Here is a 46,413-nt window from a genome sequence, read left to right as displayed (position 1 = left end):
CGGAGGGTAGAATCGGTCATGGCGTATCCACTCATGTTGATTGAGATCTTGGTCGTGATCAATCAACAGGATACGCCACCCTTCCTACCTCCTCCCATACACCAGAAATCACCATAGCTCGACGCCCATGCAGCAGGTAGCAAGGTGAACCGGGTTCACATTACCCCTCATTCATTCCTATGACAGGACAGCGGCCAGACATCAGCTTGGCCTGCCAGACGGCGTGAGACTCGATCCATCCGTTACGAGACACAGAGAAGCGGCCACCATTGTACCAGCCCTTCCGTCAAAGGCGTCTGCACCATTGCAGGATTAGGTAGCGGGAGAGGTTGCCCATGATGGCTAGCTCATGAAGGTGATACAGAAATGAAAATGTACAAAGGTCCTCGGTGTCAGCATCAACCTATCTGGATATTTGGTTATGAAAAAATGGCTTATTAGACTAATTATTTATTAGGAGAATGCTTGTAAGCGTATGTATCAACTGTTACGGTTGCGTTGGGGCTGAACACAGCCTCTCCGCTCTTTAAGAAACAGCTATTACTGCAGCAAAGAAATCGACGCTAGAGCTGGCCTCTAGCGACTTCTTACTATAGCGGTGAGAAGTCATGACCGCCCTCCCGGGGTCTCTCGGTCACGCGGGCACCGTAGGCGCATCCTCGTAGCAAAGTAATGCGACTATTGTCTGGCAAGAAGCTAAGTATCAACTCACATCCAACATTCAATTCTTTGCGCGTGTGGAAAACCTCGGTCTGGCCGGTCAACCATGTCGGTTGGCTGTAACCTGAGGAGTATTACGATGAAAATCGAAAATACCACTGTTATCCGCATCAGTAATAGCTGCAAAGAGTTTGGTTCTTCACCTAGAGATAGGCAGAACCAAGAAGGAGTTGGAGTGAGAGGAAATATCCATAACTGGATTCGTAATGGATATTACATCTTCGGCTTGTTACATTTAGCTGCAGTACATCATGAGCATCTCATGAAATTGGCTGCAGACACCTTTAGCCGAATGATTTGATACTTAGCTTCCCTTTACTAATTTGGGAAATCAACAATGGCAGATAAGCCATATTACCCACATGCACCAATTTCAAATATTGATACCCTAGCAAAAATGTTGGGAGTTCGCTCATCCTTACTTATCTTGATAGCCAACAAAGCCAACTCGTCCTACGTTTCATTTGAGGTTGAAACAAAAAACAAGCAACGAATGGTAAATGAGCCAAAAACAATTCTAAAATATATTCAAAAGAAGATTAACTCGCAAATATTTAATTCTGTCGAGTTCCCTGCATACTTAATGGGGGGAATCAGAGACCCTAAGACCCCAAGAGACTACATCAGCAATGCGGCGATTCATGCCAAAGCAAAAACATTGATTAGTCTTGATGTGAAAGATTTTTTTCCGACCACACAAGAAGTGCATATAAAGAGCGTTTTCAAAAATCTTTTCAACTTTCCCGAAGATGTTAGTAACACACTAACAAAGCTTGTCTCCCTTAATGGAAGACTCCCACAAGGTGGGTGTACTTCTTCATATGTTGCCAATCTTATTTTTCATAATTCTGAATACAAAGTTGTATCACAGCTAAGACAGAAAGGTATAAGATATACGAGACTGCTTGATGACATCACGTTATCAGCCAACAGACCGCTTAGTAAGAATGAGTGCGAGAAGTATATACGACTTGTTGCGGGAATGATCACGAAGCATGACTTAACAATTAACAGCGGAAAAACAAAAGTAGAGTATAGTAAAAACATTGCATCGCCATACGAAGTCACAGGCGCGTGGGTAAGACATGGCAAACCAAAACTAAGGAAAAAAGAAAGAAACGAAATCAGACATATAGTTCATATTGTTGAAAAAAAATATGCTGAAAACCCATATGATAAAGAATATCATGACCTATGGAATAAAGCCTCAGGTCTTGTAGCAAAATTAAAAAGATTTGAGCACATTAACGAATCGAAAGGCCTTAGAAAAAAGCTTAAAGCCACCCTTCCGCTTTATGATGACCAAAAGGCAGAGACGCTTAGGGTTCAAGCAAATAAGTTATTGAGAAGGCAGGCACGCAACACACTCAATTATAACTCAGGGACAAAAAAATCAATAGACAAACTAGTTTACGATCTAGGTATATTGTCTAGGACACGGCCCGAAATATCCAAGCCTCTTAAAAAGAAAATCAAAGATAGCTTTACAGGAATAGACTTTGATGGCATCTAACTCGACTATTCGTGAAACTGGAACAGTAAATCATTACAACAACATAAAAGGCTTTGGATTTATAAGAAGAGAAAAAGGAAGAGATGTTTTTTTCTTCTATGAAGACTTTGTCGGCGGGAACGCTGACATTGTAATTGGTGATACTGTGAGTTTTGAAATAGAAAACAAACCCAAGGGGCCTCGGGCTTGCAACATTCAAGTCATACATACATCCACATAAATATGCATGTGTCAAAGAAGCTAATGATCAAGGCATAGCAGCTGGCAGCACATGATAAACAGTAGTGCTTATAATTCACTGAGGACTGGTTGTACCAGCCCTTCCGTTCAAAGCGTTAGCGCCATTGCACTGATGAGGTTGTCCATGGTCAGTCCCTTACCACCTCCCCAAGCATCGTGGTATGACGCATCACCTACCCTTTTTCTATGATCACTTATACTGTATTACATAGACAGCTTTGGATTTGAACAGAAGGATTAAGGACAGGGAACAACGATGGAGAAGAAAAAAAAGCAATATCGATCTAAATGGAGCATTGGAAACCTTGAAGTACCTGTACTTGCAAAAGTACTGATTTTGTGTTCACTAATAGCAAGTTTTTTTATAATGGCGATTTACGTTATTAATGTTGGCACCAAGGTATCAAGCTCTTCGGAGAATTGGGGGGATTTTGGTGCGTTGTTATCAGGCACATTCGGCATGCTAGCCTCTTTCTCGGCAGTCGCAACCCTATTAATAGTAATTCAACAGCTAAAATCTCAAGACGAAATCACTAAAAAACAAATTGAGTCTATCGAGTTTGATAGATACGATCGTCATCGTAGAATTTTCTTTGAGCGGCTGGAAGGTATAGAAGTAAATCTAAACAACGAAATCACTATTACGCAGAAAGAGGAGTTATACCAAAAAATCTACCCTGACAACTCCCCACTTTCCTGCAACGTTAAAATTGAGTTATCCGAGAATTATGACAAAATAAAAAGCAGTCAACTAATAAGAGTAAAAAAAATATACGATGAAATACGAGACACGGCAATCAACAAAGGCAAGATAGATGAAAAGGTTTTGCTCATGATGATTGAGCTAAACTCAAGCATGAACATAAAGGATAACAGAAATAGTCAAATTGGTGATGTGTATTTCCTTGGGGAAAAAACGCCAATTAATGTATACGATATTCAAGATGGTTATGACAAAATAAATGCCGTTGGGAATAGCATTTTAGCGTACAGCGGAAACGAAAAATTAACTTTAGAGCATCTGCTTTTATACACAGCTGACATAACCGACAGCTTACTGACTTATGCCAACAAAATAAAAAAAGGGTATGGGGCGACAGGAATAAAGCTGCATAAAGGAAGCAACTTATTTGAGCTTTACGAAGATTTATATGTTTTTATAGTCACAAATGCAAAAAATCCTACCAATACGGGGGAAAGCAAAAGGTCTATAGAAGAGTTGATTAGGCAATTACGAAGAATTATCATGGACAAGGAAGTGAGAGAAGAATATTATACCCCCGCTAAGATAAAGTCGATTCGCGAGCAACTTTGTGGCGATGATATTAGAAACTGTTTTGAGGAGAAAGAGCTAGTATCATTAACCACATTCTGTCAAAAACTCGCCATGACAGAATCCACCACATTATTGTAACCATAGAACAAAACGTTAAAGCGATGCATGATGCATCGCTTTGGCTTTATCAGCCATTAGGCTCTGCTTGAATAAATAACTGGTCCTTCCACTCTAACTGAAATGCCTATGGCTTCACATGCTCTCGAAATAGTCGGGCTCGTATAGCGCCATGCTTGTGCCCTCGCCCATGCTCGCCTTTCTGTATCGGTAGGATAGCTTTTTTTCGCAAAAAAATGTTCAGTGAGGTATACCTCAACAGGTACACCCTGCACCCCTACATTGGTGTATTCATCTGTCCCCCTTTACGACTCTATCGAACACATGTATTATGAATACATTCAAATGAACACGGCAGGTTCCGGAGGTGTGCCTATGAAAGAATCGATCTTTATTCGCGCTTATCTCCGAGCTTCAACGGATGATCAAAATGCGAGTCGAGCACGCAGCACCCTCAGCGGCTTTATCGAAGACAAAGGGCTTAAGGTTGCTGCGTGGTACACAGAGAATGCCAGCGGCACCAAGGTTGAACGAACTGAACTGGCTCGCTTGATAAATGATGCGCAGTATGGAGACGTGCTACTAGTGGAGCAGGTAGACCGGCTCACTCGTTTGTCTAAGCCGGACTGGGATCGACTCAAAGGAGCGATTCAGGGTGCCGGACTGCGGGTAGTTTCGCTTGATTTACCTACGAGCCATGCTGCCTTACGCATATCTAGCAGTGATGATTTCACCGGACGTATGCTGGATGCAGTCAACTCTATGCTCATGGATATGCTTGCTGCTGTAGCTCATAAGGACTGGGAGGATCGTCGTCGTCGTCAGCGTGAAGGCATTGAGCTAGCAAAGCGTGATGGCCGCTATAAAGGACGTCCAGTCAACGAAGAAGTGCATGCCCGAATACTGGAACTGCGTCGCTACGGGCTGAGCATCCGCAAGACAGCGGATATTGTAGGTTGCGGGATAAGTACGGTTCAGCGTGCGGAAAAGCGCGTAAAATTAGACTGCTAATCTGCCTCACTCGTCAAGGAACACCTTTTCCCGGTGATAGGCCAAATAGACCTTCTGCTGGTCACTGAAACTGCCAATGGGCTGTGAGACAGAGAGTCCGAAGGTCTCGATGGCCTCGTGGCTGAGAGCATCTGACAGCAACATCTCTCCATTGGCGGTAAACGAGATGTAACCTCTATCGAAAAGATGGTCGATGTGCGGCGTCAACAACAGACCGTTGTGGCCATCTAGTCGCTCAGTATTGCTGGAGTCACGCCATGGCTTTATGTGGCTGGCCCTAAGATGTCGTTTATCAGCAAGCCCAGTTACCCGGCATCGGGGCTCAATGCCTTCCAGCGCCCTACGAAACTGGCCCTGCCCTCGGCGTGCGAGAACAAGCTGTTCCTTTTCGGTTGCTGAGAGGTCGGTGCGGCTGCGAATGCGTTTCTCGATTTCGTCATCGGTGGCGGTATGCCCATGGGTCGCGGAAAGCTGGTCAAGCTGATCATGTGTGCTGGGCTGGAGTGATAGGTCAAGCAGCAGCTCTGCGAGCTCCGGCGAGATAAGCGCGAGATAGGCGCCTTGATTGCCACCACCTGAGGCATTTATGGGAGAGTACTTCTCAGCAGCAATGGCCTAATCAACTCAATGTGGTCCTTCGGCCGAACCGCTTGATCTGTTGGCTGGAACTCAACAGGGACAAACCAACCCTCCTCTTTCCAATCCTGACCAGCAGCACCGAACTCACTGGGCTTCTGTGCTGTTGCCGCAGTGCCGGTAGCGACACCGACGTTCCGGATTTGAGCGAAGGCGTAGGAAATGATGATGTCTCCCGGCTGCACCTCGGCCATGTTGTCATAGAACTGGCTGCGGGCGCCGTCAGCACGAGTTTTAGGCGACCAAATGTACCCGCCATTAACCTCTTGCCGATAGGTTTTCTTATGGTTGACCCACCAGAACGCCATGCATGCCTCATTTGTCCGCGCAGTAGCTAACTATCTTGCCGGCAGGCCAATCCACCACCGCGGATGCAACCAGCTCAGCATGACCTCATCAACTGATACAGTCAGCGCCTAGCTGCTTGTCAATAGATTCTTCGAAGTGCCCTGTAGCCAGCAGCCGTCGATCGCGCATGTCTGGAAGACTGACTCAACATGCCTCATCTCGTCAATTAGCACCAGTACTGTGTACAAAAATACGTTTCTTCAGTAAGGGGAGGTGCGCTTACTCAAGAATGAGCCAGTACCCACCTACGATTCGATGAATCACCGTTGAAATTGCGCTTAACGGAGTTGGCTATCGAGCCAGCTCAGGAATTGGACGCTAACCTCAGGCAGTACAGAACTAAGGCGGTGATCACTATCCAGAACGTGCAGGTTAGCGCGATGTGTGCCAGCGAAGGTGACAACATGGCTCACAGGCACGACCTCATCTCGCCACCCATGAATGATGGTCGTGGGTATGTGCTGGAGATCGAAACCCTCTTGCATGGCATAACCGGGTAACCCTACTGCCGGAGCCATCAGAAACAACCCGGCCACTGGAACCGTTTGACTCGCCACCAACGAGACGTACGCTCCCATGGACGAACCCACCAGCAAATGCGGCTCCTTGGACAGAGAAAGTACCTCGATCAGCTTCTCGGCTCGGGCCTCGGGGTCAGCTATGCCTTGGTAATCGAGGCTTTGTACATGAAGTCCTTTGCTCATAGCGATCTGGGCCAGCGTGATGATCTTGTGGCCGTATGGCCCAGATTCCTTACCATGCGAGAAAATGAGCTTCATGCGTCCCCCATATGTATGACCTGTCCCCATGATACAGGTGCCTTACCGCCGTCAGTGATTGCCCAGAGCACGGGTACGCTTGGCGCTAACTCCGGTGTACGCCCCAAGCCATCGGTGAAAAACACCAGACATTCGGGCATGATATCCTCTGCACGTTCAAAAACCGGACGGAAATCGGTACCACCGCCACCACGTAAGATCAGACCTTGGCGATCTCCGATGTCCCCGATCTCCTGCAAATCATGTGCGTGATGGATGACACGTTCCCGCTGTATCGCCGCATCACATTCGATCAGAATCATTTCGACGCGCTCGGCACTGGATATCATCGCCTGTAGTTCGGTGAGGAACACCGGCAACTGACGGCGCGTGCTGCCACTGGTGTCGATGGCCACCATGATCGACAGGGATTTCCCTTGTTGTCCCGGCAGATAGAGCCCTTGGCCAAGATGTCGGCGATTAACGCGATTCCATGTCAGCGATCCTCGGCTATGGCGTAGGAAAAAGTCATGGAGACAGGTGCGCCAATGCACACGCGGTGTGACGATATCGCTGACCACCAGCTTCATCCCGGCTGGGATCGATCCCGGTGGTGATTGCTGGGTCACCTGCATGACGGCTTCATGCCATTGCTGGGTGATCTGGCGCGCGGTGACGGTGTCGACTGACAAAGGCGCATAGTCGGGATCAACGATCATGGTAGAGCCGCCATCTTGGCTCGTTGCCTGAAACAACACCTCTTCGCCATGGCGATCAAAAGGGGTATCCATCTCGGGATGAGGATGGTCCAGTAACCATTGGTAGATCGCCTCGGCGCTACGTCCCGCCTGTGCCGGATAAAATACCGCATCCATGGGAAGGGATAGTCCATCCAACATCAAGCGGTTATTAGCTTCGGCATCCACCGCCAGATTCCAACGCTGTCGATCTCGCCCATACTGCCGCATGAAATGGCCTAGCAGGACATGATATAGCTCATGGCTCATCACAAACCTACGTAATGCGGAAGAGCACTGGGCTGCAAAGCTTGCATTGACGAAGACATGCACCCCATCGGTACAGGCCGTGGGGACACGATCATCCACCACCATGATAAGCGTCAGTCGCATCACCAGCTTGGCGGTGAAAGGGAAGGAGATCAGCCAATCGCGGATTTCCTGTCGCCATAGAGCCAACTGCTTTGCCTTAAGGGCCTGTTCTTCCCCAGATGGCTCACGGATCACTGGACCCGGTAGAGCGCCTTGTGACAACAGTTCGCCTTGTGCTGGGGGCTTCGGGGAGGATTCCATTACCCCTGCCCTCCTTCTGCTCCGCTCGCCCCATACACCCCCTTCTGTGATGCAACACGTGCACTGGCGATAGTGAAGCGCCCTTCGGGAAGCCCGGTATTGGGCACTGGCGTGATCTGATCCATGGCCACACCATGAAGCTCCAACCAGCGTTCGAAACCGGGATGACCAAAGACCTGCTCCGCTCGGCTATCGGCATCGGTGCCGTTGTCGACACGTAGCGCATCCATCAGCATTAAGGTGGCGAGGTCGCTAGTGAGCTGTGCCCCGATCGCGAAGAACACGGAGATACGCTGATCTTGCTGGGTGGTGCTGCCCTGCCAGAGGTAGTGCACTACAGCTGCCACGAAGGCCAATTGTTGATCGATTCGATTCGGGATCGAGACCGGAACATCACCTCGCAACATTGCTGGAATATCGATGTGTTGGTTGGCCAGCTCACGAAAGGCCATGAACTCGGTACAAGCAGACTCCCCCACAAGACCCGAAATCATCAATTGCTCGGTGATGGCGTCTAGCTCGACACCCGCCATCAGCAAGGTCGCCACACGTTCCCATGAACGCGGAGAGGGCCAGCCTCGCTGGGCATTGCTGTCGTTGACCAGCAGGTACTCCGGCTTGAAGCGAAGGAACGCCACAACATCAGGATGTAGCCCCTTGGCAACGGCATAGCCGCTCCATGCCTCGATGTCGGCCTCGATCTCAACATGTAGCAGCCGATTGGCCAGTGCAGACGACATGGGAACGGATACCGCGCGATCTTCGAAGCGATTTCCCGCCCCCATCACCAACCAGCCATCAGGGAGCTCATAGAGATCACCCAGACGGCGGTCCAGAAGGAGCTCGTAAGCCGCCACTTGCAATGAACGATCTGCTGCGGAGAGCTCATCGAACAGGAGAATGCCTTTGCTTTTTTGATCACGGGGCCATGAACTCGCCACCAGCCATTTCACGCTCTCGCCGTCCGGTACCGGTATCCCACGCATGTCCACCGGCTCCATCTGAGAAAGGCGCACATCGAGAAATTCGATTTCAAGTGATTGGCAGAGCTCGCGTATGAGTTGGCTCTTGCCGATTCCGGGCTGCCCCCAAAGCATGATCGGGGCAACCTGAAAGGGGGAGCAGAGCGAAGACCACAGCAGATTTAGCTGGGTCTCAACAATTAGGCGAGCTTGGCAAGGGGTTGCAGTGAACGTCATTGGATTCTTCCTGAGTGATGTCTAATTTTGAAGACTGCCTACGACACCACTTGACGCAACACTGCAATTTTCTATTAAGTTAGGCTTTACACAGCAAGCCTGTTTAAATTGAAACTCATTCAGCAAGAACCTCTTCCAAGCACATTTCCTTTAGCAGCCCATGCAGCTCGTCCATAATTTTTGTTTCATCCGGAACACTTACAAATATATAAGCAGGTAAGGAATTGAGTTTATCAATATCTCTAGCAATGCTTTCCTGCAGCTTTTTTACTCCCTCCGCTCTCGATCTAAATTCTTTCTTGTGTTGATCTAGCAGCATGTAATATTGGTGAAGATAACCTTTTTTTATCTGTCGTGCCTGAAAATAATTATTAAACCGCCGACCAAGTTCATAAGTATACCTTATGCATGAGACAATATTTTCATACGCTTCTTTCGTATAATAATCGAAGTTATCATAAGGGTCCTGCGACACCACCTTATTCATCCTGACAAAAGGCCTTATCTGCCTCTCCATCTTGTTCTTCTTAAATTCAGTAATATTTTCAATTTTTTCAAAAAAACCAAAAAACCAAGCCACTTCGCTTACTATCTTTCTGTAACTCCTTTCAATTTTAAGTTCTAAGCTTTCTCTTGCCTTATAGCTCTTTCTTTTTTCTTGTAAATATTCCGATTTTGACTGTATATAAAAAATTCTTGCAATTTCAGAAATCCTGTCAGATTCTTCTAGGGACTGATTATCATCTATATTACTGCTAACACGGTTTGTTTTTAATTTAGCTGCCTGCAATAGCAAACTATAGACGCTCTCATAGTCTTCATTGTTGATGTGATTGTTAATTTCATTAAATATGGTTTTATCATTTTGATTCACAAAATTTCTCACGATTTAGTTTCTAAAAAATAAGCTTAACTCATAAAGCAAGTTATTCTGACCTTGTTCATGATTTTTAAATTCAAATGTAATTCAATTCACAGTTCCTTTGCAATTGTTTTTAGCTATAAGCAATGCTGCCGCTGTAGCTTGGTAGCGCTCAACTTCATTCACAGCAACGTCTCGATCATACCACTGCCCCGTGCAATTGGCTGTCCAGTATAGACAGGCACGGATTTCGGGGCGTTGCAAACCTAATTTTTTGAGCAGGATGAGTAGATCGTTAACTGGCAAATGAGCTCTACAAGCTCTAAGGTAAGCACGATCTACTATTTCATTTCGCCCATAGCGCACGGTAAGAGCACATGCATAACGAGACCAAGCGGGCATACTCATAGATGGCAGCTCTGCTATGGCTAGTAAGACATCACGCCATAGATCGACTTCACAGCAATGGGTAGTATCGTGATGAAGCATCATGGCTTGGATCACCGTCTGCATGGCTAGACCATCAGGATTTTTAACGCAAGCACGAACCATTACACGGCGATAACGGAGAGCATCGCTGTTCGCTGAGGCACACTTCACCCATAGTAAGTAGTCAGCCATCCACCCTTCTCGACAAAGGTCGTCTGGCAAGTGCCACGACCATTTCCCTGAGGCAGTACTCAACTTATGCGCATCAGCATGGCGTGGCTTTCCATGTGGAGAAAGGTGTTTGGCCGAGAGGCCTAGACGCAATTGCCACACCTGCTCCAGTGGCGCTTCCAGTTCTGATAGTTGCTGCAGTAGTTGAAGTGCTTTCACACATGGGCTTGGTGATGACATTGATGGGATCAACGTGACCAGCTCCTGCATGATGACATTAGGATCACGAGGGAACATTTTTACCAGCGAGCTCACCAGTGACTCATCAACCATGATGGTGGCGATTCCTAGTAGGGTCGCCGGTACTGGCCCCTCGCAATGAACCGTGGTCAGAGGAGCAAGCGTCACTTTGTTGAGAGATCGGCAATGTATCAAACTCAGCTGAGAAGGTTGTGAGAGAAACAGAGCTGCAAGCTCTGAATGACTGAGCACTACGCGTTCGCATGCCACCTCTAGGCGCAACTCATCTACGCGTTGGGCAGAGCTTGCGATGTGTACATCAGTAAGGTTACCGGACAGCGACGTCAGATAGCGACAGTCACGTACACGGCAGCTAGATGCCGAGGCATGGATATCTACCGCAGTCAGCTCTGGAATCCCCTGTAATTCGATTTGAGCGTGTTTCTCACACAGTGATACCACGGACAGGGCTTGTAACCTTCTACCGCCTGAGACGTATAAATGGCGTAGCTTGGGGGTATCAATGACCACATGAGCCATTTCGGGAGCCAGTAATATCCAGCACTCTGCCGATGTCGCAGCTGGATTGTCAGGAATGGAATCAAGGCGATGAGTGGCCCATAACCCATTCCAAGGGCAATCCGTGCTATTTACTGACAACTGACCCGATGTCCAACATGCATCAATTTGGTCAACCAGTCCGTCTACCTGTAGGCTTGGGATTTGATCACCGGCATCGAGATGAATGACGGCACCACTACCATCAGCACGAACGCGAATTTCCCGAAGTGAAGGGCAATGACGAATCGTGATGTGACTCCCCGGTTGGCAATGGGAGAGATCGAGATGGACGAGAGAAGAGCAGTCAATGACATCGAGGTATTTCAGGACATCTGTGGTAATGCAAATCGACGTACCGGGATATCCCTTCAACTCCCCGCCACCAAGGCCGTCTACGTCGATGTGTACGGATGTGAGTGATTGAGTGCGATCTATCTCGATTTCTACGCCTTGCATTTTCCTATCCCCTCTTGCCAAAGGGATAGTTTACGCGGTGGACACGACACCACCTGTCGTATTAATCATGGTGGTTAAGGCGCATGGGTATAGGGCTTGATTGATGTATTCTCGACATCAGGACGTGGGCTCGGAATTCCGAGGTCATAGCTGCTATCTAATGACCAGCGATATGGGCGGGTGGTTTCTTGGCATATGAGCGGAAAATAAACCGACAGCCGTTCTCCTAAATCGCGCTGTAGTGATCGGGATGTCACTGAGATACCATGCGCTTCTAATCGGGCTAGTAGATCAGTTGTGGATATAGAGCTTGGATAATGGGGGATGAGTTGTAGGATTGTCACATAGCGATAGAAAACACCACCAATATCGGACATAGTCATCTCCCATCAACCACAAGCCCTATATTGGGATGCGGTATATTAATTATACCGCATTGATTCGATAGTTTACAATTGCATTCGCTTACTTTCGCTTCGCTCAAGCAATCGATAAAATCACCTACGGATCAAGTCTCCGACTTTCTCCTTAAGGTGATTTCCTTCACTTCACTCCTGAGTTGTTGGCGTATTCATACATGACAGCCATTTCGTTCCGGGGTACTTCTTTGAATATATAACCGGTCAGATTATCCATGTCATAAATTGGCTGGAACCAATCTGCCCTGTCATATCGAGTTGTAAATGCTCTATCCCCATATGGAGTCGCACCCCATAAATTACCGACCAGTTTCTTAAGTGCTATTACGTCCAAGTGAGACACATTGGATTCTCTCTCTATTGGGTTCTCCATAATGAGATGTATGTGCCAATTGGCTTCAACTTTCTCAATATCGCATGATTGGTATAGATAACGAGCGAGACCCATCTCTAACACAGGGAGGACCCGTAATTTATATCTGCTTTTTCTCGGAAAAAAGCACCGGTTCATCTTTCTGATGAATCCAGCAAGTGATTCCTCTGCCTTTTGTCTGGATAGGTCAGCACGAAAGATTAATGTAATGAAAAAACTAGGATTAAATGATGCAGTGAATTGGGATACGTCTTCTTTGTGCTGCTTAATTAACATCTGTGATTGGTAGTTCATATTTTATTCCTTTGTTTGTTATTTTAAAACGGGTGCACTTTAACTAAGGATTTCACTGACAAGCGTCAGCTTTTCCCCATTAGCGGCATAATCACTTAAACTAGATTCCGCAGGCTTTTACACTCTTACGGACAAAGTTAAATATGCCGGCCCCGCTATTACTTGATAGTTATTGCGATCAATTCGATATAATGTGCACATTGCCTTAGCCACGGATGTTATTTTCTGCTACCATGCAGAGTGGCGCGGCTAGTTGATGAGCATGATCATGAGCGATGAAGGTAAGAACCGCTACAATGCAGTGCAGGGCGTAGAGCATCGGCTTCGCTCCCAAGGAAAGTGGCGAAAAAAGGGAGACCGCATTACCCAAGAGAAAGCTTGCCGTGAGATCGGTATCACGACTCGCCAATATCGCAAGTGGAAGGCGATTATTTCTTTAATGGAGAGTTGCTCATTGGAAACAATATATAGCGCTCTCGAAGACAAGCGCTATGCACCTAACAAGATAACACCCGCACAGGAAATGCGGATACGTGAGTACGCAAGAGCATATCCTGAGAAGAGTTTTCGAGAAATCGCTATTGACCTTGAGGGTGAGGTTGGAAAGAGGCTCCATCACAGCACAGTAAGTCGAGTAATGAAAAATGATTCGTAAAAATGATCTTTATCGTTTAGTTAAGTTATCACAGCCTTTTAAGCTGTCAACTTTATTTTGTCATGGCCTTGAGCTCACGTCAGCATGGGGTCTCTACCCTGCTCATCAGCTTGGATGGGACTAGTGGGTATTGGTATTATTTCCTATTTCTATGACGCTGTACGATAAAAATTAAGCCGTCTGAGCTATCCCCCTGTCGATGGTAGTTATCGGGACTCAGTGGCTCCCTGAATTTTGAATTTATTTTTTAGCCAGTGATTTCTTCTCAGCAAATTTTAAAAGAATTGTGTTTATTTTGAAGTTATTTGAAATGGCGTTTCAGCTCTTGTCTAGTTTTGCTACTGCGTTACTATCGATAGTACACAACAACTGGAGACTTCTAACATGCCACAACAGGAACACCTAGATAGCAGCACTACTGAGAATTTACTGAATGTCGAGCAGGTATGCAAACGCCTTTCAGCGTCACGCTCAGCACTTTATCGCTTGATCACTGCAAAGAAAATACCGCCTGCTAAGCATATCAAGCATATCGGCGCACGCTGGAAAGAGTCAGACATTAACAAATTCATCAAAGAAAATTTTGAATAAAAAAGCCCCCAAGACTGGGGGCTTTTTACGTTCTATGCTTTTAACTCGCTTTTTTGACCTTTTCTTACCCACTCCCCATCAGCCTATCAATTTCATCTGACCAAAAATGCATCATTTTCCTTCGCTCGTCTATGTAGTCAGAGTGGTTGTAGCTTGCCCTTACCCGATTTCCGTCTACATGTGATAATTGACGCTCAATTAAATCGCTCCGGTATCCCTTTGTATTCAGCATAGTTGACGCTGTCGACCTGAAACCATGCGGCGAAAATTTAAATTTCAAGTTCATGCGCATGATAACTGAGTAGCCGCTATTCACATGTGCGTGTTCATTCGGGTATTTCTGGTGCGGGAAAATATAATCTTCCGGCTTACCTTGAGGTAGGGATTTGAGCAATTTGATAACCTGCCTGCTGAGTGGCACCACATGAATGCGTCGATTCTTCATACGCTCAGCCGGAATAGTCCAAACTTTAGCGTCAAAATCGAATTCATCCCACCGGGCTTTTATAAGCTCATGGCTTCTGACAAAGGTATGTGCCAACAGGAGCAGCGCGGTTTTCATTTGCTGCGTAGATTGGCTGTTCTTGATACCAAGGAGTACGGTTTTAAATTCGTTTATGTTTAGCGATGCCGAATGTTTCGTTTTTGGGAGTGATAGCACTCCCTTAAGAGCGGCGGTAGGGTCGCTATCTATGACCCCTTTTATAATTGCATTTCGACAGACGCATCCGATAATTATTTTGGCATCTTTTGCAATCGTTGGAGCACGCTTTTCTACATTTTTAACGATGTCCAAGACATCACGGCTAGTCACATCTTCAATGGCTATTTCACCGATTGACGGGTAAATGTCACGCTCAAGGATTCGTTTAACCTTCTTGGTGTGGGTACCTGACCAGTTGGGCTCATTAGCTTCAACGTATTCCTCTGCCACGGCCTTGAAGCTCTGAGGATCGGTAGCCACCGATTTTTGACGCTTCCGCTTTAGCTTGCGCTGGGCGACGTCTGCCCTCGCCTCTGCCAGTGACAGGCTAGGGAAAGTGCCAAGGGTCACGAAAGTATCGCCCTGTGAGCGATCCCGGTAGAGGAAGGTTTTCGAGCCCGACACTCGCACGTTGAGATAGAGGCCGTTCCCATCGGCTACTCGGTAGTCCTTTTCCTTCGCCTGTAGGTTCTTGATCTGTGTCGCTGTCAACTTACCCATGCCCTGCCCCCTCGCCGGTTGGCTGTACCCCAAAAATTTTCAGGATTGTACCCCATTTTTTGTGGGCTTGGCAGGTATGGCTAGGTACTGAAAGAGACTCTGATCAATGATAGATATTTGATTTTTCTTTATTTTATTCGTTTTTATCCGTGTCAGATTGTCCTTGGAATTTTTTCTCCCTGTAAAAACAGCAATCTGAAGCATACCTTAGACGACAACGGCCCCGCCAGTTGGCGGGGCCGTTTGCCTATGGAACTAGAGATTTCGTACCGACATCATGCGCGCTCGGCGATGATCTCCTTCCACTTGGCGGGGCCGGTCTGGTGTACCGAGGTACCCTGGCTGTCGACCGCCACGGTGACCGGCATGTCTTCGACCTCGAACTCGTAGATCGCTTCCATGCCCAGGTCGGCGAAGCCCACCACGCGGGACTTCTTGATCGCCTGTGCCACCAGGTAGGCGGAGCCGCCTACCGCCATCAGATAGACCGCCTTGTTGTCGCGAATCGCCTCGATGGCGGCCGGACCGCGCTCGGCCTTGCCTACCATGCCCAGCAGACCGGTCTCTTCCAGCATGGTACGGGTGAACTTGTCCATGCGCGTGGCGGTAGTAGGACCGGCCGGCCCGACCACCTCGTCGCGAACCGGATCCACCGGGCCAACGTAGTAGATGAAGCGGCCCTTGAGATCCACCGGCAGCGACTCGCCCTTGGCGATCATGTCGACCATGCGCTTGTGCGCGGCATCGCGGCCGGTGAGCAGCTTGCCGTTGAGCAGCAGGGTGTCGCCCGGCTGCCAGGTCAGCACTTCTTCCGGCGTGACCGTATCCAGGTTCACGCGCTTGACGTTGTCGCCGGCCTCACGGGTGATCTCCGGCCAGTCTTCCAGCTTGGGCACCGGCAGTGCCGCCGGGCCGGAGCCGTCCAGGGTGAAGTGCGCATGACGGGTGGCGGCACAGTTGGGAATGATCGCCACCGGCTTGTTGGCGGCGTGCGTCGGGTAGTCCTTGACCTTGATGTCGAGCACCGTGGTCAGACCGCCCAGGCCCTGGGCGCCGATACCGCTCTTGTTGACCTTGTCGAACAGCTCTAGACGCAGCTCCTCGGCACGGTTGGACGCGCCGCGAGCCTGCAGTTCCTGGATGTCGATGGGATCGAGCAGCGCCTCCTTGGCGATCTCCATGGCCTTCTCGGCGGTACCGCCGATACCGATGCCGAGCATGCCGGGCGGACACCAGCCGGCACCCATCTTGGGCAGCTGCTCGAGCACCCAGTCGACCACGTTATCGGAGGGATTGAGCATGGCGAACTTGGACTTCGCCTCGCTGCCACCGCCCTTCGCCGCCACGTGCACCTCGACCTTGTCGCCGGACACGATCTTGTGATGGATGATCGCCGGGGTGTTGTCGCCGGTGTTCTTGCGGGCGCCGTCCGGGTCGGCCAGCACCGAGGCGCGCAGCACGTTGTCGGGCAGCTGGTAGGCGCGGCGTACGCCTTCGTTGATCATGTCGTCGAGGCTCATCTCGGCGTCCCAGCGCACGTTCATGCCCACATGCACGAACACGGTGACGATGCCGGTGTCCTGACAGATCGGACGATGGCCCATGGCGCACATGCGCGAGTTGATCAGAATCTGGGCGATGGCGTCCTTGGCCGCCGGGTTCTCCTCCCGCTCGTACGCCGCCGCCATGGCGTCGATGAAATCCTTGGGATGGTAATAGGAGATGTACTGCAGGGCGTCGGCGACGCTCTGGATCAGATCGTCCTGGCGGATCACGGTCATGTGCAAGGAACTCCTCGGCAGTGTCGGCATGCCCGCTTCTGGATTCGCAAGCGCGAAGCGGCGGGTTCGAACGGGGGCGAATTATACCGTATCGCGGCCTGCTCGACAGGTTCATGCCGCCAAGGTCGAACCTTCCTAGTGTTTGAACAGCAAGATAACGGTATAAAATCTTGAATGGATTTGTCGCCCTGGACCACCGCCTCTACGCTAGCTGTTAGTCAGTCATGGACTCATGGAACGAAGCGTCACGATCAAGGAGCCGATCATGCAACCCACCGTGTCCGATTTCCTCGTCTCCCGCCTGCGCGAATGGGGTGTGGAGCGGCTGTACGGCTACTCAGGCGACGGCATCAATGGCGTGATGTCCGCCCTGCGCCGCGCCGATGGCAATCCCCGCCTCGTCCAGCCCCGCCACGAGGAAGTGGCGGCCTTCATGGCCTGCGCACATGCCAAGTTCAGCGACGAGGTCGGGGTCTGCGTGGCCACCTCCGGCCCCGGAGCGGTACACCTGCTCAACGGCCTCTACGATGCGCGCAAGGATCATATGCCCACCGTGGCCATCGTCGGCCAGCAGGCGCGCAAGAGCCTCGGTACCGACTATCAGCAGGAGCTGGACCTGATGGCGCTGTTCAAGGACGTCGCCAGCGAATACGTGCAGATGGTCACCGAGCCGGCCCAGGCCCGCCACGTCATCGATCAGGCGATGCGCATCGCCATCGCCCGCCGCACCGTGACCTGTGTGATCCTGCCCAACGACGTGCAGGACCTGCCCATGGAGGACCCGCCCAGGGAGCATGGCGCGGTATTCTCCGGCGTCGGCTACCAGTTTCCCCAGCAGTTGCCCGAAAGTGCCGACCTGGACGCTGCCGCTGAGATTCTGAAGTCCGGCAAGAAGGTCGCCATTTTGGCCGGCGCCGGGGTCAAACATGCCGTGGACGAGTTGATCCGCGTGGCCGACCTGACCGGCGCAGGCATCGCCAAGGCGATACTGGCCAAGACCATGGTGCCTGACGACCTGCCCGGTGTGACCGGCTCCATCGGCCTGCTCGGCACCGAGGCCAGCGACCGCATGATGAGGGAGTGCGACACCCTGCTGATGGTGGGCACGCGCTTCCCCTACGTGGAGTTCTTGCCCGAGCCGGGGCAGGCCCGTGCCATCCAGATCGACGTGGTGCCGGAAGCCCTGGGCGTGCGCTACCCCACCGAGGTCAATCTGCATGGCGATGCCGGCGCCACCCTGGCAGCGCTGGCCGAACGCCTCAAGCGCAAACGCAACAGCAAGTGGCGCAAGCAGGTGCAGGGCTGGATCGACGACTGGTGGGAGAAGACCGAGGCGCGTGCCGCCACCGAGGCCACACCGATCAACCCGCAGCTCGTGTTCCAGCGCCTCTCGCCGCGCCTGCCGGACGACGTCATGCTCACCTGCGACGTGGGCAGCGCGACCAACTGGTATGCGCGCAACCTGAAGATCCGCCGCGGCATGCTGGGCTCCGTTTCCGGCGGGCTGGCCTCGATGGGCAACGGTGTGCCCTATCTGATCGCCGCCAAGTTCTGCCACCCCAGCCGCCCCGCCATCGCGCTGGTCGGCGACGGCGCCATGCAGATGCTGGGCAACAACGCGCTTATCACGCTTGCCAAGTACTGGCAGGAGTGGCAAGACCCCCGCTGCATCGTGCTGGTGCTCAACAACCACGACCTGAGCCAGGTGACCTGGGAGCAGCGCGTGATGGAGGGCGACCCCAAGTTCGACACCTCTCAGGATCTGCCCGAGTTCCGCTACGACCAGTATGCCGAGCTGCTCGGCTTCAAGGGCTTGGTCATGCGCGAGCCCGACGACATCGATCGAGTGTGGGACGAGGCCCTCGCCGCCGACCGCCCGGTGGTGATCAACGCCTATACCGACAGCGACATCGCCCCCCTGCCCCCGCACATCGAGTTCGAGCAGGCCAAGAGCTACCTCGCCTCGATGCTCAAGGGCGACTCCAGCGGCCTGCACAGCGCCAAGCTCTCCGCCAAGCAGATGGGCCGCTCGTTGTTCAGACGAAAGAAGTGACGCCCAGTTGCCTGAGGCTCCCCACCGGCCCGGTCATGCCTGCCTGACAAGGCGGCATGGCCGGGCGGTTTCACTCGCCGTCTGCGACGACGCCGAACAGGAAGATAACGGTATAAATGCTAGCGATGTAAACCGTTCAATCAGGCTGACAACTCGGGCAGCGATAAAGCCGACGCGAGGCGACCATCAGCCGCTCGACCGGTGTGCCGCAGGCGTGGCAGGGCCGCCCGTCGCGCTCGAACACGGCAAAGCGACTGAGCCGCCGGCTTTCCCCCTGCCGCCTGGCAGCGGCCGCCCACTCGGCGCGGTTGGTCACGCCGGCCTGTTCATAGGCCTGCCGGGTCACGGCGAGAATGGTGTGCGCCAGCCCTTCCAGTCGTTCACCGTCCAGGTCGACGACTCGGGCCGTGGGCGGTAGCCCGGCGAAGAACAGAATTTCGGAGCGCAGGTAGTTGCCGATGCCGGCGAAAGGCGCCTGATCGAGCAGCAGCCCGCCCAGCCGGCGGCGCACGAAGCGCGGCTCGCTCAAACGCGCCATGGCCTGCTCCGGCGTGACCCCGTGGGTCAGCAGGTCGGGACCAAGGCGGGAGAGAAACGGATGCTCGGCGAGCCTCTCGGCCGGCCACAGCGAGACATCGGAGGCGCTGTAGAGGCTGGCCGAGCGCCCTTCTGCCGTCAGCCGCACGCGCAGCGAGCGCTGGGTATCGGGTTCGCGCTCGGCGTCGTGGAGCTTCCATACGCCGTAGAGCTGGTTGTGACTGTAGAGCACGCGACCGTCGTCGAAGCGGGTCAACAATGCCTTGCCCCAGCTGTCCACCGCCGTGACCTCTCGCCCCACCAGCGATTCGGCCTCGGCGGCCAGTTCGGGGAAGGCAAACCACACGGACTCCAGCCGCCTGCCGGCAAGCTGCTCATGCAGGCGGTCGGCGGCACGGCGAATCTCAGGGCCTTCGGGCATCGTTACTCCGATTCAGAATAAAGCGGGAACGCAGCGAGAAGCGCCGGGGACAGCGCCCCCTCAAGCCCTGTCGACGGAAAGCCTCGAGCGGGCGGACTACCCCAGCGCCAGCTGCCGCTCCTTGAGCTCATGCAGCCGGTCGCGCAGCCTGGCCGCCTCCTCGAACTCCAGGTTCTGGGCCGCTTCGAACATGGCGTCCTCGACCCGCGAGACCTCCTTGGCCAGATCGGTCGGCGAGAGTTCGCCGAGATCGTAGACCGCCGCGCCCTCGGCCACCTTGCGCTCGCTGCGCCGTCCCTTGCCCTTGCGCCCCGGCGCCTGAGCCGCCTCCATGATGTCGGCCACCGAGCGGGTCACGGTAGTCGGCGTGATGCCGTGCTTCTCGTTGTGGGCGATCTGCTTGGCGCGGCGCCGCTCGGTCTCGTCGATGGCACGACGCATGGAGTCGGTCATGCGGTCGGCATAGAGGATCGCCTTGCCGTTGGCGTTGCGTGCCGCGCGGCCGATGGTCTGGATCAGCGAACGCTCGTTGCGCAGGAAGCCCTCCTTGTCGGCATCGAGGATCGCCACCAACGATACCTCGGGAATGTCGAGCCCCTCACGCAGCAGGTTGATACCCACCAGTACGTCGAAGTTGCCCAGACGCAGGTCGCGGATGATCTCGACCCGCTCCACGGTGTCGATGTCGGAGTGCAGGTAGCGCACCCGCACGCCATGCTCGTCGAGATATTCGGTGAGATCCTCGGCCATGCGCTTGGTCAGGGTAGTGACCAGCACCCGCTCGCCCACTTCGGTACGCAGGCGGATCTCGGAGAGCAGATCATCGACCTGGGTCGAGGCCGGGCGCACCTCGATCTCCGGGTCGACCAGGCCGGTGGGACGCACCACCTGCTCCACCACCTGGCCGGCGTGCTCGGCCTCGTAGGGCCCCGGCGTGGCCGAAACGAAGATCGTCTGCGGAGAGATGCTCTCCCACTCCTCGAAGGTCATGGGGCGGTTGTCCAGCGCCGAGGGCAGGCGGAAGCCGTACTCCACCAGCGTCTCCTTGCGCGAGCGGTCGCCCTTGTACATGCCGCCCACCTGGGGAACGCTGACGTGGGATTCGTCGATGAACAGCAGCGCGTCGTCGGGCAGGTAGTCGAAGAAGGTGGGCGGCGGCTCGCCGGGATTGCGCCCTGAAAGGTAGCGCGAGTAGTTCTCGATGCCGTTGCAGTAGCCCAGCTCGTTCATCATCTCCAGGTCGTAAAGGGTGCGCTGCTCGAGGCGCTGCGCCTCCACCAGGCGGTCGTTCTTGCGCAGCCACTCGAGGCGCTCGACCAGCTCGAGTTTGATCGCCTCGGCGGCGGAGAGGATCGTTTCCCGCGGCGTCACGTAGTGGCTCTTGGGATAGATCGTCATGCGCGGCACCTCGCCGCGGGTTTCGCCGGTAAGCGGATCGAACAAGCGAATCGAGTCGATCTCGTCGCCGAACAGCTCCACCCGCACCGCCTCTTCGTCGGAATCGGCCGGATAGATGTCGATCACGTCGCCGCGCACTCGGTAGGTAGCGCGCTTGAAGTCCATGTCGTTGCGGGTGTACTGCAGCTCCGCCAGGCGTCGCAGGAAGCGGCGCTGATCGATCAGCTCGCCGCGGGTGAAGTGCAGACGCATCTTCAGGTACTGGTCGGGATCGCCCAGGCCGTAGATCGCCGAGACCGAGACCACGATCAGCGCATCGCGCCGCTCGAGCAGGGCCTTGGTCGCCGAGAGCCGCATCTGCTCGATGTGATCGTTGATCGAAGCGTCCTTCTCGATGAAGGTGTCCGACGAGGGGACGTACGCCTCCGGCTGGTAGTAGTCGTAATAGGAGACGAAGTACTCGATGGCGTTGTCGGGGAAGAACGACTTGAACTCGCCGTAGAGCTGTGCCGCCAACGTCTTGTTGGGCGCCATGACGATGGTCGGGCGCTGCAGCCGCTCCACCACGTTGGCCATGGTGAAGGTCTTGCCCGAGCCGGTCACGCCGAGCAGGGTCTGATGGGCCAGGCCCGCCTCCAGCCCCTTCACCAGGCCTTCGATGGCGGCTGGCTGATCGCCGGCAGGCTTGAACTTCGAATTGAGGCGAAACGGCTTGCTCATCGCGGCTCCAGGCATGCAGCAGGCGCCCTGGGGCGCCTGCTGTCTCAATGGTTCGTCTTGGTCCGTGCATCAGGTCTATGCTTCAAGACCATGCTTCAGCACTGCAGCTCCGTGAGTATAGGAGCGTGGCGGCCATCATGCCGCGTCGACGGCACTGCGCGTGGTGACTTCCACGGTGGAACTGGTCATGAGGCGGTGGATGGGGCACTTGTGGCTGATCTCCTCCAGCCGCAGGCGCTGCGCCTCGTCCTCGATGCCGTGGAAGGTCATCACCACTTCGAGTCGATAAATGCCCTTGCGTTCATCGCTGACGTCGCGATTGACCCTGACGCTGACGCCCTCCAGCGGCCACTGCTTGCGCTGGGCGTACATCTGCGCCGTGATCGCCTTGCAGGCACCCAGCGAGAGGTCGAAATAGTCGTGGGGGTCGGGGGCGCTCTCCTCACCGCCGAAAGCCTTGGGTACGTCGACGTAAAGGTCCTCGAAGCCCGCTATCCGCACCCGCTGGCGCAAGATACGATTCCGCTCGCTGACGATCTCGATGGTCTCTTTCATTGTACGCTCCGCTCTTGCAGCTGGATGGGTGCGGCTGGATGGGTGTTACTTGACCTGGATGGGCAGCTTGAGCGCCTCGACGGCACGGATCAGCGCCTCGCGACTGACGCGACCTTCCACCTCGGCACCGTGGCGCCCCACCTCGGCACTCTCCACCCCATCCACCATCATCAGGGCAGTAGTAATGCGATTCACCTGTTCGGCGTTTTCCACACCGGTGAAATCGAGCGATTGATGCGGCATGCATGACTCCCTAGCGTGGAATAAGGTAATAAGCAGTCTAACATGAGCGTTGCGGTGCGACACCGCTTGCAATCCGCCCTCGCCGCCCGCATACCGAACGATATACCCCCGACATGACGACCTGGAGCCACAGGCATAATGAGTGATTGGACAACCGCCCTGGAGGGGCGCCGTACGAGCGATTCACGGGTCGAGTTCGAGATCGGCGAGCCCGTCCAGCAGGCCGCGGCGAACGTCAAGGTGACGCCACTCGTCCACCTCGCCGTACTCGACGTGGTCGGCAAGGCTGCCGACAAGCTGCTGCAGGGCCAGACCAGCGCTCAGGTCGAGCTGGCCAAGGGCGACTTCGCACCCTTGACCTGTTTCTGCAACGCCAAGGGCCGCATGCTGGCTAACGCCCAGCTGCTGCGCATCAGCCCCGAACGCTACCGTCTGATCCTGCACCGTGACCTGGTGGAGCCGCTGCGCGATCACCTGAAGAAGTTCGCCCCGTTCTACAAGAGCGAACTCGCGATACGCGACGACCTGGCCCTGCTGGGATTGATCGGTGCCGACGCACCGGCCGTCGCGGTCGGGTATCTCGACACAGCAGCCCCCAGCCTGTGGCATCAGGCCGGCGATGAGGAGCGCCAGCTACTGGCTCATCCCGGGCCGCAGCCACGCGTGTTGATCTGCCTACCCCGGGAGCAGGCTATCGCAACGGCCAGCGCCCTGAACGATCAAGCGACCCTGGTAGGCAACGCCGAGTGGTGCCTGCAGGACATTCGGGCCGGGCTCGCCTGGCTCACCGCCGCCCACCAGGACGCCCTGTTGCCGCAGATGATCAACTGGGAGGCGCTGGGTGGCATCAGTTTCAAGAAGGGCTGCTACACCGGCCAGGAGGTGGTGGCTCGCGCGCACTTCCGCGGCCAGGTGAAGAAGCGTCTGGCCCACTGTCGGCTCGAGGGCGAGCAGTTGCCGGAACTGGGCAGCGCCATCGTCGACGAGAATGGCAAGAACACCGGCGAAGTGATCGCCGCGGAGTGCGACAACGAGGGTGGCGTCGAGCTGCTCGCCGTGCTGACCACCCGTGAGGAGATCGGCCCGCTCAGCATCGAGAATCGTAGCGTGACCCCGCTTCCTCTGCCCTACCCGATCGAACGGCTCGATCCGGAGAGTCTGGCCTAGGCCGCACCCTCGCCCAGGTCCAAGCCGAAGACTCTCCCCGCGGTCGCCGTACTTTGTGCGGCGACCGCCTCGGGCGTCTCGCCGCGTAGCTTTGCCACCATCTCGCATACCTGAACGATCCGCGCCGGCTCGTTGCGCTGCCCCTGGTAGCCGCACAGCGGCATGTCGGGGCTATCGGTCTCCAGCACGAAGCCATCCTCGGGCAGGCTCTTCACTGCGCGCCACAGGCGCTGAGCGCGCTCGTAGGTGACCGCACCGCCCAGCCCCACCACGAAGCCGAGATCGAGAAACTTCCAGGCCTGGTCCGGCGAGCCGGCGAAGGCGTGAATCAAGCCGCCCGCCGGCAGGTCGAGCTGGCGCAGGCGCTTGGAGACCTTGTCGTTGGCATGCACGCAGTGAATCACCACCGGCAGCCGGCGCGCCTTGGCCAGCCGCAGTTGGGCATCGAACAGCTGCCACTGGTCGTCGAGGGTCTCCTCGAAGCGCGCATCGATGCCGCACTCGCCCAGCGCCCGCACTTCGGGGTGTTCGTCCAGTAGGCCAGCCAGTGCTTCGACGTCGCCTTCGCCGTGTTCGTGCATGAAGTAGGGATGCAGCCCCAGACTGACGTGCACGTCGTCACGCGCGCCCAGCGCCAGCACGGCGGGCCAGTGCTCGCGGGTGGTGCCCGGCACCAGGAAATGACCGATACCGGCCGCCCTGGCGCGTTCGAACATCGCCTCGCGGTCGTCGTCGAAGGCCTCGAAGTCGAGATGGCAGTGGGCGTCGATCAGCACGTCGCTCTCCTTGGCAGCTCCTTCGTCGTCCCTGACGAAGGGATGATGGCTAGGCTTGGTCTGAAAAGTCGGCGAGCGAAGGCCAGACAAGGCAAAAAACAGCGAAAAGACGGAGTTTACATAGTGTAAATGAGTACTTTGAGCTGTTTTTTAACGCCGTATGGCCAAGCGCAGGCAGTTTTCAGGCAAAGCCTAGTGTTCGCGGGTGGCGGCGAAGCGTATCTCCGGCCAGCGCTCCTGGGTCATCTGCAGATTGACCCTTGTGGGGGCAATGTAGGTCAGGTAACCGCCGCCATCCAGCGCCAGGTTGGCGCTCGCCTTGCGCTTGAACTCCTCGAGCTTCTTGGCATCGTCGCAGTAGATCCAGCGTGCGGTCTGCACGTTGACCGGCTCATAGACGCAGTCGACCTTGTACTCCTCCTTGAGCCGGTGGGCGACCACGTCGAACTGCAGGGTACCCACGGCGCCGAGGATCAGGTCGTTATTGTCCAGCGGCTGGAACAGCTGGGTGGCGCCCTCTTCGGAGAGCTGCTGCAAGCCTTTCTGCAGCGCCTTGAGCTTCAGCGGATCCTTGAGCTGCACGCGCTTGAACAGCTCCGGGGCGAAGTGGGGAATGCCGGTGAAGCGCATGTCCTCGCCCATGGTGAAGGTATCGCCGATCTGTATGGTGCCGTGGTTGTGCAGGCCAATGATGTCGCCGGGCCAGGCCTCTTCCACGTGGGCGCGGTCGGAGGCCATGAAGGTCAGGGCGTCGGCGATCTTGACGTCCTTGCCGATGCGCACGTGGCGCATCTTCATGTTCTTCTCGTACTTGCCCGAACAGACCCGCAGGAAGGCGATACGGTCGCGGTGCTTCGGGTCCATGTTGGCCTGGATCTTGAACACGAAACCGGTGAAGCGGCCGTCGTTGGCCTCGACGGTGCGGGTATCGGTCTCGCGGGGCTGCGGCGGTGGGGCATACTCGACGAAGCCGTCGAGCATCTCGCGCACGCCGAAGTTGCCCATGGCGGTACCGAAGTAGACCGGGGTCAGCTCGCCGCGGCGGTAGGCCTCGAGATCGAACTCATGGGAAGCGCCACGGACCAGCTCCACCTCCATGCGCAGCTCCTCGGCCGCTTCCGCGCCGAGCACCGTGTCGACCTCGGGGTTGTCGAGTCCCTCGATGCGCTTGTCATCGGGGATACGGCTGCCCTGGCCCTGGGTATAGAGATGGATCACGTCGTTATAGAGGTGGTAGACCCCCTTGAAGTGACGGCCCATGCCGATCGGCCAGGTCATCGGCGCGCACTGGATGTTCAGCACCGTCTCCACCTCGTCCATCACCTCGATGGGATCGCGGATGTCGCGGTCCATCTTGTTGACGAAGGTGAGAATCGGCGTGGTGCGCAGGCGACAGACCTCCATCAGCTTGATGGTACGGTCCTCGACACCCTTGGCGCCGTCGATGACCATCAGCGCCGAGTCCACCGCCGTCAGCGTGCGGTAGGTATCCTCGGAGAAGTCCTCGTGCCCCGGGGTGTCGAGCAGGTTGACCATGCGCCCGCCGTAGGGGAACTGCATCACCGAGGTGGTCACGGAGATGCCCCGCTCCTGCTCCATCTTCATCCAATCGGAAGTGGCGTGGCGGTCGTTGCGCTTGCTCTTCACCGAGCCGGCCAGCTGAATCGCGTTTCCGAACAGCAGCATCTTCTCGGTGATGGTGGTCTTGCCCGCGTCGGGGTGCGAGATGATCGCAAAGGTTCTACGCAGCCCGACTTCGCGGGCCAGATCGGCGTCTGACATCAGTCTCGAATTCGTCTAGTGGCACCGCCTGCGGCAGTGCGTGAATGAGCAGTGGGCCGCATTCTACGGCTTTGCCCCGCGCAGTTGTAGGGCAGCGACACCGAAAGCGCATGCCAAGGCCGTCCACCTGCCCGCCGGCAGGCACAACAAGGTATCATGTGGGCGGATTCTTCGCTGGAGCCCTCATGCCAACCGCCCCGCCCCTGCCGCTCTCGACCCCCAGCCGCAACCTGGTGCGTCTGACCCTGGTACGCGGCATCACCTGGACCGGCTTTCTGATCGCCACCATCGTCGGCGTCGAGCTGCTGCATTTCGAGATCGAAGTGGCGGCGGTAATTGGGGTGATCGTCTGCATGGGGCTGGTCAACCTCTTCACCTGGTGGCGCCTGGGCCGCCAGTGGGCGGTCAGCCACACCGAGTACGTGCTGCATCTGCTGGCCGACACCATCGGCCTCACCCTGCTGTTCTATCTCACCGGCGGCTCCAGCAACCCCTTCATCAACTACTACCTGGTGCCGGTGACCATCGCCGCCGCCACCCTGCCCTGGCGCTACGCCTGGATCATCGCCAGCGCCGCCATGGGGTCGTACACCTTGCTGATGTGGGTCTATCACCCGGTCCCTCAGTTCGCCCACTACTACGACGCCGTGGGGGTCAATCTTCACATCCTCGGCATGTGGATCAACTTCGGTCTCTCGGCGGGCCTGGTGACCTTCTTCATCTACAAGATGGCCCACGCCCTGCGCAGCCGTGAGCGGGCCCTCTCCCAGACCCGCGAAGCGGCGCTGCGCAACGAGCAGATCGTGGCGGTGGCCACCCAGGCGGCCGGCACCGCCCACGAGCTGGGCACACCGCTGTCGACGATGGCGGTACTGCTCAGCGAGATGCGCGAAGACGCCAAGGACGACCCCGCACTGATCGAGGACATCGAGCTGCTGCGCCGCCAGGTGGACGTGTGCAAGTCGCGCCTGCGCCACCTGGTGGAAAGCACCGACCGCAGGCGCATGGCCGAACCCGAGGTGTGCGATGCCCGGGAGTGGCTGCAAGGCGTCGTGCAGCGCTGGCTGGTGCTGCGTCCCGACGTCAGCCATCGCCTGGAGATCGCCGAGCAGCGCGGTACGCCCTGGCTCAAGGTCGACACCACGCTGGATCAGGCCATCACCAACCTGCTCAACAACGCTGCCGATGCCAACCCCGACGACGTAAGCATTCGCCTGGACTGGAACGACGAAGAGGCCATCATCGACATTCGCGACCACGGCCCCGGCGTCAGCCTGGACATCGCTGACCAACTAGGCGAAACCTTCGTCTCGACCAAGAGCAAGGGGCTCGGCATCGGCCTGTTCCTGACCCACGCCACCATCAACCGCTTCGGCGGCGGTGTTAGCCTGTATAATCATCCTGACGGGGGGACGCTGACCGAAGTGATCCTGCCGCACAGCGAGCCCTGAGCGACGAGGACGCCATGCAAGACGCCGAAACACGCCTGCTGATCGTCGATGACGACGAAATGTTCTGTCACGTGCTGTCACGCGCCCTGGGCAGGCGCGGATACGAGGTGCTGGTGGCCCACGACGCGGAGCAGGCGCTGAGCCTGGCCCGCCGCCACCGCCCCGAGCTGGCCACCCTGGACCTCAAGCTGGAGCACAGCTCGGGCCTGAAGCTGCTGCCCGAACTGCTCAACGTGGTGCCCAGTTGCCGCATCGTGGTGCTGACGGGCTACTCGAGCATCGCCACCGCGGTGGAGGCGATCAAGCTCGGCGCCGTCAACTACCTGTGCAAGCCGGCCGATGCCGACGAGATCCTCGCGGCCCTCGACCAGCAGCAGGGCGATCCGGATGCCGAAGTGGCGGAATCGCCGCCCTCGATCAACCGCATCGCCTGGGAGCACATCCAGAAGGTGCTGCAGGAACACGACGGCAACATCTCCGCCACCGCCCGCGCCCTGGGCATGCACCGCCGCACCCTGCAACGCAAACTGCAGAAGCGCCCGGTGCGGCGGTAGTCGTTGTTCAGCAAGGCCCTGCACTGGCTTAGCGCCACCCAGGCGAGCGGCGCCGGGGACAGGTCGTAGCGGAGGTTATTTGCCAGGGGTGAGGAGCACTGCTCCGAACGGGCTGGCCATGGATGGCCAGCACCGGTCCTGCAAGCGGAGCAGGATGCGAGAGCGCAGCAGGGCAAATATAGCGCCCAGGGATGGGTTCACAGCGCCTCCGCGAGACCTGTCGCCGGAAAAGCCGCGGGCATATGTCATTGAGCCGTCCAACCAAGATCAATATTCCAGCTCGAGCCGGTCACCGCGCCTGCCGCATCCGAGGCCAGGTAGGCCACCAGCGCCGACACTTCCTCGGGATCGATCAGGCGCTTCACCGCGGCATTCTTGAGCATGATCTGCTGCACCACGTCCTGCTCGTCCATGTTGTGCAGCCGGGCCTGATCGGCGATCTGATTCTCCACCAGCGGCGTCTTCACGTAGGCCGGACAGATGGCGTTGGCCGTGATGCCCTGGGGGCCGCCCTCCAGCGCCGCCGTCTTGGTCAGCCCGATCATGCCGTGCTTGGCACTGATATAGGCCGACTTGCCCGGCGAGGCGACCTGGGCATGCACCGAGGCGATGTTGACGATACGCCCCCAGCCGTTCTCGCGCATGGAAGGCCATACGGCCTGGGTCAGCAGGAAAGGCGCCGTCAGCATCAGATCGATGATCTGGCGCCACTTGGCCTCGGGAAAGTCCTCTATCGGCGAGACGTGCTGAATGCCGGCATTGTTGACCAGGATATCGACCTTGCCGAAACGCTTGATCGCCTCCGCCACGGCCGCCTTGCACGCCTCACCGTCGCTGAGATCGGCCTGGAAGAACGCCGCACCCACGGCATCGGCCTTGGCCTTGGCCTGATCGTTGAAGTCGACGGCCAGCACCTGATGGCCGAGCTCGCGAAATTGATGCACCACGGCCTCGCCGATGCCGCTGGCGGTTCCCGTCACCAGGGCAACGCGTGGCACGGTAGCGGTTGTATTACTCATGGGTAAATCCTTCTACACGAGGATGGAAGACCTGATCCCCAGCATAAGCCGGGGGTCACGGCCACGACCAGCCCGCCGGAAGTCTTATCCATCAGCAGCGGGGGTCATGACCTTTTCCATCAGCCGCTGGGCCAGACGGCTACCCTCCTCGCGGGACTCCAGGTCGCTCAGATCGTCGAGCAGCTCGCAGCGCCACAGCCAGAGATCAGCGTCCAGCACTTCGGCAACGAAGGGATAGCGGCCCGAGGGTAGATCGAACGCTCTCCGCTCACCTTCCGCAGGTGCCCGTGCGCTGGCAAAGGCAGGAAACAGCACCAGCGACAGCGAGACGGGGCTGACGAGGGCGCCCACCAGGTAGTCGCGCCCGACAGACGCCTCGCCTTGGTCGGGGCTGGCCTGAAAGCACAGTGCATCGACATCCAGCAGCGGGTTGGCGGCCGATGTCGCTTCGAGTGCGGCACCCTGTCGCCGCCGCCAGGCCTCGGCCATCTCGTTCAGGCGCCGGTATTGCTCGGGCGTCGGGGCCAGCATGGCATGCTCCTTTCCATGTAGGTGAATACGGGGCAGGTGGGCACGGACACCCCGTTCGGCAGAACGCCTCATGGCTGCTATTCTGGCAGGTCCATGAGCGACGAGGAATGCCCATGCTCCCCCAGCAGCGTCTCGAACTTGCCGTCGACATCGCCCGGGAAGCCGGCGAGAAAATCGTGGCGGCCAGGAATGGCCAAGCCTTCAATCAGCAGCTCAAGAACGGACAGGAGCTGGTCACCGACGTGGACGTGGCCGTGGACACATTGATCGGCGAGCGCCTGGAGGCCAGCCTGCCCGGCGAACAGCGACTGAGCGAAGAGCTGGCGCCCGACCGCGAGGTGATGAGCACGGCCGAGTCACTGTGGGTCATCGACCCCATCGACGGCACCGTCAACTTCGCTCACGGCCTGCGCCACGTCGCCGTTTCCATTGCCTGGGTCAGTGAAGGCAAGACGCGTCTCGGCGTGGTGCATGCACCGTTTCTCGGTGAAACCTACACCGCCCTCTACGGCCAAGGAGCCTGGTGCAACGGCAAGCCGATCCATTCCAGCCGCACGGGCAACCTGCAGCGCTGCCTGGTCGCTACCGGCTTTCCCTACCGGCGCGACAGCCGCCCGCCGCTGATGCGACGCCTGATGGCCGTGCTGGAGCACTGTCAGGACGTACGCCGCAACGGCTCCGCCGCCCTCGATCTGTGCGACGTCGCCTGCGGCCGGCTGGATGCCTACTACGAGAGCGTTTCGCCCTGGGACTTCGCCGCCGGCGTGCTGATCGCCCGCGAAGCCGGGGCCCGTACCGGCCATCTCTACCCCTGCCCCAAGGGCATTCCGGAAGATCTCTACGGCGAGAACATACTGGTCAGCGCACCCGAGATTCACGCCGAGCTGGGGGATCTGCTGCGCGCCGCCGACGCCAACGAACTTCGCTATGACTGAGCATGCCGTTTACCGCGGCAATACACAGCCGCGGCAATAGCACAGCATAATCGTGGCACTAGCAGCGTCCTATTGGCCCCGGTGGCCCTCATCCGTCACAATGGCGCCAGACAAAACATCTTCAGGAGACATCTTCTATGTTCGTGGTCATCTTCGGTCGTCCCGGCTGCCCCTTCTGCGTGCGCGCCCAGGACCTCGCCCAGCGCCTGGAAAGCGCCAACGTGATCGAAGGACACCGCTATGTGGACATCTGGGCCGAAGGTATCAGCAAGGCCGACCTGGAGAAGACCATCGGCAAGCCGGTGTCGACCGTGCCCCAGATCTTCATCGACCAGGACCATGTCGGCGGCTTCACCGAGTTCGACCAGTACGTGCGTGACAATGCCCTGATGGCATGAGCCTACCGAACGCTGGCGCCGGTAACGATGCCGGCCCGGCGCTAGCGTTCAATTCCCGTTTAACGTTCCCCCCGCGTTGAAAGCCGTTCCTGGCCAGCCCCTATACTGAAGTCCAATACGAGGCGCATCCGGACAAAGGAACCGCACGATGCAACGGGAAGAATTCCTGCAGCAACTCTGGCTCGATTACATCCACCATCATCCTGATGTGGGAATGCTTCGCCTGTGGCCGACGGATGCACCGGTCGAATACCTGACCCTGCTCACGCTCAGCCAGCCTCCCTTCAGCACGCAGGACATGCTGCCGACGCTGGGCCACCTCGGCTACCGCCCCGTGCATCGCTATGCCATGGCCGACCGCGGTCTGCTGGTGTGTCTGCTGGCACCGCCGGAAGATGGCACCTGGCTGGTGCTTGCGGAGCTCCAGCTCGGCACGCTGTCGCGGGAGCCGCGGGAAAAGCTGACCGAGCTGGTGAGTCGCACCCATCCCCAGGACACCCGGGGCAAGAACCTGCTGTGCCGCGGGCGTCCCTGGGCCATGCCCAGCTGGAGTGATTACCTCACGCTCCATGACGCCCATCCACTGGCAGCCTGGATTGCCGTCATGGGGCCCAGCGTGCATCACGCCGGTTTCGACTGCGAACGACTGGGCAACCGCTTCGAGCTGCTCGACGATGCCCTCGCGGCTGCCGGACTCGAAGGCAGCGAAGAGCGCCAGCACGGCATCTTCCCCGTATCGCCACTGCTCGAGTACCGCTTCTACCCGACCTGTTCGCAGCGCCTGGCCTTCGCCGAAGGGGACGAACACCGTATCTGCCTGGGCGGCCTCGCCCTGATGCAGAAGCGCCTGAGCAGCGACCACGAGCGTGCCGTGGAACTCCTGCTGCCCCACCACACACGTTGCGAGATCACCTGAGGGCCGCCCGCGTTATCCACAGAAATTGTGGATAACGCTGTGCAAGACAGTGTGACAAGCAGCTACATTCCGATAGCGGCGCGCTTCGCTCAGGCTGGTCATAAATTCATCACCCCCCAGTAATGGAAAGGCCCGAGCTCTGAATGAGGGCTCGGGCCTTGGTGCCTCAGCCGGACCGACCGGCATCGCCGATCGGCTCGTGTACGTTGCTGGGCCGCTGGCGCGTCAGTCGAAGGTCATTTCCGGCACGTGGTCAGGCACGATCAGCTTGCCAACGGTCTTCTCGACGATCTCTTCCACGCTCACTCCCGGGGCGCGCTCCTTGAGGACGAAGGCGCCGTTCTCGATCTCCAGGTAAGCGAGGTCGGTGAGCACACGGTTGATGCAACCGGCGCCGGTCAGCGGCAGCGTGCACTTCTCGAGCAGCTTGGATTCGCCGTGCTTGGAGGCATGGGTCATGGTACAGATGATGTTCTCGGCACCTGCCACCAGATCCATGGCGCCGCCCATGCCCTTGATCAGCTTGCCGGGCACCATCCACGAGGCGATGTTGCCCTCCTGATCCACCTCGAAGGCGCCGAGCACGGTCAGGTCGACATGGCCGCCACGGATCATGGCGAAAGATTCTGCGGAGTTGAAGATGGCCGCACCAGGGCGGGCCGTCACGGTCTGCTTACCGGCATTGATCATGTCCGGATCGACCTCGTCCTCGGTGGGGAAGCGCCCCATGCCGAGCAGGCCGTTTTCCGATTGCAGCATCACGTCGATGCCGTCCGGTACGTAATTGGCCACCAGCGTGGGAATACCGATACCCAGGTTGACGTAGAAACCGTCTTTGAGCTCTTGTGCCACGCGCTGTGCCATCTGTTCGCGAGTCAGTGCCATCTTGTTTGCCTCTTGTGTTCGGTGGAGAAGCGATACGTTCGATGCCGGTTACTGTCGGCTGCTGCGGTGGCGGGCTCAGCCCTCGCGCACCGTGCGCTTCTCGATACGCTTCTCGAAAGTGCCCTGGATGATGCGGTCGACGTAGATACCCGGCGTATGGATCTGGTCGGGGCGCAGCTCACCCGGCTCGACGATCTCCTCGACCTCCACCACGGTGATCTTGCCGCAGGTAGCGGCCAGCGGGTTGAAGTTCTGCGCCGTATCGCGATACACCACGTTGCCGTAGCGGTCGGCCTTCCAGCCTTTGACGATGGCGAAATCGGCGTGGAACGCCTCCTCGAGGATGTAATGGCGACCGTTGAACTCGCGCACCTCCTTGCCCTCACCGATCGGCGTGCCGTAGCCGGTTGCCGTGTAGAAGGCAGGAATCCCGGCGCCGCCGGCGCGCATCTTCTCGGCCAGGGTGCCCTGGGGGGTCAGGATCACTTCGATCTCTTCGTTGAGCATCTGCTGCTCGAACAGGGCATTCTCGCCGACGTAGGAGGCGTAGAAGCGCTTGATCTGCTTGTCTTCCAGCAGCAGGCCCAGGCCGAAGCCGTCGACGCCGCAGTTGTTGGAGATGACGGTGAGATCCTTGACGCCGCGACGCTTGACCTCGGCAATCAGGTTTTCCGGGATCCCGCACAGGCCGAAGCCGCCGGCAACCACGGTCATGCCGCTTTCGATGCCGTCCATCGCTTCTTCGTAGGAATACACGCGCTTGTCGAAACCTGACATCGCAAAGCCTCGTCTTGTTGTGAAGTGGTGAAATGAAAGTACCTGACCAGTGTTGACCCCGCCAATATATTTGTTAAGTTTGTTTTTCTTATCAATTGATATGGATAGCTTATAAAATAGGCAGCACGACATGACCATCAAACAGCTGCGCGCCTTCCTGGCCGTGGCCCAGACGCTCAGTTTCACTCAGGCCTGCGAGCGACTCCACCTGTCACAGCCGGCATTGAGCCTGGCCATCAAGGGGCTCGAGGAGACCCTGGGCGGTCCGCTGCTGATTCGCAGCACGCGCAGCGTAAGGCTGACCCCCGAAGGCGAGACCCTGCTGCCTCTGGCCAAGCGCCTGCTGGCCGACTGGGACAACGCCGAGGAGCTGCTGCGCCAGCGTTTCACGCTGCAACTCGGGCGGGTGGCACTGGCCGCCATGCCTTCCATCGCCTGCAATCGGCTACCGCGTGCATTGCGCCGCTTCCGGCTGCGCTTCCCCCGGGTCAACGTGACCGTGCATGACGTGATCAACGAGCAGGTGATCGACATGGTGCGCCAACGCCAGGTCGAGCTCGGTATCGCCTTCGAGCCCGAGACTCGCGAAGGCATCGACTTCCTGCCGCTGTTCGACGACACCTTCGTCGCCGTGCTGCCGCCCGATTCGCCCCTGGCAGAAGCCGAGTCGGTCGACTGGAAGGCACTGCTGGCCCATGACTTCATCACCCTGCAACGCCCTTCCATGGTGCGCATCCTGCTGGAGCAGGCGCTGGCCAGACAGCAGTCCGAACTGCCGGTAGCTTTCGAGAGCCATCAGCTGGCCACGGTGGGTCGCATGGTGGCGAGCGGGCTTGGCGTCAGCGCCGTGCCCTCGCTGTGCCGCGAACAGATGCACGAACTCGGCGCGCGCTGCGTGCCGCTGTTCGAGCCGCAGATCCGGCGCACCGTGGGTATCGTGCTGGGCGCCGGGCAGGAACTCTCCATCGCTGCACGGGCGCTGCACGAAGTGCTGCAGACGACGCTGTGCGAGTCGCCCCCCACATAATGTATGGCTGGGCAGCATCGGCACGATCCATTAGCATGTGCGCCTAACCGTCACATACAAGGGAAGCGCTGAACAAATCGCCGAGCGATTCGCTCGCGCAGTCATTTGTGCAATGCTTCCCAAGGTCAAGGAGTCAGGTATGGCGCCCCTCAAAGGGCCAATCAGCGTACTGCTGCTGGTGATCACCACCCTGTTCTGGTCGATTCCCCTGATTCTGTTGACCCTGCTCAAGCTGATCACCCCGACTCGTGCGCTGCGCTTGATCGTACTACGCGGTTTGAATGGCGTGGCGCTGAACTGGATCGGCTGCAACCTGTGGTGGATGCGCCACTGGCTGAAGCCGCAGCTCGATGCGACCCTTCCCGAAGGGCTGTCGCCCGAGCAGCGCTGGCTGGTGATCTCCAATCACCGCAGCTGGACCGATATCTTCATGCTGTTGATGGTGCTGCACCGGCGCATTCCCATGCCGCGCTTCTTCCTCAAGCAGCAGCTCATCTGGATTCCCATCGTCGGCCTTGCCTGGTGGGCACTCGAATACCCTTTCATGCGCCGCTACAGCCGCGAGCAGATCGCGCGTCGCCCGCAGCTCGCCGACATCGACCGCAAGGCCACCGAACTGATGTGCAAGCGAGCTCGCGAGATGCCACTGGCGATCTTCAACTTCGTTGAAGGTACCCGATTTACCCCGGCCAAGCGTGACGCGCAAAATAGCCCATTCCGCCACCTGCTTCGCCCCAAGGCCGGCGGTATCGCCCAGGTGCTGAGCCACCTGGGCGAACAGCTCGACGGTATCCTCGACGTCACGCTGCACTACGAGAATCCCCAGCCGACCTTCTGGGGCTTCCTGTGCGGCCGCGAAGGCCGGATTACGCTCGATGCCCGACGTCTCGACGTCCCCGAATGGATGCTCGACAGCCGTTACCATGACGACCCGCACTACAAGGAACGCTTCCATACATGGCTGAACGCCCTGTGGCAGGAAAAAGACCAGGCGCTCGATTCGCGCTGACACTGCTCTGCACTCTGTCATTGCTCCTGGCCGGCTGCGCCTCGCCCAGCGGCAGCGTTCAGCGCAGCAGCGATCCCCAACGCAGCGACACTCCAGGCATCTCTGGCGGTTGGGTCGTGGTTCAGCGCGGCGATACCTTGGGCAGCATTGCGGCACGCGCCGACGTGCCCTTGGCCCGTCTGCAACGCTTCAATCCCGACGTCAATCCCAACCGCCTGGCGGTGGGTCAGCGCCTGCTGATTCCCACCCAGCAGGAGCGCGCCCCCTCGGGTGGCCCCTATCGTTACCAGATTCGTCCCGGCGACACCTATTCGGCCGTGGCCCGACGCTTCGGCACCACGCCGGCACGTATCCAGTCCGCCAACCCCGGGGTGGAGCCGACGCGGCTGCGGGTAGGCCAGGTCATCCAGGTACCGCTGCGCGGCGGCGCCGCGGCTACAGCGAGCTCGTCGGGTGCGGCGGCCAGCCGTCCGAGCAGTGCCAGCGCCCCGGCGCCGACTTCCACACCGCCGCCACCCGCTACCGGCAACATTCCCTCTTCGGCGCGCAACTGGCCCTGGCCGCTGGATGACTATCGCATCGTGCGCGCCTACGGCGCCGACAATCACGGCACCCTGCAGCCGATGCTGTTGGCCACGAACCGCGGCGCGCAGGCCAAGGCAGTGGCGGACGGCGACGTACGCTTCGCCGGCAGCATGCGCCAGCTCGGCCGCGTGGTGATCGTGCACCACGCCGACAACCTGCAGAGCGTCTATGCCCTGTGCGACAACGTGCTGGTAGCAGACGGCGCTCGCGTCACGCGGGGCACACCGCTGTGCGATGTCGGTTTCAGCAATGCCACGGAGCGTTTCGACCTGCTGTTCGACATGCGCCTCGGCGGCAAGCCCATCGACCCCCGTCGGGTACTGCGCTAGGAGAGCCAGGAGAGATGACGACGGCGGAATGGCAACGGCTCACGGCATCACCCGCCCTGTACCGTTGCCAGGGTGTGCTCGGCGAATCCGAAGCCGACCGGGCGCTCGCGACACTGGACAGCGAGCTGGCCTGGCAGCGTCCTGCCTTGAAGCTGTACGGTCGCGAACATCCGATACCGCGCAGCCAGGTATGGATGGGCGATAGCGAAGCCCGCTATCGCTATTCCGGGCGAGATTTCCAGCCCGAACCCTGGCACCCCAGGGTAGCGGCGCTACGCGACAGGGTCGCCACTCTGCTGGAGGAACTGGGATTGAGGGTACGCTTCAACAGCGTACTGTTGAACCGCTATGAGGATGGTCATGAGCGCATGGGCTGGCACAGCGACGACGAGCCGGAGCTGGGGCGCCAGCCCGTCATCGCCGCCCTCTCGCTGGGCGCCGAGAGGCCGCTGCGCTTTCGCTGGAAGCGGGGTGAAGGCGAGCCATTCAACGTCTGGCTGCCCCACGACAGCCTGCTGGTCATGGGGCCCGGCTGTCAGAGTCACCTGCAGCATGCGCTGTTGCCCCGGCGCATTCCCGGGCTGCGCATCAGCCTGACCTTCCGCCAGATCCTGGCACCGGCCGGAGACGCTTCAACAGACGATCAGCGCGCCTGACGGTAAAGCCCCCATAGCGTGGCAATCAACAGGGCGTAGATCAGGCTTCCAGCAGGGTATGCCAGAAAGCAGTAGGTCAAACCGAAATCGATGAACGCCACCGGCACCAGCGTGCCCGCCACGGCCAGGGCGCGGCGCTCCCCCGAGCCGGCCCCCACTCCACGGGCGAACAGCCATAGGGGAGCGAAATAGAGGCCCAGCAGAGCAAGGAGCCCGGGCACGCCGCGCTTGACCCAGGCATCCAGCACCTCGTTGTGGGCGTGCCAGTGGCGCGCCAGCGAAGGATGCTGCATCCCTTCGGCGCCCCGTTCCCACATGGCGATCTGGTAGCCGCTGGAACCCCAGCCCATCAGCGGCCGCTCCAGGATCAATTGCGACGAACCCCGCCACATTTCCAGCCTGGCACTGACCGAGTTCATGTCGTCATCGCCCGCCACATAGTGGCGCAGACTGGTAACGGCATTGTCGACCCGCGAGGCGACACCGGTCTGCGGCATCACGTAGAGACTGCCCAGCAGGGTCACCAGCGCCGCCATCAACGTCATGCGCCAGCTCAGCGGGAGGCGCCGGCCATGCCCACGATAGAGCACCCAGATGGCCAACGGCAGACCGATCCAACCGCCACGGGAACCGGACAGGGCCGAGGTGATCAACCCCGCCAGACCGCCGGCAATCAGCAACAGCGACCAGGGCCAGCGCTCGCGGCGGGCAAATGACCAGCTCAGCCCCGCCAGACACAGCAACCCCATCAACAAGCCCAGGTTGCCGAACAGAATGGCATGCAACGGCTCATGCCCGTCGGCCCTGGAGGTGCGCTCGATGATCCGCTGCCACGCCGCCCAGCTCCCGGCTGCCAAACTGCCCAGCGCCAGTCCGCCCCACAGCCAGGTGGCTGCCACCCGTACCCGGGAGAAGGCCACCAGCACGATCAGGCCAAGCGCAAAGGGCCAGGCGTCGGCCAGTCCCTCGGCGCCCTCGCCGTGTACCAGCAGCATGCCGATCCAGACCAGACCCTGAGCGCTCAAGGCCAGGACCAGCAACAGATCCTCCCGTTGCGGGAAGGCCTCGATCTGTTTCTCGGCGGCGAGCCAGGCCGCTGCCAGCAACAGCAGCGGCACCCCGACCAGGGTCACCCAAGGCAGCACCAGCAGCCCTGCCCCCAACAGCAGCATGGCCGCGGCCCCGAGCCAGGCCTGACATTGCATTTTCGCCTGTCGCGGCAAGCCACCGGACAGCGGTCGATAGGAATCGTTTTCGATCATGGCAAAAGCTCGTCCGTGGATGCACTGCCGTCAGCGGCGCCGGGGTCAGGCCTTCCTGGCCTCCCCGGCGCCGACCACCACGCCACCTCTCGGAACACGTCATCTCTCAGAATAGAGAATGGCGCACCCCATGGCGTCGTTTATTCCACGGTAACGGATTTCGCCAGGTTACGGGGCTGGTCCACGTCGGTGCCACGCGCCACCGCCACATGATAAGCGAGCAGCTGAAGCGGCACGGTGTAGGCAATCGGTGCCAGGAAACGACAGCAGCCGGGGACCTTTACCACCGTCATGCCATCGCCCTGCTCCAGCCCGCTTTCCGGGTCGGCAAACACCAGCAGCTGGCCACCGCGGGCACGAACCTCCTGCAAGTTGGACTTGAGCTTCTCGAGCAGTTCGTCCTTGGGCGCCAGCGCTACCACCGGCATGCTGGCATCGATCAACGCCAGCGGACCGTGCTTCAGTTCACCCGCCGCATAGGCCTCGGCGTGAATGTAGGAGATCTCCTTGAGCTTCAGCGCCCCCTCCATGGCGATGGGCATCTGTGCGCCCCGCCCCAGGAACAGGGTATGGCGGTAATCGGAGAAGCGCTTGGCCAGGCTGGCGATCTCGCCTTCGAGCTTGAGCGTATCGCCGAGCAGTGTGGGCAAATAACGCAGATGATGAACGACTCTGGCGGTCAGTTCCTCATCGCCCCCACGCAGCTGACGCAAGCCCAGCGCTACCAGCATCAGCGAGGTCAGCTGGGTAGTGAAGGCCTTGGTCGACGCCACTCCGATCTCGGGCCCGGCATGGGTCATCAGGCTGAGATCGGACTCGCGCACCAGCGAACTGCCCGGCACGTTGCAGATCGATAGTGCCCCGATGTAGCGGTCCGGGCGACACTTGCGAGCATGGCGCAGCGCGGCCAGGGTGTCGGCGGTCTCCCCCGACTGGGAGAGCGTCAACAGCAGGGTCCCGGGCGGTGCCGCCACGTCGCGGTAGCGATACTCGGAGGCAATCTCCACCTGACAGGCAACGCCGGCCAGGGATTCGATCCAGTAGCGCGCTACCATGGCGGCATGATAGCTGGTGCCGCAGGCCACCAGGTGGATCTGACGGGCTTCGCTCAGTAGCGTACGAGCCCGCGGACCGAAGGCTTCGACCAGCACCCGGTCACTGCCCAGCCGGCCTTCCAGCGCGTTGGCCACGGCAACCGGCTGCTCGTGAATCTCCTTGAGCATGTAGTGCTCGAACTCGCCCTTGCCTGCCACCATGTCATCGTGTTCGTAGCGCAGCACTTCCCGCACTACAGGCTGGCGCCGGCCCGCGGCATCTAGCGCGTGCACGACGCAGCCTTCACGAGTGGCCTCCACCAGGTCGCCATCATCCAGATAGATGAAGCGGTCGGTCACCTTGAGCAGTGCCAGGGGGTCGGAGCCCAGATAGCATCCCTGCTCGGCAATGCCGACCACCAGGGGGCTGCCATGCCGTGCGCCGACGACGCGATCGGGCCTGTCGGCATCGATCACACCTAGGGCGTAAGCACCTTCGAGACGTGCCACCACGGCGTCGACCGCGGCCAGCAGCTCACCTCGGGTCTTCAGCTCACGCTCGACCAGGTGCGCCACCACCTCGGTATCGGTGGCGGAAGTGAAGACATAGCCATCGGCCACCAGCTCGGCCTTGAGCGCCTGATGGTTCTCGATGATGCCGTTGTGAACCACGGCGACACGCCCCGACACGTGGGGGTGTGCATTGTCCTGGCTCGGCTCGCCATGGGTCGCCCAGCGGGTGTGGGCCACGCCGGCCATGCCGGTCAGCGGTGCGGCCGTGAGCAACCGCTCCAGCGCCGCCACCTTGCCCACCTCACGGGCTCGGCCCAGCTTGCCGGGCGCTTCCACCAGGGCGACGCCCGCCGAATCGTAACCTCGGTACTCGAGGCGCTTGAGTCCTTCCATCAGAATGGGCAGAACGTTGTCCGTACTCACGGCAGCTACGATGCCACACATGTTCTCTTCTCCATGAAGGCGCCGCGACCAGGAATCGCGGGCACTAACCAGGGGCTAATGAATTCGCGCTACGATGCTGCGGCTACGACGAGGACCAGCCGTCGGACATCCCGGTCCGACGGCCCCAGACAAACCTGTTACTTATGGCGCTCGAGCACCGGTCGCAGCGGGGTTACCGCCGCGCTCGACACCGGCTCCAGCACTTCGCGGCGGCGCTTCTCCAGCCATACCAGATCGACGATGCCGCCCTCCGGGCGGTAGGCCGTGGGCGCTTCGAGCAGCAAGCGCCGAATGCCGTCGTGGTGGAAGTTGCGGCATGCCTCGAACAAGCGGTCGAGGAAGTTCTCGAGACGCGGCCACTCCCAGAACACTTCCTGAGCGGTCATGATGCGCGGATGCGATGTGGCAGCGACGTCGTCGCCCACCAGCAGCTCCTCGTAGAGCTTCTCCCCCGGCCGCAGTCCGCTGTAGGCGATGGCGATGTCGCCGTCGGGATTGCGTTCGTCGCGCACCTTGAGCCCCGACAGGCGGACCATCTGCCGCGCCAGATCGGCGATGCGCACCGGCTCGCCCATGTCGAGCACGAACACATCGCCGCCACGGGCCATGGCCCCGGCCTGGATCACCAGCTGAGCCGCCTCGGGAATGGTCATGAAGAAGCGCGTGATGTCCGGGTGCGTCACGGTGATCGGCCCGCCGGCCTGGATCTGCTGGCGAAACAGCGGCACTACCGAGCCGCTGGAGCCCAGCACGTTGCCGAAACGCACCATGCAGAAGCGAGTGGCCTCCTGCTGTCGGGCGAAGGCCTGACAGACCAGCTCGGCCAGGCGCTTGGTGGTGCCCATCACGTTGGTCGGTCGCACCGCCTTGTCGGTGGAGACCAGTACGAAGGTCTCGACCCCGGCATCGATCGCCGAGCGCGCCGCCGAGAGCGTGCCGAAGACATTGTTCTGCACCCCCTCGACCACGTTGTGCTCCACCATCGGCACGTGCTTGTAGGCCGCGGCGTGATAGACCGTCTGCACTTCGTAGGCCTTCATCACGGTGGTCAGACGCTGACGGTGCTGCACCGAGCCCATCAGCGCCTCGACGCGCACCTCGAGCCCCTCCTCGGCGGCAATGCCCAGCAGATCCTGCTCGATGCGGTAGAGCGCGAACTCAGAGATATCGAGCAGCAGCAGGCGCCCGGGAGCGTGCCGCAGGATCTGACGACACAGCTCGGAGCCGATGGAGCCGCCCGCGCCGGTCACCAGCACGACCTTGCCGCGAATGTTGGCATCCATCAGGGTGGGATTGGGCGGCACCGGATCACGTCCCAACAGATCCTCCACCGCCACGTCGCGCACCTCGCTGATGCGGGCGCGTCCGGTGACCATGTCGACCACGCCGGGAATCGTCTGCACCGGGAAGCCCTGAGGCTCCAGCTCGGCCAGGATTTCACGACGCCGCGCCCGACTGGCGCTGGGCACGGCCAACAGCACGCGCTCGGCCCCGTAGGTATCGGCCAGATAGCCGAGCTGGCGCGGCGGATAGACCTTGAGCCCTTCGATGTAGGTGTTCTGCAGGCTCAGCGCATCGTCGACGAAGGCGATCGGCAGGTACTCCTGACCGTGGTTGAGCGACGCCGCCAACTGACGCCCCGCCGAGCCGGCACCGTAGATCACCACCCGCGGCTTGTGGCGAATCTGACTTCGCAGGTACATGGCACGCAGACCGAAACGCACCCCACCGATGGTCAACAGCGCCAGCATGGCGTAGATGAACGGCACGCTGCGCGGAATCCCCAGGGCGAACAGGTAGCTCGCCAGCGCCAGCGACAGCGCCGAGACCACCACCCCGATCACCACCGCGCGAATCGCCTTGGGACCGAGATAGCGGATCACCGCACGATAGAAGCCCAGCCTGACGTAGATCGCCAGGCTCAGCGGAATCAGCACCAGCAGCGCCAACCAGGTGCTCGCTTCGGAGAGAGGTGTCCAGCTCTCCAGGCGCAGCAGCATGGCCAGCAGAAAGCTCGCCGCGATCAGTACGCAGTCCACCATCAACTGGATGGTGCGCTTCTGACGACGCGGCAGGCGGAACAGGGATTGCAGCAGGTTTCGCATGACGTCTCTCCATGACCGCGGGCATGGCTCGCCCGCGTGATTCCGATGCCTCAGGCGGTTGCCTTGGCCATCACGTCTTCCAGCACCGCACAGGTTCGCGCGATCTCCGCCTCCCTCAGGGTCGGGTGACAGAGGAACATCAGGCTGGTCTCGCCAAGTTCACGCGCGACGGCCAGCGGTCGCTCGGGGCGCCAGCCGGTACCATCGAATGCCTTTTCCCGGTACACCTCCGAGCAGGAGCCGGAAAAGCACGGCACTCCGGCGGCATTGATCTCCGCCATGATGCGATCGCGGTCCCAGCCCGGCGCCAGCCGCTGCGGCTCGACGAAGACGTAGCACTTGTAGGCCGCATGTTCGCAATGGACGGGAATCTCGGGCACACGCAGCGCCTTGCAGTTGGCCGCGGCCTGCCAGATACGGCCGGCGTGGGCCTGTCGCGCCGCCTTCCAGCGGGACATGCGGTCGAGCTGGATGCGACCGATGGCGGCCTGCATCTCGGTGAGCCGCCAGTTGGTGCCGAAACTTTCGTGCAGCCAGCGAAAACCGGGCGGGTGCTCACGCTCGTAGACTGCCTCCCAGCTCTTGCCGTGATCCTTGAAGGCCCACATGCGCTGCCACAGCTCGGCATCGCTGGTAGTGACCATGCCGCCCTCGCCGCCGGTGGACATGATCTTGTCCTGACAGAACGACCAGCAGCCCACATGACCGATGCTGCCTACGCTGCGCCCGCGGTAGCGCGCGCCGTGGGCTTGAGCGCAGTCCTCGATCACGTACAGGTCGTGCTCCTCCGCCAGCGCCATCAGCTCGTCCATTTCACAGGGCCAGCCGGCCAGGTGAACGGCAACGATGGCCCGGGTACGCGGCGTGATCTTCTCGGCTACGCTGGCGGCGGTCACGTTCTGCGAATCGCGATCGACGTCGGCGAATACCGGCCTGGCCCCGGCCATGACGATGCTCGAGACTGATGCCAGGAAGGTGCGCGAGGTGACGATTACCTCGTCGTCAGGGCTCTCGCCGATGCCGAGCCCGTACAGGGCGAGGTCGAGCGCCACGGTACCGTTGGCCACGGCGATGGCGTATTCGCTGTCGGCGAAACGCCGGAATTCGCGCTCGAAGTCGCGACATTCGCTGCCGGTCCAGTAGTTGACCCGATTGGAAAGCAGCACGCGGGCCACCGCATCGGCCTCTTCCTGGGAGAAGGCCGGCCAGGGGGAAAAAGGTCCATTGAGCATTACGGTCTTCCTTGGGATGAAGGCAGGTTCAGGCGAAGTACGTTCGAGGTGTCGGAGAGAGGATCGGCACCAGCCTCAGCCGAGGATGGCGAAAGCGGACGCGCCGGCACCCCACCGACCACCTGGCGGTCACCGACGTCGGCGACCACTGCCGCTCCGGCGCCCACCATCACGCCTTCACCGATGTTCATGCCCTGGCGTACCGCGGCGCCGGCGCCGATCCAACTGGTACGCCCGATCTCGACGTCGCCGGCCACGTTGGCGCCCGGTGCGACATGCACACAGGCCGCCAGCCGGCAGTCGTGCCCCACGCTGGCGCAGGTGTTGACGATGCAACCTTCACCAAGCGAGGCAAAGGCGTTGATGACGGCCCCTGCCACCACCACGCAGCCGGGCCCCAGCTTGGCCAGAGGGCTGACCGTGGCGCGTGGATGCACCAACGAGACCACCCGGGCGCCATGGGCCAGCAATGCCTCGAGCTTGGCCTCGCGAATGCCGTTGTGGCCGATGGCCACGATCACCCCATCGAAACCGGGCAGATCGTGCAGCAGCATTGGCAGGGTGCCACGCACTTCCCAGTGCTCGTGCCGGGTCATGCGTGGCCAGGCATCGTCGTAGAAGGTCAGATCCTGCCAACCGCTCTGGATGGCAATGTCGGCCACGACCTTGCCATGACCGCTGGCACCGAGAATGGCCAGGCGACGGCGATTACTCATGAGGATTCCCTCCACGAAATCTGGGCATGGCGACATCGCCGTCGTGGGCGATGCCCTCGCGTACCAGCACCTTCTTCACGGTCAGCAGCAGGATGCGCAGGTCGAGCCACAGCGAGCGGTTGTCGACGTACCACACGTCGAGTTCGAACTTCTGTTCCCAGCTGAGCGCATTGCGGCCATTGATCTGAGCCCAGCCGGTCACCCCCGGACGCACCTCATGGCGGCGGGCCTGGCGAGGCGTATAGAGCGGCAGATACTCCATCAGCAGCGGACGCGGTCCAACCAGGCTCATGTCGCCCTTGAGCACATTCCACAGCTCCGGCAGCTCGTCGAGGCTGGTGGCCCGCAGCACGCTGCCCAGCCGGGTCATGCGCTGGGCGTTGGGCAGCGGCTGACCGCTGTCGTCCACCGCATCGAGCATGGTGCGGAACTTGACCATCTCGAAAGGACGTCCGTGGAGCCCCGGCCGGGTCTGCCGGAACAGCACCGGCGCACCGAGCTTGAGACGCACCAGCAGTGCCACGACCAGCATGACCGGGGAGAGCAGGATCAGAGCCAGCAGAGAAACCACGATATCGAACAGTCGCTTCATCGTTTTTCATCCATGACGTCGTTCATGATGTCGGCCAGACGCTCGGCCAGGATCCGGTAGTCGTAGACGGCTTCCATGTGCGCCCGCCCTGCCCGCCCCATGCGGGCCCGCTCCTCGGCCGGCAGCGCCGCCAGGCGCTTGATCGCCTCGGCCAGCACCAGCGGATCCTCCGGCGGCACCGTGATGCCCGCGCCGGCGTCGGCCACCGGGTCGTTGACCGCCGCCGAGGCGATGATCACCGGGCGGGACGCAGCCATGTAGTCGAACAGCTTGTTCATGCTGATACCGAAGCGATACAGCCTGGGCAGGTCGCGCACGGTAATGACGAAGGCGTCGGCCTCGCTGGCCAGGGCCGGAATCTCGCGCTTGGCCACCGGCGGCTCGAAGCTCACCCAGCGCCCGTCGAGCCCGAGCGAGCCGGCCTGACGTATCAGCGCCTGCTTGGCCGGTCCTTCGCCGATCAGGCGCAGTCGAACCGGCACGGCGTCACCGCTGGCATCCCGCTTGACGATCGCCATTGCCTCCAGCAAGTGCGAGAGTCCGTTGGCCTCGCCATGGCTGCCGAAATACATCAGCGTCAGCGGCACCTCGCGTGGCCGCGCAACCGGCGGACCGGGATCGGGAAAG

45 protein-coding genes (1 of these 45 cut by a window edge) are annotated in these 46,413 nt (G+C 59.0%); 18 read left to right on the top strand and 27 right to left on the bottom strand.

Going from position 1 to position 46,413, the window contains the following annotated elements:
- The first annotated feature begins 799 nt into the window (after positions 1–799).
- The 5 genes from HOP58_RS16485 to HOP58_RS16465 all read left to right on the top strand — a co-directional run bounded on the left by HOP58_RS16485 (position 800) and on the right by HOP58_RS16465 (position 4,877).
- Positions 800–1,021, top strand: a complete 222-nt coding sequence (locus HOP58_RS16485) for a hypothetical protein (RefSeq protein WP_234260924.1) — start codon at positions 800–802, stop codon at positions 1,019–1,021.
- Between the two features lie 36 nt (positions 1,022–1,057).
- Entirely contained in the window at positions 1,058–2,233 is a 1,176-nt protein-coding gene (locus HOP58_RS16480) for a reverse transcriptase family protein (RefSeq protein WP_234260923.1), read from the top strand.
- Positions 2,223–2,453, top strand: a complete 231-nt coding sequence (locus tag HOP58_RS16475; protein WP_234260922.1) for a retron Se72 family effector protein — start codon at positions 2,223–2,225, stop codon at positions 2,451–2,453. Before HOP58_RS16480 ends, HOP58_RS16475 begins: the two co-directional genes overlap by 11 nt.
- 276 nt (positions 2,454–2,729) lie before the next feature.
- Positions 2,730–3,887 (top strand): hypothetical protein, encoded by a 1,158-nt coding sequence (locus HOP58_RS16470; RefSeq protein WP_234260921.1) that lies wholly within the window; start codon positions 2,730–2,732, stop codon positions 3,885–3,887.
- A gap of 354 nt (positions 3,888–4,241) precedes the next feature.
- Positions 4,242–4,877 (top strand): recombinase family protein, encoded by a 636-nt coding sequence (locus HOP58_RS16465; RefSeq protein ID WP_234260920.1) that lies wholly within the window; start codon positions 4,242–4,244, stop codon positions 4,875–4,877.
- Positions 4,878–4,883: 6 nt separating this feature from the next.
- Here HOP58_RS16465 and HOP58_RS16460 read toward each other — a convergent pair whose 3' ends face one another.
- The 8 genes from HOP58_RS16460 to HOP58_RS16425 all read right to left on the bottom strand — a co-directional run bounded on the left by HOP58_RS16460 (position 4,884) and on the right by HOP58_RS16425 (position 12,933).
- The gene (locus HOP58_RS16460; protein ID WP_346657478.1) at positions 4,884–5,204 is read right to left on the bottom strand and encodes an HNH endonuclease signature motif containing protein; all 321 of its coding nucleotides are present in this window, start codon (positions 5,202–5,204) and stop codon (positions 4,884–4,886) included.
- Positions 5,205–5,461: 257 nt separating this feature from the next.
- Positions 5,462–5,821 (bottom strand): hypothetical protein, encoded by a 360-nt coding sequence (locus tag HOP58_RS16455; RefSeq protein ID WP_234260919.1) that lies wholly within the window; start codon positions 5,819–5,821, stop codon positions 5,462–5,464.
- A 318-nt stretch (positions 5,822–6,139) separates the two neighbouring features.
- Positions 6,140–6,640: a YqiA/YcfP family alpha/beta fold hydrolase gene (locus tag HOP58_RS16450; protein ID WP_234260918.1), complete on the bottom strand. Its 501-nt coding sequence runs from the start codon at positions 6,638–6,640 to the stop codon at positions 6,140–6,142.
- Positions 6,637–7,929: a VWA-like domain-containing protein gene (locus HOP58_RS16445; RefSeq protein WP_234260917.1), complete on the bottom strand. Its 1,293-nt coding sequence runs from the start codon at positions 7,927–7,929 to the stop codon at positions 6,637–6,639. The genes HOP58_RS16450 and HOP58_RS16445 overlap by 4 nt, the downstream gene beginning before the upstream one ends.
- The gene (locus HOP58_RS16440) at positions 7,929–9,128 is read right to left on the bottom strand and encodes an AAA family ATPase (protein WP_234260916.1); all 1,200 of its coding nucleotides are present in this window, start codon (positions 9,126–9,128) and stop codon (positions 7,929–7,931) included. The genes HOP58_RS16445 and HOP58_RS16440 overlap by 1 nt, the downstream gene beginning before the upstream one ends.
- Before the next feature lie 115 nt (positions 9,129–9,243).
- On the bottom strand, positions 9,244–10,002 hold the full coding sequence (locus HOP58_RS16435) for a hypothetical protein (RefSeq protein WP_234260915.1): 759 nt from the start codon (positions 10,000–10,002) through the stop codon (positions 9,244–9,246).
- Between the two features lie 93 nt (positions 10,003–10,095).
- Positions 10,096–11,847, bottom strand: a complete 1,752-nt coding sequence (locus HOP58_RS16430; protein ID WP_234260914.1) for a hypothetical protein — start codon at positions 11,845–11,847, stop codon at positions 10,096–10,098.
- A 543-nt stretch (positions 11,848–12,390) separates the two neighbouring features.
- Positions 12,391–12,933: a hypothetical protein gene (locus HOP58_RS16425; RefSeq protein WP_234260913.1), complete on the bottom strand. Its 543-nt coding sequence runs from the start codon at positions 12,931–12,933 to the stop codon at positions 12,391–12,393.
- 268 nt (positions 12,934–13,201) lie between these two features.
- Here HOP58_RS16425 and HOP58_RS16420 point away from each other — a divergent pair, with 268 nt between their 5' ends.
- Both HOP58_RS16420 and HOP58_RS16415 read left to right on the top strand, forming a co-directional pair.
- On the top strand, positions 13,202–13,588 hold the full coding sequence (locus HOP58_RS16420) for a hypothetical protein (RefSeq protein WP_234260912.1): 387 nt from the start codon (positions 13,202–13,204) through the stop codon (positions 13,586–13,588).
- Between the two features lie 384 nt (positions 13,589–13,972).
- Positions 13,973–14,179: a helix-turn-helix domain-containing protein gene (locus HOP58_RS16415; RefSeq protein WP_234260911.1), complete on the top strand. Its 207-nt coding sequence runs from the start codon at positions 13,973–13,975 to the stop codon at positions 14,177–14,179.
- A 64-nt stretch (positions 14,180–14,243) separates the two neighbouring features.
- Here HOP58_RS16415 and HOP58_RS16410 read toward each other — a convergent pair whose 3' ends face one another.
- Both HOP58_RS16410 and HOP58_RS16405 read right to left on the bottom strand, forming a co-directional pair.
- Entirely contained in the window at positions 14,244–15,383 is a 1,140-nt protein-coding gene (locus HOP58_RS16410) for a tyrosine-type recombinase/integrase (protein WP_234260910.1), read from the bottom strand.
- A 275-nt stretch (positions 15,384–15,658) separates the two neighbouring features.
- Positions 15,659–17,164: a fumarate hydratase gene (locus HOP58_RS16405; RefSeq protein WP_234260909.1), complete on the bottom strand. Its 1,506-nt coding sequence runs from the start codon at positions 17,162–17,164 to the stop codon at positions 15,659–15,661.
- 265 nt (positions 17,165–17,429) lie between these two features.
- Between HOP58_RS16405 and HOP58_RS16400 the strand changes: the two genes are divergently transcribed.
- Positions 17,430–19,217: a thiamine pyrophosphate-requiring protein gene (locus HOP58_RS16400; RefSeq protein WP_234254046.1), complete on the top strand. Its 1,788-nt coding sequence runs from the start codon at positions 17,430–17,432 to the stop codon at positions 19,215–19,217.
- A gap of 136 nt (positions 19,218–19,353) precedes the next feature.
- Here the strand turns inward: HOP58_RS16400 and nei are convergent, their stop codons facing one another.
- From nei to HOP58_RS16380, 4 genes are all read right to left on the bottom strand, one after another.
- Positions 19,354–20,175 carry an endonuclease VIII gene (gene nei / locus HOP58_RS16395; RefSeq protein ID WP_234254047.1) on the bottom strand — a complete coding sequence of 274 codons (822 nt, stop codon included), beginning with the start codon at positions 20,173–20,175 and terminating at the stop codon, positions 19,354–19,356.
- 96 nt (positions 20,176–20,271) lie between these two features.
- Positions 20,272–22,293 carry an excinuclease ABC subunit UvrB gene (gene uvrB, locus HOP58_RS16390; RefSeq protein WP_234254048.1) on the bottom strand — a complete coding sequence of 674 codons (2,022 nt, stop codon included), beginning with the start codon at positions 22,291–22,293 and terminating at the stop codon, positions 20,272–20,274.
- 135 nt (positions 22,294–22,428) lie between these two features.
- Positions 22,429–22,848 (bottom strand): OsmC family protein, encoded by a 420-nt coding sequence (locus HOP58_RS16385; RefSeq protein ID WP_234254049.1) that lies wholly within the window; start codon positions 22,846–22,848, stop codon positions 22,429–22,431.
- A 45-nt stretch (positions 22,849–22,893) separates the two neighbouring features.
- Positions 22,894–23,091: a hypothetical protein gene (locus HOP58_RS16380; protein ID WP_103968000.1), complete on the bottom strand. Its 198-nt coding sequence runs from the start codon at positions 23,089–23,091 to the stop codon at positions 22,894–22,896.
- A 138-nt stretch (positions 23,092–23,229) separates the two neighbouring features.
- On the opposite strand from HOP58_RS16380, the gene HOP58_RS16375 reads away from it, so the two are divergent.
- Positions 23,230–24,258 carry a folate-binding protein gene (locus HOP58_RS16375; protein ID WP_234260908.1) on the top strand — a complete coding sequence of 343 codons (1,029 nt, stop codon included), beginning with the start codon at positions 23,230–23,232 and terminating at the stop codon, positions 24,256–24,258.
- Here the strand turns inward: HOP58_RS16375 and HOP58_RS16370 are convergent.
- Positions 24,255–25,034: a TatD family hydrolase gene (locus HOP58_RS16370; protein ID WP_234260907.1), complete on the bottom strand. Its 780-nt coding sequence runs from the start codon at positions 25,032–25,034 to the stop codon at positions 24,255–24,257. The two genes, HOP58_RS16375 and HOP58_RS16370, sit on opposite strands and share 4 nt — an antisense overlap.
- A gap of 192 nt (positions 25,035–25,226) precedes the next feature.
- Positions 25,227–26,816: a peptide chain release factor 3 gene (gene prfC / locus HOP58_RS16365; protein ID WP_234260906.1), complete on the bottom strand. Its 1,590-nt coding sequence runs from the start codon at positions 26,814–26,816 to the stop codon at positions 25,227–25,229.
- 185 nt (positions 26,817–27,001) lie between these two features.
- On the opposite strand from prfC, the gene HOP58_RS16360 reads away from it, so the two are divergent.
- A complete protein-coding gene (locus HOP58_RS16360; protein WP_010628643.1) occupies positions 27,002–28,267 on the top strand; it encodes an ATP-binding protein in 1,266 nt (421 codons plus the stop codon).
- Positions 28,268–28,281: 14 nt separating this feature from the next.
- The gene (locus HOP58_RS16355) at positions 28,282–28,821 is read left to right on the top strand and encodes a response regulator transcription factor (RefSeq protein WP_234260905.1); all 540 of its coding nucleotides are present in this window, start codon (positions 28,282–28,284) and stop codon (positions 28,819–28,821) included.
- A 245-nt stretch (positions 28,822–29,066) separates the two neighbouring features.
- On the opposite strand, the gene HOP58_RS16350 is transcribed toward HOP58_RS16355, so the two are convergent.
- Positions 29,067–29,840: a 3-hydroxybutyrate dehydrogenase gene (locus tag HOP58_RS16350; RefSeq protein ID WP_234260904.1), complete on the bottom strand. Its 774-nt coding sequence runs from the start codon at positions 29,838–29,840 to the stop codon at positions 29,067–29,069.
- 84 nt (positions 29,841–29,924) lie between these two features.
- Positions 29,925–30,371, bottom strand: a complete 447-nt coding sequence (gene hybE, locus HOP58_RS16345) for a [NiFe]-hydrogenase assembly chaperone HybE (protein WP_234260903.1) — start codon at positions 30,369–30,371, stop codon at positions 29,925–29,927.
- A 113-nt stretch (positions 30,372–30,484) separates the two neighbouring features.
- Here hybE and HOP58_RS16340 point away from each other — a divergent pair, with 113 nt between their 5' ends.
- The 3 genes from HOP58_RS16340 to HOP58_RS16330 all read left to right on the top strand — a co-directional run bounded on the left by HOP58_RS16340 (position 30,485) and on the right by HOP58_RS16330 (position 32,620).
- A complete protein-coding gene (locus HOP58_RS16340; RefSeq protein WP_234260902.1) occupies positions 30,485–31,306 on the top strand; it encodes an inositol monophosphatase family protein in 822 nt (273 codons plus the stop codon).
- 137 nt (positions 31,307–31,443) lie between these two features.
- A complete protein-coding gene (locus tag HOP58_RS16335) occupies positions 31,444–31,704 on the top strand; it encodes a GrxA family glutaredoxin (protein ID WP_234260901.1) in 261 nt (86 codons plus the stop codon).
- A 148-nt stretch (positions 31,705–31,852) separates the two neighbouring features.
- Positions 31,853–32,620, top strand: coding sequence for a DUF1338 family protein (locus HOP58_RS16330; protein ID WP_234254058.1), 768 nt, complete (start codon positions 31,853–31,855; stop codon positions 32,618–32,620).
- A gap of 225 nt (positions 32,621–32,845) precedes the next feature.
- On the opposite strand, the gene HOP58_RS16325 is transcribed toward HOP58_RS16330, so the two are convergent.
- On the bottom strand, positions 32,846–33,505 hold the full coding sequence (locus tag HOP58_RS16325) for a CoA transferase subunit B (protein WP_234260900.1): 660 nt from the start codon (positions 33,503–33,505) through the stop codon (positions 32,846–32,848).
- 75 nt (positions 33,506–33,580) lie between these two features.
- Positions 33,581–34,282, bottom strand: coding sequence for a CoA transferase subunit A (locus HOP58_RS16320; protein ID WP_010628650.1), 702 nt, complete (start codon positions 34,280–34,282; stop codon positions 33,581–33,583).
- A gap of 130 nt (positions 34,283–34,412) precedes the next feature.
- On the opposite strand from HOP58_RS16320, the gene HOP58_RS16315 reads away from it, so the two are divergent.
- From HOP58_RS16315 to HOP58_RS16300, 4 genes are all read left to right on the top strand, one after another.
- A complete protein-coding gene (locus HOP58_RS16315; protein ID WP_103968008.1) occupies positions 34,413–35,309 on the top strand; it encodes a LysR family transcriptional regulator in 897 nt (298 codons plus the stop codon).
- Positions 35,310–35,448: 139 nt separating this feature from the next.
- Entirely contained in the window at positions 35,449–36,318 is an 870-nt protein-coding gene (locus HOP58_RS16310; RefSeq protein WP_234260899.1) for an acyltransferase, read from the top strand.
- Positions 36,267–37,232: a LysM peptidoglycan-binding domain-containing protein gene (locus HOP58_RS16305; protein WP_083861859.1), complete on the top strand. Its 966-nt coding sequence runs from the start codon at positions 36,267–36,269 to the stop codon at positions 37,230–37,232. Before HOP58_RS16310 ends, HOP58_RS16305 begins: the two co-directional genes overlap by 52 nt.
- A 14-nt stretch (positions 37,233–37,246) precedes the next feature.
- The gene (locus tag HOP58_RS16300; RefSeq protein WP_010628654.1) at positions 37,247–37,888 is read left to right on the top strand and encodes an alpha-ketoglutarate-dependent dioxygenase AlkB; all 642 of its coding nucleotides are present in this window, start codon (positions 37,247–37,249) and stop codon (positions 37,886–37,888) included.
- Here HOP58_RS16300 and HOP58_RS16295 read toward each other — a convergent pair.
- The 7 genes from HOP58_RS16295 to HOP58_RS16265 form a co-directional block, all read right to left on the bottom strand.
- The gene (locus HOP58_RS16295; protein WP_234260898.1) at positions 37,876–39,150 is read right to left on the bottom strand and encodes an O-antigen ligase family protein; all 1,275 of its coding nucleotides are present in this window, start codon (positions 39,148–39,150) and stop codon (positions 37,876–37,878) included. The two genes, HOP58_RS16300 and HOP58_RS16295, sit on opposite strands and share 13 nt — an antisense overlap.
- Positions 39,151–39,290: 140 nt before the next feature.
- Positions 39,291–41,141 carry a glutamine--fructose-6-phosphate transaminase (isomerizing) gene (gene glmS / locus HOP58_RS16290; protein ID WP_234260897.1) on the bottom strand — a complete coding sequence of 617 codons (1,851 nt, stop codon included), beginning with the start codon at positions 41,139–41,141 and terminating at the stop codon, positions 39,291–39,293.
- 137 nt (positions 41,142–41,278) lie between these two features.
- The gene (locus HOP58_RS16285; protein ID WP_234260896.1) at positions 41,279–43,246 is read right to left on the bottom strand and encodes a nucleoside-diphosphate sugar epimerase/dehydratase; all 1,968 of its coding nucleotides are present in this window, start codon (positions 43,244–43,246) and stop codon (positions 41,279–41,281) included.
- Positions 43,247–43,296: 50 nt separating this feature from the next.
- Positions 43,297–44,478 carry a DegT/DnrJ/EryC1/StrS aminotransferase family protein gene (locus HOP58_RS16280; protein WP_234260895.1) on the bottom strand — a complete coding sequence of 394 codons (1,182 nt, stop codon included), beginning with the start codon at positions 44,476–44,478 and terminating at the stop codon, positions 43,297–43,299.
- Positions 44,478–45,194 (bottom strand): acetyltransferase, encoded by a 717-nt coding sequence (locus HOP58_RS16275; protein WP_010628659.1) that lies wholly within the window; start codon positions 45,192–45,194, stop codon positions 44,478–44,480. Before HOP58_RS16275 ends, HOP58_RS16280 begins: the two co-directional genes overlap by 1 nt.
- On the bottom strand, positions 45,187–45,786 hold the full coding sequence (locus HOP58_RS16270) for a sugar transferase (protein ID WP_234260894.1): 600 nt from the start codon (positions 45,784–45,786) through the stop codon (positions 45,187–45,189). The genes HOP58_RS16275 and HOP58_RS16270 overlap by 8 nt, the downstream gene beginning before the upstream one ends.
- Positions 45,783–46,413 carry the 3' portion of a glycosyltransferase family 4 protein gene (locus HOP58_RS16265; protein WP_010628661.1) on the bottom strand. 620 nt of this gene lie beyond the right edge of the window, so the window shows 631 of its 1,251 coding nt (coding positions 621–1,251); the start codon falls outside the window, past its right edge — the gene reads right to left on this strand; it ends in the stop codon at positions 45,783–45,785. The genes HOP58_RS16270 and HOP58_RS16265 overlap by 4 nt, the downstream gene beginning before the upstream one ends.

Origin of the sequence: Halomonas sp. MCCC 1A11062 (assembly GCF_021404355.1) — a bacterium.
Lineage (GTDB): Bacteria > Pseudomonadota > Gammaproteobacteria > Pseudomonadales > Halomonadaceae > Halomonas > Halomonas aerodenitrificans.
Note: the sequence above shows the minus strand (reverse complement) of the source record. Positions and strands in the feature narration are given on the sequence as shown.

What these genes read in the sequence shown, in the direction of transcription:
- HOP58_RS16480 (WP_234260923.1), top strand. Translation starts at nt 1,058, where the DNA reads ATGGCAGATAAGCCATATTACCCACATGCACCAATTTCAAATATTGAT.
- HOP58_RS16455 (WP_234260919.1), bottom strand. Translation starts at nt 5,821, where the DNA reads ATGGCGTTCTGGTGGGTCAACCATAAGAAAACCTATCGGCAAGAGGTT.
- HOP58_RS16320 (WP_010628650.1), bottom strand. Translation starts at nt 34,282, where the DNA reads ATGTCAGGTTTCGACAAGCGCGTGTATTCCTACGAAGAAGCGATGGAC.
- HOP58_RS16310 (WP_234260899.1), top strand. Translation starts at nt 35,449, where the DNA reads ATGGCGCCCCTCAAAGGGCCAATCAGCGTACTGCTGCTGGTGATCACC.
- HOP58_RS16425 (WP_234260913.1), bottom strand. Translation starts at nt 12,933, where the DNA reads ATGAACTACCAATCACAGATGTTAATTAAGCAGCACAAAGAAGACGTA.
- HOP58_RS16375 (WP_234260908.1), top strand. Translation starts at nt 23,230, where the DNA reads ATGAGTGATTGGACAACCGCCCTGGAGGGGCGCCGTACGAGCGATTCA.
- HOP58_RS16360 (WP_010628643.1), top strand. Translation starts at nt 27,002, where the DNA reads ATGCCAACCGCCCCGCCCCTGCCGCTCTCGACCCCCAGCCGCAACCTG.
- HOP58_RS16470 (WP_234260921.1), top strand. Translation starts at nt 2,730, where the DNA reads ATGGAGAAGAAAAAAAAGCAATATCGATCTAAATGGAGCATTGGAAAC.
- HOP58_RS16465 (WP_234260920.1), top strand. Translation starts at nt 4,242, where the DNA reads ATGAAAGAATCGATCTTTATTCGCGCTTATCTCCGAGCTTCAACGGAT.
- HOP58_RS16325 (WP_234260900.1), bottom strand. Translation starts at nt 33,505, where the DNA reads ATGGCACTGACTCGCGAACAGATGGCACAGCGCGTGGCACAAGAGCTC.
- uvrB (WP_234254048.1), bottom strand. Translation starts at nt 22,293, where the DNA reads ATGAGCAAGCCGTTTCGCCTCAATTCGAAGTTCAAGCCTGCCGGCGAT.
- HOP58_RS16355 (WP_234260905.1), top strand. Translation starts at nt 28,282, where the DNA reads ATGCAAGACGCCGAAACACGCCTGCTGATCGTCGATGACGACGAAATG.
- HOP58_RS16285 (WP_234260896.1), bottom strand. Translation starts at nt 43,246, where the DNA reads ATGCGAAACCTGCTGCAATCCCTGTTCCGCCTGCCGCGTCGTCAGAAG.
- HOP58_RS16335 (WP_234260901.1), top strand. Translation starts at nt 31,444, where the DNA reads ATGTTCGTGGTCATCTTCGGTCGTCCCGGCTGCCCCTTCTGCGTGCGC.
- HOP58_RS16295 (WP_234260898.1), bottom strand. Translation starts at nt 39,150, where the DNA reads ATGATCGAAAACGATTCCTATCGACCGCTGTCCGGTGGCTTGCCGCGA.
- HOP58_RS16305 (WP_083861859.1), top strand. Translation starts at nt 36,267, where the DNA reads ATGGCTGAACGCCCTGTGGCAGGAAAAAGACCAGGCGCTCGATTCGCG.
- nei (WP_234254047.1), bottom strand. Translation starts at nt 20,175, where the DNA reads ATGCCCGAAGGCCCTGAGATTCGCCGTGCCGCCGACCGCCTGCATGAG.
- glmS (WP_234260897.1), bottom strand. Translation starts at nt 41,141, where the DNA reads ATGTGTGGCATCGTAGCTGCCGTGAGTACGGACAACGTTCTGCCCATT.
- HOP58_RS16315 (WP_103968008.1), top strand. Translation starts at nt 34,413, where the DNA reads ATGACCATCAAACAGCTGCGCGCCTTCCTGGCCGTGGCCCAGACGCTC.
- HOP58_RS16385 (WP_234254049.1), bottom strand. Translation starts at nt 22,848, where the DNA reads ATGAAAGAGACCATCGAGATCGTCAGCGAGCGGAATCGTATCTTGCGC.
- HOP58_RS16405 (WP_234260909.1), bottom strand. Translation starts at nt 17,164, where the DNA reads ATGACCGTGATCCGCCAGGACGATCTGATCCAGAGCGTCGCCGACGCC.
- HOP58_RS16415 (WP_234260911.1), top strand. Translation starts at nt 13,973, where the DNA reads ATGCCACAACAGGAACACCTAGATAGCAGCACTACTGAGAATTTACTG.
- HOP58_RS16485 (WP_234260924.1), top strand. Translation starts at nt 800, where the DNA reads ATGAAAATCGAAAATACCACTGTTATCCGCATCAGTAATAGCTGCAAA.
- HOP58_RS16440 (WP_234260916.1), bottom strand. Translation starts at nt 9,128, where the DNA reads ATGACGTTCACTGCAACCCCTTGCCAAGCTCGCCTAATTGTTGAGACC.
- HOP58_RS16350 (WP_234260904.1), bottom strand. Translation starts at nt 29,840, where the DNA reads ATGAGTAATACAACCGCTACCGTGCCACGCGTTGCCCTGGTGACGGGA.
- HOP58_RS16380 (WP_103968000.1), bottom strand. Translation starts at nt 23,091, where the DNA reads ATGCCGCATCAATCGCTCGATTTCACCGGTGTGGAAAACGCCGAACAG.
- HOP58_RS16430 (WP_234260914.1), bottom strand. Translation starts at nt 11,847, where the DNA reads ATGCAAGGCGTAGAAATCGAGATAGATCGCACTCAATCACTCACATCC.
- HOP58_RS16475 (WP_234260922.1), top strand. Translation starts at nt 2,223, where the DNA reads ATGGCATCTAACTCGACTATTCGTGAAACTGGAACAGTAAATCATTAC.
- hybE (WP_234260903.1), bottom strand. Translation starts at nt 30,371, where the DNA reads ATGCTGGCCCCGACGCCCGAGCAATACCGGCGCCTGAACGAGATGGCC.
- HOP58_RS16450 (WP_234260918.1), bottom strand. Translation starts at nt 6,640, where the DNA reads ATGAAGCTCATTTTCTCGCATGGTAAGGAATCTGGGCCATACGGCCAC.
- HOP58_RS16275 (WP_010628659.1), bottom strand. Translation starts at nt 45,194, where the DNA reads ATGAGTAATCGCCGTCGCCTGGCCATTCTCGGTGCCAGCGGTCATGGC.
- HOP58_RS16445 (WP_234260917.1), bottom strand. Translation starts at nt 7,929, where the DNA reads ATGGAATCCTCCCCGAAGCCCCCAGCACAAGGCGAACTGTTGTCACAA.
- HOP58_RS16270 (WP_234260894.1), bottom strand. Translation starts at nt 45,786, where the DNA reads ATGAAGCGACTGTTCGATATCGTGGTTTCTCTGCTGGCTCTGATCCTG.
- HOP58_RS16340 (WP_234260902.1), top strand. Translation starts at nt 30,485, where the DNA reads ATGCTCCCCCAGCAGCGTCTCGAACTTGCCGTCGACATCGCCCGGGAA.
- HOP58_RS16280 (WP_234260895.1), bottom strand. Translation starts at nt 44,478, where the DNA reads ATGCTCAATGGACCTTTTTCCCCCTGGCCGGCCTTCTCCCAGGAAGAG.
- HOP58_RS16300 (WP_010628654.1), top strand. Translation starts at nt 37,247, where the DNA reads ATGACGACGGCGGAATGGCAACGGCTCACGGCATCACCCGCCCTGTAC.
- HOP58_RS16410 (WP_234260910.1), bottom strand. Translation starts at nt 15,383, where the DNA reads ATGGGTAAGTTGACAGCGACACAGATCAAGAACCTACAGGCGAAGGAA.
- HOP58_RS16420 (WP_234260912.1), top strand. Translation starts at nt 13,202, where the DNA reads ATGAGCGATGAAGGTAAGAACCGCTACAATGCAGTGCAGGGCGTAGAG.
- prfC (WP_234260906.1), bottom strand. Translation starts at nt 26,816, where the DNA reads ATGTCAGACGCCGATCTGGCCCGCGAAGTCGGGCTGCGTAGAACCTTT.
- HOP58_RS16330 (WP_234254058.1), top strand. Translation starts at nt 31,853, where the DNA reads ATGCAACGGGAAGAATTCCTGCAGCAACTCTGGCTCGATTACATCCAC.
- HOP58_RS16400 (WP_234254046.1), top strand. Translation starts at nt 17,430, where the DNA reads ATGCAACCCACCGTGTCCGATTTCCTCGTCTCCCGCCTGCGCGAATGG.